Below are 57,139 nucleotides of genomic sequence, written 5' to 3' on the forward strand. Positions count from 1 at the left end.
CGATGCAACTGACGGCACCGGGCAATGTGCAGCTGGCATCGCTGGCGGTGTCCGACAAGGGAACGCTCGGCGTCACCATTGACGGCAAGACCGGCACCGCAACGCGCATCGCCGTGGCGGGCAGCGCGACCATCGCTGCCGGTTCTAAGCTTGCGGTCAACCTCACCAGCATCGGCAAGTCTGCCGGCAGCTATCAGATCCTCACCGCAGGCCAGCTGACCGGCAGCGCCAATCTGGCGAGCACCGATGTCGTGCTGCCCTATCTGTTCACCTCGACGGTGACCGGCAATGATGCCGCCGGGCTGGTGACGATCACCATCAAGCCCAAGGCCGCCAGCGAGCTTGCGTTTTCGCAGTCCCAGGCGCGCGCCTATGACGCGGTGTTCAAGGCGCTCGACAATGACGCCGATGTGGCGGCGAGCATGCTGGCCACTACCAAGGCGGAGGAGGCCCAGGCGGTGATGCAGCAGATGCTCCCCGATCATGCCGGGGGGACGTTCGCCACCGTGACCCAGGGATCGCGCGCGACCGCCCGCTTCCTCACCGATCCGGCTGCGGCCTATAGCGACCAGGGCAATTGGGGCTTTTGGCTGCAGCAGACCGTCTGGGGCAGTCAGAAGGATCGCGGCCAGACCGCATCGTTCGACACATCGGGCTGGGGCGCGACCGGCGGAGTCGAACTGAAGGCAGGCGATTTCGGCAATATCGGGCTTTCGCTGGCCTATCTGAACGGCCGCAACGACAACAAGCAGACCAGCGGCGAAATCCGCGCGGACCAGTTCGAGCTGGCAGCGCACTGGCGCGGTCAATGGGGTCCGGTGCGTGCTTTCGTGCGGGGTTCGGCAGCCAAGGTCGACTTCGGCGGAACCCGCCGCTTTGCCCAGATGCTGAACGGCAAGCTGGTCGAGCGCAACGCGCAAGCGGACTGGTCGGGTGATCTGTTCAGTGCTTCGGCGGGGCTGGGTTATGAGGCAAAGATCGGCAAGCGGCTGGTCCTGCGCCCCACCGCCGTGATCGACTATTACCGGCTTGACGAGAACGGCTATACCGAAACCGGCGGCGGCAATGCCTTCAACCTCACGGTCGACATGCGCAGCAGCGACGAGATCGCCGTCAACGGCACGCTGGTGGCGGGCTATGCCTTCGGCAGCCTGAGGCCGGACGATGTCTGGGTGCGCGCCGAGATCGAGGGCGGGCGTCGGCAGATCATCGGCGGATCGATGGGCACGAGCACCGCGCGCTTCAAGGACGGAGCGGCCTTCACGCTGCTGCCCGATGCCCGCAGCGATGGCTGGATCGGCTGGCTGCGCCTGGTCGGTGGCCAGCAGGGCTTCACCCTGGCAGGCGAAGTCGGCGCAGAAGAGCTGTACGGCAACGTCGCCCTGAATGCGCGCGTATCGCTCAGGGTCGGCTTCTGACGGCAGCGCCCGGCCTGCCCGTTGCCCGCCCAGCTTTCGGGCTAGGCGACGGCCGGGCCGGGTGACGCTGGCCGATGCCTGCAGACGACAAAGGACTGAAATCCAAGATGAGATAATCAGCCCGGCGATCCCTGATCGGCTGCAGCGCGCCAGTCGCTGATGCAGATTGCCGGCCTGTTTTCTGAGGGTTTGTCATGACGCTATCCAGCCTGTTCTCGCCTTGCACCATCGGCCAACTGAATCTCGGATCGCGTCTGGTGATGGCACCGATGACGCGGCGGATGAGCCCCGGCGGAATGCCGGGCGCCGATGTTGCGGATTACTATCGCCGCCGCGCAGAGGGCGGCGTGGGCCTCATCATTTCCGAAGGCACCGGCATTGCCGATCGGGCAGCCCTGGCCGAACGCGGCGTTCCCGAATTTCACGGCACGGCGCTGGCTGGCTGGGCCGATGTATTGCACAGCGTCCATGCTGCCGGGGCCTGTATGTTTCCGCAGCTCTGGCATGTCGGCAGTGCACGCAAGCCCGATCAGACCGACACCCCGGCTGTCCCTGCGGTGTCCCCGTCCGGCCTGTTCGCACCCGGCAAACCCAATGGCGAAGCGCTGGATGAAGCGCGGATCGCCGCGATCATTGCAGCCTATGGCGATGCCGCGGCCGATGCGATGCGGCTGGGCTTTGACGGCATAGAGCTGCATGCGGCGCATGGTTATCTGATCGATCAGTTCTTCTGGGGACCGACCAACCAGCGCAGCGACATCTGGGGCCGTGAACCCTGGCGTTTCGCGCAGGAGATCATCCGCGAATGCCGCCGCCGCACCAGCGCGCAATTCCCCATCTGTCTGCGGTTCTCGCAATGGAAGCAGCAGGATTATCCCGCCCGCCTGTTCGATACGCCTGCGTTGCTCGAACCCTTTCTGGCGGCGATGGCCGATGCCGGAACCGACATTTTCCATTGTTCCACCCGCCGTTTCTGGGAGCCCGAATTTGCCGGCAGCCGGATGAATCTGGCCGGGTGGACGCGCAAGCTTTCAGGAAAGCCCGTGATCACCGTCGGCTCTGTCGGGCTGGACGAGGATTTTCTGGTGACCCGCGTCGGCGATGATCCGGTGCCGGACAGCGCGCGGCTCGATCTGCTCGGCGATATGCTGGCCAGCGGAGAGATCGATCTGGTCGCCGTCGGACGGGCGCTGATCGGCGATGCGCATTGGGGCAACAAGGTGCGCGACGGGCGCTTCGACCAGATCACGCCGTTCACGCGCGAGGCACTGGCGCGGCTCGACTAGAGCATTTTCAAGCGGCATCAGACAAAAGAGCGTTTTCGCTCAATGTGAAAACGCTCTAGCCCGGATTGAACAGCAGCGTCTGCCCGCCGGTCGCGAGCAGATCGCCCTGCTCGCTCCACAGATCCACCCTGCCCTGGGCAAAGCCCGATGCCGCCGCCGTGATCGTGATATCGGCCAGACACCAGCCCGGCGGAGCGCTGCGCACCATGCGCAGACTGTTGTCGATGCTGTTGCCGCCGCCGGGCCGGCCACTCACCCGGCCCAGCGCCACCGGAATGAAATCGGCAAACAGGGCAAGGCTCGTGGTATCGATCGGCCCCATCGCCTTGCGCCGCAGCCAGAACCGGGCGCGTCCGGTGGGCAGACCATCCTCGGCAAGCTCGCGAACCTCGATGGCCTCAAGGAAATGCGCGTTGTCATCCTGGCGCGGCAGGCTGGTGCTCGGCAGGCATTGGTCGGGCGGCGGTACAAGCGGCGCTGCAAGCCATTGCTGGTCGGCAAAGCCTGCCCGTTCGCCCAGGGTCACGCCCGCCAGCAACACCAGACGGTCGTCCACGCGCCCGCTGACCTGCACCTGTGCAAGCGTTCGGCCCGCCTGAAGGATGTCGACTGCCAGGTGAAGCCTGGCCCCCAGCGGGGTGAAGCTGACGAACTGCAGCGCACCCTGCACCACGGGGCGCTGCACGGTCTCGGCCGCGGCATCCAGCGCCAGGGCCAGGCACGCGCCGCCGAACAGATAGGCGTGGCCGGGCGGACCGACCGCCAGCGCCGGTGCAATTTCGATGGCAAAGCGGCCATCGTCCAGGCTCAGAAGATCGGGAAAGGCAGCGGTCATCTAGGCTCGCGCAAAGGAATAGACAGGGTCATCGGGCCAGCGCCCGCCCACCGGCTTGCGCGCGCCAAACCGCTCTGCCTCGGTCCCCGGCGGCAGCGGCATTTCCTCGACCCAGTCGAACACCACCAGCCGGTTGAGCACGCGCCATTCGCCGTCGCGCTCGACGAACCAGTCGAGATAGCGCCCCTTCATGTCCCATTGGGTCAGCTTGCCATCAGCGCCCGGCTGACGCTGGAAGGCGGAGAAATAGCTCTCGACCGCCGCGCCGCCCTCGCGGAACTCGATCAGCACATTGTGGATCTGGTGAATGCCGCGCTCGATATGCGGCAGCATCTTCATCGCCCAGTCGATAAAGCCCTCTGCGCTGCCATTATAGGGCCCGTGATTGTCGGTGCCGTCGGGCCAATAGGCAGAGCGCAGCATCGCCTCGTCCGCGCGATCGATGCCGCGGCAATAGCGCATCAGACAGTCGCGGATGCGCTCGCGCGCGATCAGCTCGGCAACCAGCGGGTCGGAAACGGCGGTCATGCGGCAAACCTCATGCGATGGTGATCGATGGAACCGTGCGCGATGGCAAGCATCATCTGACGCTTGAGGTGATGGCTGACGATCAGCTCGTCGCTGAACCCCACCCCGCCGTGCAGCTGCACCGCTTGCTGGCCGACATAGATGCCGCATTCGCTGATCCGCACCTTGGCGGCCGACACCGCGCGCTGGAATTCGGCATCGCCCTTGGGGATCGACAGCGCGATATGGCACAGCATGGCCCGCGCCTCCTCGCACGCTACGGTCATGTCGACCATTCGGTGCTGCAGAACCTGGAAGCTGCCGATCGGCTTGCCGAACTGTTCGCGGGTGCGCAGATAGTCGAGCGTGATCGCGCTCACCGCCTCCATCGACCCCACCGCTTCAGCGAGATAACCGCAATTCGCCCGCGCCACGGCGGCCTCGATATCGGCCAGCGCATCGCCCTGGCTCCCGATCAGCTGCCCCGTGATGCCATCCAGCTCCAGACGGGCGTGGCGGTGGCCGTCAATGCTGCGGAACCGCTCCAGCCTGAGGCCCGGCGCGCTGGCGGAAACGAGGAACAACGACAGCCCATCGCGATCCCGGACGCCACCTGCGGTGCGCGCCGGCACGATGAACCATTGGGCATCGCCGCCATCTTCGACATGCGCCTTGGCACCATTCAGCGTCCACTCGTCACCCGATGCGGTCGCACAGGTAGCGACATGGTGCAGATCATAGCCGCCATCGTCTTCCAGCAGCGCCGCAGCAGCGATCGCCTCGCCGGTGCCGATCTGCTCGATCAGGCGGTGCTGCGCCGCGCCGCCGCGCGCCAGCAGCGCCGGGGCCAGCACGCAGCTTGCCATATAGGGGCCAGGAACCAGGTTGCGGCCAAAGCCTTCGCCCAGCGCCATCAGCTCGATAATGCCGCCGCCCAGCCCGCCGCATTCCTCGGCAATCGGCAGCAGCAGCCAGCCGAGCTCGGCCATCTTGGCCCAGGCGCTCGCCTCGCCACTGCGCCCCTGCTGGATCAGCCGGTGACGTTCGGTCGGCGGAAAATGCTCCTGGCCAAAGCGCAGGACGCTGTCGAGCAGCATCGCCTGCTCGTCGGAATAGGTGAAACGCATCGCGCTATCCCTTCAGGCCCAGCGCGCGCTGGGCAATGATGTTGTGCTGAATCTCGCTCGACCCGCCATAGATCGAGGTGACGCGGGCATAGAGCGCGCCCTGCATCGCATAGGGCATGTCGGCGGGCAGATCATGGCCGTTGTCCAGCGGCGCGAAATGCGCGGCGCGCGGCCCCAGCGCCCCGACCCAGAGCGCGGTGCCCGCCTGGCTCAGCTGCGACCAGCGCAGCTTGATCATCGATCCCAGCGGGCCGGAATCCACCCCTGCCGCCGCATCGGCCATCACGCGCAGCACCATGGTCTGCAGCGCGATGACCTCGATCTCATATTGCGCCAGCTTCGCCTTGAAACCCGGCATGTCGATCAGCCGCACCCCGCCGATCGTGCGCCTGGCTGCCGCCTCGCGGATGGCCTTGACCGTCTGGATCAGGAAGATCGCGACCGATGCGGTGACCATGCGCTCGCGGTCGAGCAGCACCTTGCCATATTCCCAGCCGCGCCCTTCCTCGCCGACCAGATTGGCGGCGGGCACGCGCACATCGTCGAGGAACATCTCGTTGGTGTGGTGCTTTTCGTCCATCGTCGCGACCGGGCGGATGGTGATGCCCGGGGTCTTCATGTCGACTAGCAGCAGCGAAATGCCCTGCTGCCGCTTGGGTTCGTCCGATGTCCGCGCCAGCACGAAGCAATGGCTGGCGACATGGCCATAGCTGGTCCACGCCTTTTGCCCGTTCAGCACATAATCGTCGCCGTCCCGGACCGCGCGGGTGCGCAGCGAGGCCAGGTCGGACCCGGCATTGGGTTCCGAATAGCCCTGGCACCACCAGTCGTCGGCATGGATGATGCCGGGCAGGTAGCGGTCCTTGAGCGCCTGGCTGCCATAGGTGAAGATGATCGGCCCGATCAGTTCCAGCCCCTGGTGGAACTGCGCCGGCGCATCCGCCTCGGCCGCTTCGGTCCAGAAGATATACTGGCGGATCGGGCTCCAGCCGGTGCCGCCATATTCGACTGGCCAGGTCGGTGCCCCCCAGCCGCGCGCGGCCAGGCGCTTCTGATAGGCGATCAGCTCTTCGGGGTGCAGCCGCAGGCCGGCACGCACGCGCGTGCGCCATTCGTCGGGAATGCCGGTCGCAAAAAAGGCGCGAACCTCCTCGCGAAAGGCCATGTCGGCAGGATCGAGTTCAAATTCCATGGGCAGTGCCTGTTGCGGGTTGGAAGGTGAGACGGCTTTCGGCAATTCCCCGGACGCCGAGGCCGCGGACCACGGCGATCCGACCGCCATCGGGATGGTCGGTCACCAGATTATGGCCGGAATTGCCGATCGAGGTTACGTAGAGCGTCTCCATCCCCTCGCCGCCGAAGGCCGGGCACGAGGGAAAGGGCATGGGCATGTCGATCTGGCGAAGCAGCGTCCCATCGGGCGACACGCAGGCGAGCGCCTGGTCCAGCACCAGCGCGATCCACAGATTGCCATCGGCATCCACCGTCGCCCCATCGGGGGCCTGGCCGATGCCGGCGAGGTCGATGCGGCCCGTCTGCGGTCCGATCGTGGCGGTCGCGGGGTCATAATCGTGGCAGCGGATGAAGCCGTCCAGGCTGTCGGCGCAATACAGGCGGCGGCCATCGGGCGAAAAGCAGATGGCATTGGATATGCGCATCCCCTGCGCGATCTCGCGCAATTCAGCATCGGCGGTAAGCTGGAACAGCGTGCCCGTTGCGGTTTCCTGCATCCGGGTATGGCCGCACACATAGCTGCGCCCGCCCCGATCCACCTTGCCATCGTTGAGCCGCACCGCGCCACCCTGCGCCGGAACCGCCAGCAGGGTTTCCGCCGCACCGGTCTGTGTGTCGATCAGCGCAAAGCGATCAGCGAGGCCCGCGATCAGCCCGCGATCGCAAAGGCCGATGCTGCCCACCATGCTGTCATACTGCCAGGTGACGGGGTCGTCCCCGGTTCCCCCTGCGCTGTGGATGGTCTGGCCCACCGCATCGACCCACCAGAGCCGGGCGCTCGCAGGGTCCCAGAGCGGGCTCTCGCCAAGCCGGCACCGGAAGTCGCCCAGAAAACCGATATCGATATCCACGCCCGCGCCTCTCCACTGCCGGCCCATGCCGGTCGCCTGAGTGCGCGATTATGCCGCGAGATGAAGGCTGCGCACGTGATCCGGCGCGCAGGCCCAGACTATCATGTCCGCGATAGTGCGAAGCTAGCGCGCGGCGGGGCGGAACGAGGCGGTGAGGTCGCGCAGGATTTCGACAATCGCGTCCTTGCGATCGGCAATGCGTTCAGCAAGCCCGCCCACCCCGAGCGCCAGCGGCACGCCGCCCAGATCGGCATCGAGCGCCATGGTGATCGACGAGACCGCAGGCGTAGGCCGGTGGGGAATATACGCATAGCCGACCTGGCGGACATGTTCGACATCGCGCATGATCTGCGCGTACGACACCCGAGCAGAGTCGCTGGCATGATAGGCGTTGGAATAGCGGCACAGCTTTTCGATCGCGCGGTCGTCCATCCGGGCCATCAGCGACAGGCCTGCCGATGAATCCACCAGCTTGCGCATCGCACCGACCTGCGGCGCCATCTGGAATTCATGGGCAGGCGTCAGCAGGATGATATACTGGATGAACAGGTCGTTGCGGGTGATCAGCGCCACCGTCTCGTCAGTCCGGCGCTGCAGTTCCTCGACCAGCTCGCGATAGCCACCCTGCGCCTGGATATAGTCGGGCAGCCAGTTGCCGAGCTCGCTGATCCGCGTCGTCGGCAGATAGGTGCGATGGTCGCGGTCATAGTTGAGATAGCCCTTCATCACCATGCTCTTGAGCAAGGCGGTGGTGCTCGATTGCGGATAGCCGAGCGTGCTGTGGATCTCGTGCAGCGGCAGCGGGGTGCGCCGTTCGGCGAACAGTTCCAGCACCTCGAAGGTCCGGAGCGCGGATTTCACGGCTGGTTGCGACATTCCCCCTCCCGGATGTCTTGCTTTGCGCATGAGACTGCCCGTCCTTGCCCGCGCCGTAAAGGGGTCAGGCGCGCTGGCGGGCCTGGGTCATTCGAAGATTGTCGCCGCCATCGCAAGCGATGACCTGCCCGCTGACCCCATTGGTCTGCAGCAGCGCAGCAGCCATGTACGCCGCAGCCATGGCCTGGCGATCGTCGGCCGCGCCCATGGCGATCATGTTGATCGTCACGCCCTCGCGCATGTATTCCAGCGCTACCGACCGCATCAGCCCGGTCGCGCCGACGGCAAAGGCAGCGGCAAGGCTTGCGTCCCAATGACCCAGCCCTTCGGTCGTGCCGATCAGCACGATGCGCCGATGGCCGGGAACAAGACCCGCAAGCGTCTCTCCCAGATCGGCCAGCGGCTGGATCAATCCGGCTTCCAGATCTTCATCGCCCAGAGCGGCAAGCCCTGCCCTGCGGGTGCCGGGCAGGGCATCGACCAGTGCGACAGGTTCGGCAAGCCCGGCGCCGCACAGATCCTTGACCTTGGCTGCGATGATCGCCGTGAGGCTTTCGGGGCCAGCGATGACCGTCAGCATGGAAACACCCCCAGCGATTTGCCGCCATCGACCAGCAGCACCTGACCATTGAGCGACCGTCCGGCGGGCGATGCGAGATACGCCACCGCCTCGGCGATCACGTCGGGCGAGAGAGCCGCGCCGCTCGGTTCCAGCGCCGTCAGCCGATCGCGCATCTGCGGGGTGAAATCGGCGATCATGCGCGTCTCGACCATGCCGGGCGCGACCGCGTTGACGCTGATGCCGCGCCAGCGCAGCTCCACCGCCATCGCCCGGGTCATGCCGACCACGGCCGCCTTGGACGCGACATAATGCGCCGCGCCTGCCCCGCCCAGATAGCCGCGTGATGCAATGTTGACGATCGCGCCGCCCTGCATCCGCCGCGCTGCCTCGCGCGCGACCAGAAAGGTGCCGCCCGTGTTGATCCGCAGCATCCGTTCGAACGCGGCGCGGTCGATCTGCTTGAGCGGCAACAGCTGCGCGGCGATTCCGGCGCAGTTCACCACGATATCGGGCGCGGGGAACGCATCGAACACGCCCGCAACGGCCTCTGCATCGGTAATGTCGAGCAAGGTCGCGGTCACATCGTCCCGCCCGGTCGCCCAGCCCAGTGCCTCGCCATCCCGGTCGGCAGCGACGACATGCCAGCCCAGCGCAGACAGACGCTCAGCCACCGCACGGCCAATCCCCTGCGCCGCGCCCGTCACCAGCGCGTGAGGGCGCAGCGGATCAGCCAAGCGCTGCCAGCGCCAGCTCGGTCGCGCGACGATAGTCCGATTTGCCGCTGGCATGGCGCGGCAGATCATCCAGCACGATCATCCGCCGTGGCAGCTTGTAGCGGGCAAGATCGGCCTCCAGCGCAGCACGGGCGCGCGGTTCGTCAAAGCCTGAGCCGGTGCGGATCAGCGCCACCACGGCCTTGCCCCAGGTTTCATCGGGAATGCCGACAACTATGGCGTCCTCGATCCCCGGCGCGCGCTTCAGCGCCTCTTCGACCTCTTCAACGAACACCTTTTCGCCGCCGGTATTGATGCACAGATTGCCGCGCCCGATCAGCCGGATCAGCCCCTCGGGCGTGCGCTCGGCCATGTCGCCGGGGATCGCGTAGACGGTGTCGCCGATCCGGCGATAGGTCTGCGCGGTCTTTTCCGGATCGCCGAAATAGCCCAGCGCAAAGGGCGGCCTGCGCGCCAGCCAGCCGGTGCCAGGCTCGTCATCGGTCAGCACCCGGTCGGTATCGACATCGATGATCACGGTCTGCCGCCCCGGTTCGAAATAGCCGGTGGGGGTGGAACGCTGCGCCGTGGTGAGCGCATAGCCAAAGCCCGAGGCTTCCGATGCCCCCAATATGTCGACCAGCGACAATTGCGGCAGCTGCTCCACCAGACCGCGCTTGACCTCCTCGCTCCACATCAGCCCGGCCGAGGAAATCACCTTGAGGCTGGACAGGTCCCAGCGTCCCGGATGCGCTGCGAGCGCCTGCAGCATCGGCCGCGCAAAGACATCGCCGACGATCAGGATGCGCGTTACGCGATGCCGCTCGACCTGGTCCCACAATTCGGCAGCGTCAAAGCTGTCCTTTTCCAGCAGCACCGCCGTGCCGCCCATCAGCAGCTCGGCCATCGAACTGTTGAGCCCCGCGCCATGCATCAGTGGGCAGGCGGGCATGACCCGGCCCGGCGCGGTATTGGCGGCGACCTGGCGGGCATGATCGTCCAGCGTGGTAATGGTGGTGCGTACGGTAGGCGATTCCAGCTGGACCTGGCGGGCATCGCGCGCCGCCCACATCACGCCCTTGGGGCGCCCCGTCGTGCCGCCGGTATAGAGCAGATAGCCATCGGTCGGCGAGCGGGTGATGGCGAGCGGGACTCCATCACCCTGCCCCACCATGGCCTCATAGCCGTCGGCGTCGCCGCCGATCTGCACCACCAGCTTCAGGTGATCGAGCGCGGCAGGCAGCGGGGCGACGACGCCGGCAAACTCGTCCTGATGGAACAGCGCTGCGGCCTGGCAGTCGGCCAGCACATATTCGATCTCTGCCGTGGTATAGCGATAGTTGATGTTGACATGCGTCAGCCGCGCCTTGAACGCAGCACAGGCAATTTCGATGAATTCGGGGATGTTGCGCGCGAGGATCGCCACGCGGTCGCCGCTTGCCAGCCCGGCGGCCAGCATCGCCCGCGCCAGCCGGTTGGTGCGCGCGTCGAAATCACCCCACAGGATCGTCCGGTCGCCGCGCACCAGCGCGGGCCTGTCTGCCGGAACATGGGCTGCGGCCACGTCCAGCAGGTCACCGAAATTCCAGTTGCCGCCCGTCTCGCTCGCCATGGCCAGCCTCAACGTCCCTGAAAGACCGGCGGGCGCTTTTCGACGAACGCTGCCACCGCCTCGGCTGCATCATGCGAGGTCGCAAGCTTGGCGGTGTTGCCCTGCTCATAGATATAACCATCGCGCAGCGTCATGTTCTCGATCGTACGCATGCTGTCCTTGGCCAGTCGCGTGGCGAGCGGGCTCTTGGCGGCGATGTTGCGCGCCATGTCCATCGCAAAGGGCATCAGCTCTTCGGGCGGCAGGCAGGCTTCGATCACGCCGCGCCGATAGAGCTCCTCGGCTGGAGCGCGATAGCCGGTCAGCATCATCCGACGCACCAGCGAATGCGGCAGGATGCGCTCGGCATGCTTGCCGCCGCCCATCAGGCCGACATCGACCTCGGGCAGGCCGAACACCGCATTTTGCGATGCGATGATGATGTCACAGCTGGCGACCAGCCCCAGCCCCGCGCCCAGCGCCGGGCCGTTGACCGCCGCGATCGTCGGCTTGGCATTGTCCATGATGCAATAGCTGACCTCGCGCACCTTGCGGTTGCGCGCCCAGCGTGCGCCGGGGGCGGAGAGATCGGGCCGGTTGCGCAGATCGGCCCCGGCAGAAAAGCACTTGCCCTCGCCCGTCAGCACGACAACGCGCACATCGTCGCGGTCGTTGAAGCTATCGAACGTGGCGATGATCTCGTCGACCAGGTCCATGTTCTGGGCGTTGACCGGCGGGTTGTCGATGGTCACCACCGCCACATAGTCCGCGACTTCCAACCTGACCTGACTCATCTTTACCTCTCCCGCGATATGGCGTGTATCGTGGCAGACTATGTGCCCAGCCATGGCTTGGCACCTGCCGCCTGACCGACACCGCCACTATTGCATATGCGATTTGCCCCGAGGCCCGGCCGGGTCAGGGCATCGGCGCCCCGGGCGGGTGGCCGCTGGCCAGATAGCCGCCATCGGCCTGAACGGTCGCCCCGGTGATATACGATGCAGCGTCCGACGCCAGAAAGGCGATCAGCGCAGCAATTTCTGACGGCTGGCCCAACCGCCCCATCGGAATGCGCGCGGTGATGGCCGCCATGTCGCGAACCCCGGCATCGATCAGCGCTTCGACCGCTGGCGTACGGATATAACCCGGCGCGACGGCATTGACGCGGATGCCATGCTCCGCCCATTCGCAGGCCATGCTGCGCGTGAGCATGGTCACCGCCGATTTGGAGGCGCAATAGGCATTGCGGCCCGGCAGCCCGAGCGATGCGGTGATCGAGGACAGGTTGACGATGGCGCCGCCGCCATGGTCGCGCATCTGCCGGGCAGCGGCGCGCGCGGCATGAATGACCCCGGCCATATTGACGTCCACCGTCCGGCGGAAATCCGCCAGCGCCTGGTCTGCACTGGGCATGGAAGGCTCCACCAGCCCTGCATTGTTGACCAGCAAGGCGACCGGCCCCAGCGTTGCGGCGATCCGCGCAAAGGCATCGTCGACCTGGCGCTGGTCCGCAATATCCACGTGCCAGCAGGCATGGCGGCCACCGGGGTCAGACTGCTGGTCCAGCACGGCCACCTGCCATCCCTGTTCGGCCAATTGGTCGGCAATCGCCGCGCCGATACCGCTAGCGCCCCCGGTCACACAGGCGATATCGCCGGGCCGATGCGCCCGCTGCGGCATGGTCATGCTCGATGCGCGGCCCGATCCGCCAAACGCATCGACGCCGCCATCGACGCTGAGCAAGGTCCCTGCCAGATAGCCGCCCTGCGAAAGGTGGAACACCGCCTCGGCGATCTCATGCCCCTGACCCAGCCTGCCCGCCGGGATCGCCCGCGCCACCGATTCCCGGTCGAACCGGCCCTCGCGTTCCAGCGCCAGCAGGATTTCCGTGTCGATATAGCCAGGCAGCACCGCATTGACGGCAATGCCCAGCGGCGCGAGCTCCACGGCCAGGGCCCGGGTCATGCCGATCACCCCGGCCTTGGTCATGCCATAGGCGGCCCTGCCCGGCAGCGCGCGCAGGCCTGCGCCCGAGGCAATGTTGATGATGGCCCCGCTGCCCCGCGCCGCCATCGCCGGGATAGCCGCACGCGCGACCAGAAACGGCCCCTGCAGGTTGATGCTGATCAGCCGCTCGATATCCTCGGCAGGCACGTCCAGCAACGGCCGCGCGAAGCGGTCCACCACGCCGGCATTGTTGACCAGCACGTCGATCGGGCCGAACCGCGATTGAATATCCGCCATGACACGCACGACATCGGACTCAGCAGAAACGTCCATGCAGACCGCGATGTGCTCAGACCCGAGGGACCGGGCCGCGAGCGCGCAAGCCTCGTAATTGCGGTCGGCCAGCACGACCCTGTCCCCAGCCTCGGCAAAGCGGCGGGCACAGGCAAGCCCTATGCCGCGCGCGGCCCCTGTTACCAGAACCAGCCTTTGGCCCGTGCTGTCACCGTGTTCCGCCATGGCTGCCGCTCCTGCCCAATGGTCTTGTGTTCCGCCAGAGCCTCACCTGCGCGAACGCGGGGGTCAAAGGGGGCCGATAGCGCCCGCGCCACTATCATAAGCCGAATAATGGAGCCGCCGCCGCCGGTCATGTTGCCGCTGGCCGATCGCATCGGGCTAAGTATCACCAAAGCACGAAAGGATGGACATGGGCGGGGAACTGCAAGGCAAGGTGGCCGTGGTGACGGGCGCATCGCGCGGCCTGGGGCGGGCCATTTCAGAGCTTTTCGCTCGCGAAGGCGCAAGCGTGGTCCTGATCGACCTGAAACAGCCCTGGGCGCAGGCTGCGGCTGATGCGATCGCGGCGACCGGGGCCAGCGCGATCGGTATCGGGGCTGATGTTTCCGACCGCGACGCGCTGACCGCCGCGATCGACGATGCCGCCCGCCAGCTCGGCCGGATCGACATCCTGGTCAACAATGCGATGTGGAACAGCTACAATCTGATCCCCGACATCACACCGGACATATTTGCACGGATGATGGGCGTCGGCCTGGGCGGCATGGTCTGGGGCATCCAGGCCAGCGTGCCGCACATGCCGGAAGAAGGCGGCGCGATCATCAACATCGGATCGATGGCTGGCCGCTTGGGCAGCGCCGGTGCGCTGCTCTATGCGGCGGTCAAGGCCGGCGTCGACGGACTGACCCGTTCGGCATCGGTCGAGCTTGGGCCCCGGCGCATTCGCGTCAATGCGATCGCCCCCTCGACCGTTGCTACCGAAGGGGTGATGGCCATTCTGACCGAAGAGCAGATCGCCAAGCGCGTCACCCAGACACCGGTCGGCAGGCTGGGAGAAGCAGCGGACATCGCGCAAGCCGCGCTCTGGCTGGCCGGCGGACGCTCCACCTTCGTCACCGGCCAATCGCTCGCGGTCGATGGCGGCATCGGCCACACGCTGGTGCGGTGACCGGGCATGAACCGGAGCCCCTGCGCAAATCGCCATTATGATTATCATGGCTCAACAGCCGGCACGGATTGCCTCTTGCGACCCGATGCTGCGAGATCACCAGGCTAGAACAAAGCCAAATTCCGCATAACCGCGCTGCAAAAGACCGTCAGGCCTGCATGGCCCGTCGCGTCCCCTGCACGCGTGCTTGCGACAGGCACAGACAATGAGGGGATGGAGATGAGGGACCACATGATTTCAAGACTGCTGGCCGGACTGGGCAGTACGGCGCTCGCGCTGGCCATGGCATCGCAGGCCGCCGCGCAGGACAGCGCAGCCAATGGCGAGGCCGACAGCGCGCCGGGCTTTGACGAGATCGTCGTCACCGCGACCAAGAAGGCCAATGCCCAGAATGTCCAGGACGTGGCGATCGCTGTCACGGCCTTCGGGGCGGAACAGCTGGAAAACCAGCATATCCGCACGCTCGACAATCTCAGCTACAGCGCGCCCAACGTGCAGCTCGACGATGTCGGCACCGCGCCGGGCTTTGCCAATTTCTCCATTCGCGGGCTGGGCATCAACAGCTCGATCCCGTCGATCGACCCGACCGTCGGCGTCTTTGTCGATGGCGTGTATATGGGGATCAGCGCGGGCATCCTGTTCGATACCTTCGACCTTGAAGGCGTCGAGGTGCTGCGCGGGCCGCAGGGCCTGCTGTTCGGCCGCAACGTCACCGGCGGCGCGGTCGTTGTCCGCACCTCCACACCCGGCAACGACCTGAAGGTCGAAGGGCGGCTCGCCGTCGAAACCGGGCTGAACAAGATCGCCAGCGCCGTGATCTCCGGCCCGCTGATCGAGGACAAGCTCGCTGCCAAGCTCGCCGTCTATTACAATGACGATGACGGTTATTTCACCAACCGGTTCAACGGCAACAACGATTTCGGCGCATCCGAAACGCTGATCGTCCGCTCCGCGCTCAACTTCACCCCGACCGATACCATCAGCATCGTCGGGCGCTATGAGCATGGCCGGGTCCGCGGCGATGGCGCGGTGGTCAGCAATTTCGGCCTGTTCCGGCGCGAAAGCTTCGACATCAGTGTCAATGAAGAGGGCGTGACCCGCAACGACTGGAACCAGGCCTCGGTCGAGATCAACATCGACACCGCATTCGGCGACGGAAAGATCACCAACATTGCGGCCTATCGCGACTATAAGGGCTTTGTCGTCAGCGACATCGATTCCTCGCCCAGCTTCACCTTCCACGCCGATACGCTGACCCGCCAGGACCAGTTCAGCAACGAACTGCGCTATGCCGGAACGTTCGGCCGCGTCGATGTGACCACCGGCCTGTACTATTTCGAGCAGGATATCGACTATATCGAACTGCGCCGCCTGGCAGGCGGAGCGCTGCGCATTTCGGGCGGCGGCAAGCAGGCGCAGACCACGTTCGGCGCGTTCTTCTCCACCGACTGGCGGCTCACCGACACGCTGACCCTCAGCGGCGGCCTGCGCTATTCGTGGGAAAAGAAGCGGGTCCAGGTGCAGAACCTAGCCGGCAATCTGTGCGACCCCATCGGCACGCGCACCTGCAGCAGCTATGGCTTCCGGGACAGCGAAAGCTGGCAGGACCCCACCTTCCGCGTCGGCATGCAATGGCAGCCGACCAGCGATACGCTGGCTTATGCTTTCTTCGCGCGCGGCTTCCGCAGTGGTGGCTACAATTTCCGCAACGGCAACCCCGCCGAAGCCCCCGGCCCATTCGATGCGGAAAAGCAGAACAGCTATGAAATCGGCCTGAAGCAGGATTTCGGCAATGTCCTGCGGCTCAATCTGGCGGCCTTCCACAACACGGTGCTGGGCCTGCAGCGCGAGATCATTCTGCCGGTGCTGCCGCTGGGCACCACCCAGGTGATCCGCAACTCCGCCAACCTGCGGCTGCGCGGGGTGGAGGCCGAGGCCACCTTGCGGATCGGCGATCATCTGACGCTGAACGGCCAGCTGGGCTATACCGATGCGCAATATACCCGCATCTTCTTCGACCTGAATGGCGACCGCGTGATCAATGCGCGCGATTTTGCCCTGCGCCCGCCGCGGCTTTCGCCCTGGACCTATGGCGCATCGGCCAATTTCACGCATGAAGTGGGCAGCGCGGGGGAATTTTCCGCCCGCGCAGCCTATGCCCATCGCGATGCGGCATGGTCGAACGACAACAATACCGGCCTGCTCAGCGCCGGCGACATGATCGACATCAACTTTGCCTTCGAGACCGACGACCGGCGCTGGAAGTTCTCGCTCTATGGCAACAACCTGCTCAACGACCAGACCGAGGGCAACGTCTCTCCGCTGCCGTTCTTCGCAGGTTCGACCTTCTCCTCGATCAACAAGGGGCGGGTGCTCGGTGCGGAACTGATCTTCCGTTACTGAACCTCGTGCTCATGCCGGGCGGTGCACCCTCTAAGCGCCGCCCGGCAGCCTCCCAGACTATGGCTACAAGACCGGAAAGCAGAACATGACCGCTCAACCGCAAGACATTTCCGATGCCGTGCAGACCATCACCGTCGATGCGCTGGTCGTCGGTGCAGGCTTTGGCGGCCTGTATGCCGTGCACAAGCTGCGCGAGATGGGCCTGTCCGTGGTCGGCGTCGAAGCCGGCGGCGATGTTGGCGGCGTCTGGTACTGGAACCGCTATCCCGGCGCGCGCTGTGACCTGATGTGCGTCGATTACAGCTTCGGATTTTCCGACGAGATCCAGCAGGAATGGACCTGGAGCGAGCAATTCGCCGCCCAGCCCGAAATCCTGGCCTATGCCAATTTCGTCGCGGACAAGCTGGCGCTGCGCCCGCTGTTCCATTTCAACACCCGCGTGACCCGCGCGAAATGGGATGCCGACGCTCAACGCTGGACGGCAACGACCGATCGCGGGCAGCGGATCGTGGCCAGCTATTGCATCATGGCGACCGGCCCGCTCTCCATACCCAAGGACCCCGAATTTCCCGGGCTGGCCGACTTCAAGGGCGAGTTGCTGCGCGCCGCCAAATGGCCGCATGAACCCGTCAGCTTCAAGGGCAAGCGCGTCGGCCTGGTCGGAACCGGGTCAAGCGGCATCCAGATCGTTCCCGTGGTGGCAGAGGAAGCCCAGGCGCTGCATGTCTTCCAGCGCACCCCCAGCTTCACCATGCCGATGCGCAACAGCCGGCTCGATCCGGATTATGTCGCCGAGCTCAAGCGCCACTATCCCGCCATTCGCGCGGTGGCGCGCGCCAGCCAGCTGGGCGGCGTCCGCCCGGTGACATCGCGCCCGTTCTTCTCGATCACGCCGTCGCAGCGGCAGCGCGTGATGGAAGACGCCTGGGCGCGCGGCGGGCTCGATTTTCTGGGCATTTTCTCGGACCTTTTGACCAATCCGGACGCCAATGAGCATGTCGCCGAATTCGTCCGCGGCAAGATCGGCGAGACGGTGAACGATCCGGTCACGGCCGAAAAGCTCAAGCCGCGCGGCTATCCCATTTTTGCTCGGCGTCCGTGCCTCGATACCGGCTATTACGAAAGCTACAATCTGCCGCACGTGCATCTGCACGATTGCCTGGAACATCCCATCGAGCGGGTGACGGACAAGGGCATCCGCACCAGCGCGGGCGAGGTCGAACTCGATACGCTGATCCTGGCGACAGGCTATGACGGGCTTTCGGGCGCGCTGATGGCCTTCGAGGTCGAGGGCCGCGCCGGTCATGATGTCCGCACCAAATGGGCGGGCGGCGCGCGCTCCTATCTGGGGCTGATGATGGCGGGCTTCCCCAACCTGTTCATGGTCTGCGGACCCAATGGCCCGGCAGCTCTCGCCAATATCATCACGCTGGACGAGCAGAATGTGAACTGGATCTGCGATCTGATCGCGCATATGCGCAGCCAGGGCATCGCCACCGTGGAACCCCGCCCCGAAGCCGAGGACGAGTGGATGGAAACGGTCTTCGCGCTCGCCCAGCTGACGCTCGTGTCCAAGGCGAACACCTGGTACACCGGCACCAATGTCGACGGAAAGCCGCGCGGCCTGATCATGTATACCGGCGGCTTCTTCAAGTATAACGAGGCGTGCACCTCAGTCGCGCAAGCAGGCTATCCGACGCTGGATTTCGGCAAGGCGCAGGTCCAGGCCTGACCGGTTCGTGATGGCGCGAAGGGCCGGGGTGCGATACGTGCCCCGGCCCTTCGCGCATTCAGGCCGCGCTGAGCATGGCGTCTGGTGCAATCGCGCCGCCGCCTTCATGCCGCGCCCGGAAGGACGCGATCGCGTCGGTCATGACATCGATAATGTCCTGCTTGGCGCGCGAGATGCGATCGACCAGCCCCCCGACGCCCAGCGCCAGCGGGATGCCGTACAGGTCGATGTCCAGCGGCATCGCGATAGAGGCCAGCTCCGGCGTCGGGCGCTTGGGCAGATAGGCATGGCCGACCTCGTGGCTCCAGCGCACCTCGCGCATCAGATCCTCGAACGAGGGCAGCGTATCGCCGCCCAGGCCATAATGCTTGGTATAGCGGTACAGCTTGTCGATCTCGCGCTGGCGCATGCGGCTCATCAGCGCGATGCCCGATGAGGAATCGACCATCAGCCGCATCGTCCCCTCGCTGGGTGCCATCTTGTATTCGTGATCGGGGGTCTTCAGGATGATATACTGGATGTACAGGTCGTTCTGCGCGACCAGCCCCACCGTTTCGTCGGTGCGGCGCTGGACCTCATCGACCAGGCTCACCAGCCCGCCCTCGCGGTTCATCATGCTCGGCAACCAGCTGCCCAGCGCCGCCACCCGCAAGGTGGGCAGATAGGTCATGGTGGCGCGGTTATAGTTGAGATAGCCCATCATCACCATGCTCTTGAGCAGGTTGGTCGCGCTAGACTGCGGATAGCACAGCGCCCGGTAGACCTCGTTCAGCCTGAGCGGCCGCCGTTCTTCCATGAACAGCTCCAGGACCTCAAGCGTACGGGACGCGGATTTGACCTTGATCCGTTGCATCCTTCTCTCCCTCCTAAGTGGCTGCCGCTTCACTGTCGGCTGGCCTGCATTCTAGCCGATGCCGATGGGGAGACAACGAACGCGGGGCTTATCACATGTATGATGGAGGTTCCGGAGATGCTGAGTGACGATGCCGAACTGGCGGACCATCGGTGACCGATACGTTCAACCCAGCAGGCCCGATATCAGAGCCTTGGGGAGAGGCCATTCCCGGCAGTGGAGAACTGGACCTCTTGCGTCACCTGCTGACCAGACGGAGCGTCGCCGCGCCTTTTTCTTCAGCCACAATCAAGGTATCGTTGCCCGCAATCAATGCGCTGCCACGCTGCTCGCGCTTGGCTGCGTACAATGCGATGTCGGCATTGCGCAGCAGCTGCCCCCGGTCAGTGACATCCCCGCCGAGCCAGGATGCTCCGATGGTTGCAGACATGTTCAACACGTTGCCGTTGAAGGAAACCGGGCGTTTGAAATCGCCGAGCAGCCTGCGCAGAAGTGCCGGGAGATTGTTGAGGATCGTCTGGTCCGGAACGAGCAGGACAAACTCATCTCCGCCCAATCGCGCAGCAAAGCACTTGTCGAGATAATCCGCTTTCAATCGAGAAGCTGCCACGCGCAACAGCTCGTCGCCCGCCTGATGGCCGAATTCGTCATTGATCGCCTTGAAATGATCGAGGTCGATCAGCAGCAGCGCGCAGCGCTCTCCCGCTCGCGTCGTCGCCTTGATTTTCTCGTCAACATATTCGTTGAAGCTGCCCCGGCTGGCGATCCGCGTAAGCTCATCGGTATGCGCTGCATGGCGCAGAGCCTGTTCGAGCATGTAACGCGAGGTGATGTCCTGAAACACGCCGATCAATGCGGCAGGCTTTCCCTGGACGATCTCCAGCTCCCCCATGCTGCGAACCCGGCGATACTCCCCTTGCGCCGTCGTGAAATCGGTCTCCACGTCAAACGGCTCGCCGGTCGCCATGGTGCGTTCAAGGGCGCCGGTGATGAGCTTGCGGGCCTTGGGAGGATAGAATTCGAGCGCAGATTCAAGTGGCTCGCCGCAACCTGCAGGCACGCCATGGATGGCATAGGTCTGTTCCGACCATTCGGTCCGGTTGTCGGCAAGTGTCAGCCGCCACGAACCGATATTGGCCATGCGCTCAGCCTGGCGAAGCTGTCGGTTCTTGCGGTCCAGCATCTGCAGATGCGCTGCCCGTTCCTCGGCAAGCTGCTGCGCCGCCGCGGCTGCGGATCTTGCGTCAAACAGCTTTTCCACCAGAAGCGCCAGGCCGGTCAGGATTTTCAGATCCTCGGCCGATAGGTCACGAGGCTGATCGTCAATGACACACAGCGTCCCCATCGGAAGCCTGTCGGGCATCACCTCCGTCTGCGGCGCACGCACCGGCACGCCGGCGTAAAATCGAATATTCGGTGCGCCGGTGACGAGGGGATTGTGTGCGAACCGGCTGTCGAGAGTCGCGTCGGGCACAATCAGGACATCATCGGCTTCAACCGCATGAGCGCAGAATGCCGTTTCGCGCGGTGTCTGGCTCACGGCTAGGCCAATCTTTGCCTTGAACCATTGGCGATCCCTGTCGACCAATGAGAGAAGCCCGATCTTTGTCCCCAGAAGGCGTTGCGCCAGTTCGGCGATCATGTCGAATTCCGGTTCCGCCGGGGTATCGAGAAGACCCAAGCCCTCCAGTGCGGCAAGCCGCGCAAGTTCCGTGTCGCCGACCATCGCAATATCTCCGCACCCGATCTCCCGCGCCGACCAGTACGTAGCTAAGGTTAACAGATGCTGTTCGCTGCCCCCGTGCACCACCGCCAGCCGCCTGAATTGACCAAGCAGGTGCACCCGGCGAGATAGGTCGGAGCTGACCCAGGAATTCCGGCGAGGGCATGTTGGCCCGCGCGAGGAAGGGCTCCCGCCCGATGCTGCCATGCGCCTTGCCGGGATGGGCGCGGACCGGGATCAGGATCGCGGCCTGTGCCGGGTGCCCATCGGCCTGGACTCGCGAAACCTCCAGGTCTGCGATCAACCCGCCGCAGACGGGCCGCAGCGGGCAGCCCGGCAAATCTTCCAAAGGGTCGGCAGGCCGGGCTTGCGCCACCCCGCGATCCGCTTCGTACTCAGCCATGCGGGCGGAACGCTGCCCCATCTGACGGCACGCATCGCGGGCGGCGCGCAGTTCGATCCCGAGGTAAAGGCGCGGATTGCCGATCCGATGAAGGAGCGGCGCGCCGTCTTCCAGCAGACGCACGACCAGCTCAACCTGTTGCCAGTTCCGGCCCTGCTGCAACCGGCCAAGGGCAAGCTGGGGCTGATCGATTACGAGAAGATTTTCTGCGTCTCGCCCGAGGCCGGCCAGGATGTCTATGCGATGCGCCAGATCGACCGGGCCCGGGGCTGCATGGTCGTGGTGCGGCCAGACCAGTATATCGGCCACGTCCTACCGCTGACCGCTACGGACGCGCTGGCCGAGTATTTCGCAGGCTTCATGCTGCCCGCAATGGCATAATCCCGCCCGTCGCGCCGATGCTCAGCGCGGCACGTCATCATCGCCCGGCGCGGCGCTGTGCAGGCCGACCAGCTTGGTCAGCATGGCGACATACGCTTTGCGCTCGGCGGTGGACAGCGGCTCGAGAATGCGCTGCTGCACCCTGCGGACGGCGGGCAGCGCGCGTTCGAACAGCGCGATCCCCTCGGGCGTCGCCACCACCGCCTTGGCGCGCTTGTCGGTCAGGCTGACCGTCCGCTCGATCAGCTTGCGCCGGGCCAGCCGGTCGAGCACATCGGCCAGCGTCGAGCGATCAAACGCGATCAGATCAGATATGCGCGCCGCCTCGATCCGCGGCCGATCGACCACAACCATCAGCACCGCGAACTGCACCGGGGTCAGGTCCAGTTCACCCACCTCCTCGGCAAACAGCGCCGTGGCGATCTGTTGCGAACGGCGGATGAGATGTCCCGGCATGGATGCCAGGCCAAAAAGCGAATCACTGTCCTGTCGGTCGATCATGGCAAGGCTTATCGCCTCCCGATTGCTGCGCGATCAAACGGGAAGTTCAAACTGTCACCTTGCCCCGGCACAGATAGTGATTCTCTCTGCGCTGCCACCTGCGGGGACAGGCGGTCTGCTCGCGCTGCTGGCGGGCGATTTCGCCAACCCATGGCCATGGGCGCCATCGGTGGCCTGATAACCTCCAGCTTTGTTTCGCCTGTGCTTGTGCCGGCGATGTATGTGCTGATGTCCCGAGGCCGGAACACGGCGACCGCCCCGGTTGATGGGCTGCCAGCCGTGCCTGTCAAACAGAAGGGCGCGGACATGCTCCGGGTCCGCGGGTAGAGCCGCTATCAGCGATGCCGGCTTTGCCCGGATCGATCAGCCAGCCGGCTTCCACACCTGGGTCTGGCAGAACGGGCCGAGACACCCCTTCACTTCCAGCAGCCCTCCGGCCTTGCGCTTCACCTCTGACGTATAGGTGCGCCCGGTCTTGGGATCATAGATTTGCCCGCGCCAGAGATCTGCGTCAGCCTTGAGGTTTGACAGGATTGTCGTGCCAATGAGACGGCGGTTGCGCTTGGCGGGGTCGGCATTGTTCACATCGCGCTGATCCTTGCCACCCTTGGGCGCGATCAGGAAACGTTCCAGAGTGCCGCAGAACGCCTTGCCGCACTTGCGGATCGCAATCATCGCGTCCTTTTCCTGGGTTACCCACTTGCCGGTAATGGCTTCCGCAGCAAGCGCGGGCGAGCCCGATGAAAGTCCGAAAGCCAACAGCACCACAATTGCTCTGATCATCTACCAAAACTCCCAATGGCGGGCCATCCGCCCCCACGCTTTGCTGCAGCGAGCGCCAGGCTAAAGGCCATACAAAATTCAGGTTCGTCAAGCCCCGAGCTTGCACGCGAATGTGAGTCATCTGCTCGGATAGATGGTGCCGATCAAGGATAGCAGATGGCGGCGTGATCGGGGCCGGATGCCGCAGGACGGCAGAGATCAGAACAAGCAACGCCCGGTGTTTGCGGTGGTTCACAGACGGAGCGGGAAGGGTTTGGAAAAGGACCTGCAGAGAGGGTGTCAGTCATATTATTTTGTTAGCAGTATGTTTTATGAAGAATATTAGGCAGACGATTACTGCCCCACCCCCAAGCAAAAAGTGCTGGCACCCTTATGCGGCTGGACCGGCAAATGCGCGACCGTGCAACGGATATGTCAAGTGTTGGGACATTGCCGCCATTCCCAGCAATCTGGGCGAACGACAGTTTGGGCCCGTAGCGGACATTCGCTATATATTTCGGCATTTGTGCGCAGCGTCAGCATTTTTGCTGATTGCGCACGCCTGGGCCTGGCGAGGTTGAGGTGCCGGCTGGCGGCCCGGGTCGGGCAGCGCTTGACATTGCCGGCGCGGTTTTGGCTCGGCTTGTGTGCCAACCAGAATGCCGAGGGCTTATTCGCCGCTTTCTGCGACGCCTTCGGTGATGATGAAGCCGCTATAGCTGCTTGTTGACGATGCCGAGCGGTCTGACGGATCGGTGACCGAGGCGCTATAGTCGATCAGGTAGGTGCCGGGCATCGTCAACGGCTGGGGAAGCGAGAGGGTGAAGCTGTCGCCCTTCTTCTCCTCGCTGCCGTTGAAGGCATCGTGGAGCACGATGCGCTGCTGGTCCGGGGTGATGATCGCCACCGACACGAGGTCGACCGGCGCTGTGAACATCAGCGAGATTTCGCTCAGTGGCGCGGCAATCTGTTGCTGGTCCGCCGGAAAGACGAACATCAGTTCCGGCGCGGGCAGTTCCAGCGCCTGTAACGGCGTGGAGACCATCGTGCCGCCCAACGCACCAAGGAACGTTAGCGCCGCGCAGGCGACCATCATATGCGACTTGCGCATGGCGTCTCTCCCTCAAAATTTGGGAGCGCGGGGGGTGTTCCGCGCTCCCGGCTGATCGCACTGGTACGGGTCGCAAAGACCAGAGCGATCAACATCCCTGTTTTTTCTTCTTCTTGCCCAGGCCACCGAGCATGCTGCCGAGTGCGGCACCGCCTTCGCCTGCCATTGCCCCGCCGATGGCGGCACCGGTGGCAGAGCCGTTGGCGCAGCCGCTGGCCTGCGCGGTCTGGCTGTTGCCTGCACTATCGGGTGATGCGGACGAGGATGTCCCCGCCGATCCGCCCCCGCCGCCGAAGATGCCGATGATGCCGGGCGTGTTGGCGTAATCATAGCCCTGCGTCTGGTTACCCCCGCCCGACAGAACGTAATAGTTGTTGACGTCGCCAGCCGCGATATCCTCGGCCTCGGAGCGGGTCATGCTGGTCGATTTCGAAGTGCAGTAGAGGCCCCATTCGTCCACCTCATCCGCGCTGCATGCGCTGCTGCCCTTCAGCCGGGTCGCGGGGATCTTGGCCGATGACGGGCTGGCGCAGGTGTTGATGTCCTCCTGCGTGGTCCAGTAGCCGACCGGGCAGCGGTCGGCTGCATTGCGCTTCTTGAAGGAACCCCGGGCGAGCGGTTGGTAAACCGCGCCGCTGGAGCTGCTCGACGATGACGAGCTCGAAGACTTTTCGTCGTTTGAACTTTTATTTGGATAGCAATAGAATATGGTGTCCGATCCGCGTCGGGATTTTTGATAATTTTTCGGGCAACCTGCGCGTGGAACGGGAAATTTTGCCTCAGCCCCCTGCGCTGCCGCCGGGCTGGCGAAGGGAATGGCGGCAAAGGCCATTGCCGCGCTGGCGACGGCCATGCTGATGATCTTCATGTCATTTTTCTCCTGGATTTCGGTCCACGGGGAGCGGGATAAATCACGCCTTGCAGCCAACGGGCGACCGGGCAGCCCCGGCTGGCTTACCCGCCTGCTGGGAGGCTCCCCGCCTCAACAGCCCTTGTTTTTCTTCTTCTTGCCAAGCCCGCCGAGCATGCTGCCGAGCGCTGCACCGCCCTCGCCTGCCATCGCACCTCCGATGGCCGCTCCGGTCGCAGAGCCGTTGGCGCAGCCGCTCGCCTGCGCGGTTTGAGCAGCGCCTGAGCCGGTTGCGGAAGCTGCGCTGGAAGAGCCGCCACCCTTTGGACCATAGGCTGCGACCATCGACGGGTAGTCCTCGGTATCGCTGCCCTGCGCGGGGTAATTCGCCCCGTTGGCGGAATAGATCGCGTTGAAATCGCGGGTCGCTTCCTGCTCGGCCTGGGCGCGGGTGATGACGTTCGCATCAGCGGTGCAGTAGAGGCCCCATTCGTCGATCTCGTTGCTGTTGCACACACCCGTCTTGTTGCGCGACTTCGGCGCGGGTGACAGGCGGGTGGTGCAGGTCGTCATGTCAGACTTGGAGAAATATCCCAGCGGGCAACGGTCGAGCTTGTTCGCCTTGGTGACCGTGCCGTAGGAAACCAGCCGGTCGGCGGCCGATCCTTCGAAACTCGATCCGCTGGATGCTGATGATGAGGAGCTGTCCTGCTTGTCGCTCGCAGCCGTTTTGGACTTTACCCCTTCAACGCACCAGGCGCCCTCCTGTCCGTATCCGGACGCGCAGGGCTTTTTATTGCGATTGAGATAGATCGGCTTGGTGTTGCTGGTGCCTCGGGGGTAGCACAGCTTGATGTCTTCCCCCGCGTAAGAGTTGCGCCAACCTGTGGGACATGACGTATTGTCCCGAAAGACCGGCGCGGTCGTGCCCTGCGCCATCGCCGGACGGGCGAAGGGAATAGTGGCCAAGGCCATCGCCATGCTGGCGGCGGTCAAGCTGATGTTTTTCATGAACTTATACTCTGATGGAACGGGAGTGTTTTGCCGAAGCCTTGGCTCAGGGCTTTTTGGTGGAGCACCACAGGCGGTAGACTTCGTAATAGCCGTCCGCGCAGGTTTCCTTTTCCTTCTTGGCGTAGATCTTGGGAGCCAGCGTGCCCATCGGCTCGCACAGCGAGGTGTCGCCATCCGGGGTGCGCCAGCCCGAGGGACAGGCAACGGCGCGGGTGGGCTTCACCACCGTCTCCCGGTTCTGGCCCTGCGCGCTTGCGGGCACGTTCATCGCCGCGACGGCCATGCCGCCGATCATCGCCAGATTGGCGAGCGACAGTATGCCGCCGGTCAGCAGCCGGGCGCGGGTGCTTTGTTCGGTCATCCTCAAACTCCTGTTATCTCGTGATATTCACTGACAACAGGATTAGACGGGTCGCGTTGAGGAGCGCATCCCGTGATTATGGGATGCCGTTGATTTCATTGGCCCCCTTCGGTGGGGGCAAGGAATACGAACAGCACATCCAGATCACGATCCGGCTCGTAGTCGGTCCTGATCAGCTCGAACCGGGTCGAGCTGACCTTGGTGAGGCCATCCATGCACAGGCTGACCAGCCGGTCGGGATAGCCCTTGTCCACTGTCAGCCGGAAGCGGCCGATGGGGCCCTTCCAGTTCGCACCGGGCGAGAGCTTGTAGCCGATCCAGTTTTCGATCGGGAAGAACCGGTTGTCGATCTGGCCAGAGGGCAGATAGCGCTTGCGGTCATAGCCGCGCAGAAACGCCTGATCGACACAATAGCGCGAGGCATATTCGCCATAGGGATCGAGCGTGTCACCGCGGATCTCGCGGTCGAGCGCGCTGGCGACCGTGCCGCCCTGGATCGGGGTGTAGCTGTGCTCGACGGTGATCGGCACGCCCGGAGGAAAGGTCTGCGTCCGCACGAAGCTGGTCGAAACCGTCCACGCCGGTCGGACATCGCCCTCGGTGACGTTCTCGGTCGTCAGCAACCCTTCTGCGACCAGCGCGGACTTGTCATCGGCCGACAGGGCGGCGAGGCGCGCTGCAAAGCTCTCATCCTTCCAGAACAGTGCCGGCCAGCCCAGCTCCTTGAGCCGCTTGTCGACATCCACGCCGTTCACCTTGGCAATGTCGATCCGCATCAGGCCTGCAGGCTTGCCATCGACCAGCGTCTTCATGTCGATGTTATCCCAATCGGGATAGGCGGCCTCGATCCATTCTGGATCGCGGTCTTCCAGCGGCACATCCGGCAGCGGGAAAGCCACCAGCAACGTGATCGGACGGTCGGAATGGTTGGTATATGTATAGCGCACCCGCACCTTGTCGAGCGACAGGTACAGGTCCTCGCTATCCATGCTGATCTGGTCGTTCTGTTCGAAGATCAGGCCGCCCATGGCGACGTTCGCTTCGGTGTCGTTGCCGATTGCCGGGCACAGCGGAAGGGCAAGGCCAGATGCCAGACTGAAGCCGAAAACAAGACGGTGGCGCATGCAATGACCCCTTATTCGCTCATCCAGGCCGAACGGTCGATCCACTCTCCGAGCCGCTGGATACGCGATTCATAGGCAAAGGCGATACAAGCCTGGCGCTCTGCCTTGCGCTTCATGCACAGATTGCGATTGGCGATGAACGCGCGCTGTTCCTGCAACAGCTTCGCCGCTTCGACCGGAGGCGTCTGCAGCTTGGCGCGCTCGTAATCGAGGCCCATCGTTCGATCGAGAATTGAAAGCTCGCGATCCTGGCAAATCACCTGATCGATCGTGCCGGCCCTGGCCTTGGTGCAATCAAAGCTCGGCGCGACTTTTCTGGGCGGAATAGCGCGGACCTGTGCCTCCAACACCCCTATCGTGCCGATCATCGCAACGCCGGTCATCGCCGTCGCAAGAACCCAATTCCGCCAAACCGATTGCATCCCATCTCTCCCTTTGGTCGGCATCTGCCCGCGAACCGCCGCACATCATGCCGCGCCCGTCCGTCCCGGCCGCATCACTGCCATCTTCGACACATGCAGGGTTCCGAACGCAACCGCATCCCGTGATCGCGGGATCGTCGATCTGCCGCCGCTTGGTTAGTCTGGCGGTCGGGCGAGAGCTTTCGAACCGTTCGGACATGCATTGGAAGAGCGGCGAAGGCTCGCTATGAGGATGGCGATATGAACAACGGGGCGCAAACCGAACCGGCGGATTGGCCATCCCGCACCGACGCAGAACAGCCTTGTCGCATCTTCATTGTTGAAGATGATGCAATCTTGCGCGCCAGCCTGATCGACCGGCTCAAGCGTGAGCCCGATATGCTGGTGGTCGGCGAAGCAGATTGCCTTTCCGCCGCCAAGGCCGCATTGCGCGGTGCAGCCGCTGGCGTTGATATCGTGCTGATCGACCTCGGCCTGCCCGATGGATCGGGGCTGGAGTTGATTGCCTCGATCTATCAGAGCAATGCCAGCACGAAGATGCTTGTCTTCACCGTGTTTGGCGATCGCAAGACCGTGAACGATGCACTAGCGGTCGGTGCCGACGGGTTCATCCTGAAGGACAGCGGCCCTGCCGAACTGGCCGCCGCTATTCGCGCTGCCCGCGACGGCGGCGTGCCGATCAGTCCCAAAGCCGCTGCGCAACTGTTGCGGGCGTTTCGCGAGATGCCTGCCGCCGCGCCCGACCTGGCAGCCCCTGCCGCAACGACCAAGCCAGAAGATTACGGTTTGACCGCGCGCGAACGCGAGACGCTGGAAACGCTGGCGCGCGGGTTCAGCCAGCGCGAGGCGGCAGAGATCCTGGGGGTATCGCACCATACCATCGTCTCGCATGTCAAAGCCATATACCAGAAAATGGCCGTAAACTCTCGGTCCGAAGCGGTGTTCGAAGCGATCCATAGCGGCCTTATCAAGGTGGATGGGCGATGATCGAAGTCGAGATCCCATCGGCTGAGGTAACCCCGGCACGCAAGTTGCGCGCCATGCTCTGGATCCTGGGCGTTCAGATTGCCTTTTGGGGCCTGGCGCTGCTTGTGCGGCCACCCGTGATCGACCCTGTTTTTGCTGACAACAGGCTGGCCAATATCCTGCTGGAAGACGCCGATGGTCAGCTCAAGCAGGCAGGCGGTCGGCCTGTTTACTATCTCGGGGATGGCCCTGAGGCACGTTTTGTCAGCACCGTTTCGCTTGACCATCCCGAGCGCGGCCTTGTCGTTTTCGCACCACGCTACAACCGTTCTGTCACATTGTCGGTGAATGGACAGCGTGTTCCGTCATCGGATGCACCGGCCTGGCGCGGGGGCAAGCTGGGCAACAAATGGGTCATTCCTGCTGGACTATTGCGCTCAGGCACCAATAGCCTTTCGGCGGATGTCCGGCGGGAATGCTGCCGTGCCTATCTTGCTGACCTTATCGCTGCCCCGCCAGGCGCGATCGATATCGCGATCCGGCAATGGCGGATGCAATCGCTGCTCCCCGCGCTCGGACTGATGGTGCTTGGACTGTTCGGGGCATTGACCTGCCTGCTGGCAGGGCGCAATACGCTTCACAAGCCTATAGCCAATGCTGCTGCGGTTGCCTTCACCGGCATGGCACTCGGCGGCCTGTGGCAGATCGATATCCTCACCCCCTCCAGCGAACCGCTTTATATATCCGCCGGCTTCATGACGCTGCTGGCGACGATGGGAGGACTGGTCGCCCTTGCCGACCGGTGGTTTTCCGGCGGCCCCCAGTTCGACCGTGCGCTTCTGATATTCGGAGCCGTTTTCAGTGTGATGACTGTGGCAGCCGCATTGGCTCCCGAACCGCTCCCGCGGGAGCTGCGAGATCTGTTCAATGTCCTTATCGTCCTGCTTTCCAATGCCGCGATCATCGCCTGCGTTGCCCGCGGCCTGAAAAGAGATGGAGAAGCGTTGGTCCTGGACGCCGCAGTGCTGCTGCTGGTGCCGTCGATCAGCCTGGCCGACCTGATCGATGCCCTGCAGACCGAACCATTGGTCCGCAACATAGCTCCGCTGGGCGTTCTGGCACTGGCCGTCCTGTTGCTGTTCGGTATCGTGCGGCGGGCGCAAATGCTCTCGCGGCGGCTTGAGGACGCCAATGCCGTGCTGGATGCGCGCATCGCCGAGAAGCAGGCTGAACTGGAAATCACCGCCGCGCTGCTGCGCCAGCGGGAAGCTGAAGCAGCTGTCCAGGGCGAACGTGCCCGTATCATGCGTGACATGCACGATGGCATGGGCGGTCAATTGCTGTCGGTCCTGATGCTCTCGCGCGATGAGAACAGCCCTCGGCAGATGATCACGCATACTGTTGAGCAGGCGATAGATGATCTCAGGCTGCTGATCGACAGTCTGGACTCGGTGGGTGATACGATCGATTTTGCCCTGGGTCAGTTTCGCGAACGGGCCGAAGCCAAATTGCGCGCAGCAGGCATGAAACTGATTTGGTCGAACAGCCTGGATGGCCGTTCGATCATGCTTCCGCCCGGCACGATCCTGACGGTTTATCGCATCATGCAGGAAGCCATAAACAACGCCGTGCGTCATTCGGGTGGGAAAGTTGTAACCCTTACAATTGGCCAGTCTGGTTTGGGTGGCGTCGAGATCGCAATCGCCGATGACGGCCAGCCCGGACCGGCGCTGTGGAAGCGCGGGCGGGGCCTGTCCAATATGGAGGTGCGTGCCCAAGCCATCGGCGCGGCATTCCGGCTGGACACGGGCGCGAACGGCACGCAGGTGTTGCTGCAAATACCAATGACTTGACGCCCGAGCGACAGCTACCCAACCGTTTCGATTCTGCCCGTTTGTCAGGACCGGCGGCCGCCGTTCGTCATCGATTGACCGAGTGCGTTCATCATTGGGTCGATTGCGCGATCTCAACTTGTCGGCAATGCTGGCCCCTTGTCGAATAGCTGGAAAGAGCTTGCAATACGGCGCGCCGAACCGGGGGTCTGGCTATGGCAGCTTTTGTCAGAAGTTGTCATCCATAGCGAATGTGTTGAACGTCCGGCTCTGGTTCGGAAGCTGGAGTTCGCGATTTAGCAAGCGAGCATATAATTGGGGAGCAGTTATGGGACCCAGGGACCTGACTTGAATTTACTCAAGGACAGTCAGTGGCCACTGGCGGAGAGGGTGGGATTCGAACCCACGGTGAGCTTGCACCCACGCCGCATTTCGAGTGCGGTACATTCGACCACTCTGCCACCTCTCCGGCCTGGCGAGCCAAAACGCGCGCGTTTCGGCGATCCAATCGGTTCCCGCAGGGCATCAAATGCGTGGTCGATCTGCGGGAAGGCGGGCCATTAGCGCAGGCTTGGCCGCTTGCCAAGGGGGAATCCGGCATGCAAGTGGCGGAAAGCTTGTATGCTGCGATGCAACACCTTAGATTAAGCCCATGAGCAACAACTCTTTCCGTTTCGGTCAGGACGATGCACCCGAAGGCAGCGCGTCTTCCGGTGCGGTGGTGATGCCCCGTGTGGCGCGGGCGCGCTATGCGATCGGCGATGTGGTGCGACACCGCATTTTCGACTTTCGCGGCGTGGTATTCGATATCGATCCGGTGTTCGCCAACAGCGAGGACTGGTACGAATCGATCCCCGAGGAACTGCGCCCGGCCAAGGACCAGCCGTTCTACCACCTGTTCGCCGAAAATGCCGAGAACAGCTATATCGCCTATGTCAGCCAGCAGAATCTGGTGAAGGACGACAGCAACGGACCCGTGGATCACCCGGCGGTGCCGCAGCTGTTCGGGCCGTTCGCCGGCGGGCGCTACCGCCTGCGCACCATGCACTGACCTTCCAGACCGGCAGGCCGATGGCCTCCGGTCAGGACCGCAGCTTCCATCCCGACCGCAGCAGCGCATAGCATCCGATGCCTAGCGCGGCGTTGATCGCCAGCAGCAGCAGCGATCCCGTCAGCAGTGGCGAATCGGTGGTGCCGATAAAGCCGTAGCGAAAGCCCGAGATCACGTAGAAGAACGGATTGGCATGGCTGAGAGCGCGAAACGTGGGTGCCATGGCATCGACCGAGTAGAAGGTGCCGGACAGCAGCGCGAGCGGCGCAACCACGAAATTGGTGATCGCGGCGGCATGATCGAATTTCTCTGCCCAGATCGAGGTGAGCACGCCCATGAAGGCCAGCATCACCGCGCCCATCAGCCCGAACCACAGGATCGCCCAGAGATGCTGCGGCGTCACATGGATTCCCGGCCAGAGCAGCATCGCCAGCCAGACCGCACCGCCGACCAGAAACGCGCGCGTGACCGCGGCAATGACCAGCGACACCAGCACTTCGAGCTCGGACAGCGGCGGCATCAGGTAATCGATGATCGTGCCCTGGATCTTGCCGACCAGCAGCGAGAAGCTGGAATTGGCAAAGCTGTTCTGCATCATCGCCATCACGATGAGGCCCGGCGCCAGGAAATCGGCAAAGGGCACGTCGAGCACGGTGCGCCCGCTGCGCCCCAGTGCGACGGTGAAAATCACCAGATACAGCATGGTGGTGATCGCCGGGGCCCAGATGGTCTGCAACTGCACCTTGAAGAAACGCCGCACCTCTTTCATATAGAGGGCTTTCAGTCCTCCCCAGTTTATCGCGCTGATCCTAACGGTGCCGGGTTCCGCAAAGGCGGGTCCGGATCGCAATTCCGGCCTTGTGCCGGTCTGGGCCACGCCAGCGGGGGGATTTGGTGCTTGATCGTTCATGGTGGATGCGCCTATCGGCGGTCACCAGACCGGGCAAGCCCCAATAGGTCAAGAAGGAATTGCTTTTCATGTCATGGACCGACGAGCGCATCGATCAGCTCAAAACCATGTGGGAGAAGGGCCTCACTGCCAGCCAGATCGCAGAAGAGCTGGGCGGGGTCAGCCGTAACGCCGTTATCGGCAAGGCACACCGCCTGGGACTGAAGTCGCGCCCCTCGCCGGTCAAGCCGGGCGAAGCCAAGCCCAAGCCCGCACCGAAGAAGGAAGCCGCGCCCAAGCCCGCCAAAAAGGCGGAAGCCGAGGTTGCCGCCGACGAGCCGCCATTCAAGGTCGACGCGCCCGCCGCCAAGCCGGTGCGCGCCGCGCCTGCTCCCGCACCGGTGCCGACCCCTGCCCCGCGGCCGGTCGAAGCCGCGCCGGTGGTGGACGAGGACGACGACGATCTGGACGACATGCCCGAAGCCGTTGCCGCTCCCGAAGCCAAGCCGCAGCCGCGTATCGTTTCGGTCGGCCCCGGCGGCTTTCTGCGCCAGGGCCCCGGCGACCAGCAGGCCCCGATCCCGCCGGCTCCGCCGCGCCGCCTGGTGCCTGCGCGCCCCAGCCCGGAGATCGCCGACAAGACGAGCCTGCTCGACCTCACCGACCGCATCTGCCGCTGGCCGATGGGGCATCCGGGCGAGCCGGACTTCCATTTCTGCGGCGAGCAGGTGAACCCCGGCTTCCCCTATTGCGTCGAGCATTGCGGCCGCGCCTATCAGGCCCAGCTGCCGCGCGGCACACGTCGCCCGCCCCCGCCGATGCCCTTTGGCGGACCCCGCGTGCGCTGAGCATTTTCGAGCTGACCGCTAGCGGCGGGCGGCTCGGAAAATGCGGCAACGGGCCATCAGATCCCTGCCACCGGGGGTGGAAGGGATCCGAGGCGATCAAAGCCTGAACATTCTGGCGGATAAGTCCGGCGGGCCGCTTGCCCGTCCGGACCTTTGCGCCCTATAGCTACGGCATGTCCGACGATCTGTTCGCCAAAAACGCCGCCCCTCAGGAAAGCTATGACGCCTCGGCCATCGAGGTGCTGGAGGGGCTGGAGCCTGTCCGGCGCAGGCCCGGCATGTATATCGGCGGCACCGACGAGCGCGCGCTGCATCATCTGGCGGCCGAAGTGCTCGACAACAGCATGGACGAGGCCGTGGCGGGCCATGCCAGCCGCATCGAGGTGACGCTGCGCGCGGGCAATCATCTGACGATCAGCGACAATGGCCGCGGCATCCCGGTCGATCCGCACCCCAAATTCCCCGGCAAGTCGGCGCTCGAGGTCATCCTCACCACGCTGCATTCGGGCGGCAAGTTCTCGAACAAGGCCTATGCGACCAGCGGCGGCCTGCACGGCGTCGGCGTCTCGGTGGTCAACGCGCTGTCGACCGAGCTGCTCGTCGAGGTGGCGCGCAACAAGGAGCTGTACGCGCAGCGCTTTTCGCGTGGCGCGCCGCTCGGCCCACTGGAAAAGGTGGGCGCCGCGCCCAACCGGCGCGGCACCACGATCAGCTTCGTGCCCGACGAGGAGATTTTCGGCGCCGGGGCGAAGTTCAAGCCTGCGCGGCTGTTCGCGCTCGCCCGCTCCAAGGCGTATCTCTATGCCGGCGTCGAAATCCGCTGGAAATGCGATGCCGAACTGGCCGATGACAAGGTGCCGCAAGAGGCGGTGTTCCAGTTCCCCGGTGGTCTTGCCGATCACTTGCGCGAGCAGCTGGGCAGCCGCGAATGCGCGACGTCCGATTTCTTTGCCGGCACTCAGGATTTTCCCGATGGCAAGGGCCGGGTCGAATGGGCGGTTGCCTGGCCGCTGTGGAGCGACGGCAGCTACAGCTATTATTGCAACACCATCCCTACCCCCGATGGCGGCACGCACGAGGCGGGACTGCGCTCCGCGATCCTCAAAGGGCTGCGCGGCTTTGGCGAGCTGATCAGCAACAAGAAGGCGGCGCAGCTGACCGCCGAAGACGTGATGACCGGCAGCGAGCTGATGCTGTCGGTCTTCATCCGCGATCCGCAATTCCAGAGCCAGACCAAGGACCGGCTGACCTCGCCCGAGGCGGCGCGGCTGGTCGAGGCGGCGGTGCGCGACCATGTCGACCATTTCCTCACCGACAATATGGAGCGCGGCAAGGCGCTGCTCGGGCTGGTGCTCGAACGGATGGACGAGCGCCTGAAGCGCAAGGCCGAGCGCGAGGTCAAGCGCAAGACCGCGACCAGCGCGCGCAAGCTGCGCCTGCCGGGCAAGCTCACCGATTGCAGCAACGACGGCACCGGGGTGGAAGGCGCGGAAACCGAGATCTTCATCGTCGAGGGTGACAGCGCGGGCGGCTCTGCCAAGCAGGCGCGCGACCGCAAGACCCAGGCGATTCTGCCGATCCGCGGCAAGATCCTCAACGTCGCGTCGGCCAACAGCGCCAAGATCGGCGCCAACCAGGAAATTGCCGATCTGGCGCTGGCGCTCGGTTGCGGCACCGGCAAGCATTGCGATCCGGCCCAGCTGCGCTACGACCGCATCATCATCATGACCGACGCCGATGTCGACGGTGCGCATATCGCCACGCTGCTGATGACCTTCTTCTTCCAGGAAATGCCCGATATCGTGAAGGCCGGGCACCTGTACCTCGCCCAGCCGCCGCTCTACCGGCTCGTGGTCGGGGCCAAGAGCTGGTATGCGCGCGACGATGCGCACCGCGCCGAGCTGGAAGCGACGATCCTCAAGGGCAAGAAGGTCGAGGTCAGCCGCTTCAAGGGCCTGGGCGAGATGAACCCCGGCCAACTGCGCGAAACGACCATGAGCCGCACCAGCCGCTCGCTGCTGCGCGTCACGCTGCCACCGAACTACGAGCAGTTCTCGGCGGTCAAGGAGCTGGTCGGCGAGCTGATGGGCAAGAACCCGGAACACCGGTTCAACTTCATCCAGAACCATGCAGCACAGGTCGATCGCGAAGCTATCGACGCCTGAGGCGAGCGATTCGGACAAAAGGAAAATATGCGCGGGAGTTCGGCCAGACGAATAATAGCATTGGCCAGCGCCTTTCTGCCCATGTCGCTGTGCCCGCTTCCGGTGTACGCACAGGCGATGTCGCCGCCAGCCACTCCAGCGCCAAGCGCCTTCGACCAGGGTGCGGCGGATGTCCTTGCGCTGCTCCAGGGCAAAGCCGAGGCGGCGAATGTCTTCAACCCAGCCTTTCTGACCGCTGTCCCGCCAGACCAGCTCGCGACCGTGCTCGCCTCGCTCAAGGCGCAGTTCGGGCAAGCGCAGGCGGTGACGGCGGTGCGTCGGATGGACGCCCGCTCCGCCAGCATCGATATCCGCTTCGACAAGGCGGTGGTCAGCTTCACCATCGGCGTGCTCGAGGGCAAGCTCTCCGGCCTGTTCATCACGGGCACGCGCACCGATGGCGACAGCCTGGACAAGGTGATCGCCGATATCGCCGCGCTGCCCGGGCGCAGCGGCCTGATCGTGCAGAAACTGACCGATAAGGGCGCTGAGACGCTGGTCAGCCACCATGCCGATGAGCGCTTTGCCATCGCCTCGGTGTTCAAGCTCTACGTGCTGGCCGAGATCGACCGCGCGGTGCGCGCCGACGAGCGCAAGTGGAGCGACGTGCTGCCGCTGACGCAGAAATCGCACCCGTCAGGCATTGCGCAGGACTGGCCCGACCAGGCCCCGATGACGCTGCAGACGCTGGCGACGCTGATGGTCTCGATCAGCGACAACAGCGCCACCGATACGCTGATCGCCGCGATCGGGCAGAAGCGGCTCGCAGCGATGATCCGCGCGAGCGGCCATAAACGGCCATCGGACATGATCCCGCTGCTTTCGACGCAGCAGGTCACCGGGCTCAAGATGCCCGCCAATTCAGCCCTTCGCGACCGCTTTCTCGCCGCCGACGATGCCGCGCAGACAAAGCTGCTGGCCGAGGCGGGGGACAGGCTGCGGCTGAACAATCTCGACCTGTCGGTCTATACCGGCGGGCCCAACCAGATCGACACCATCGAATGGTTTGCGAGCCCAGCCGATATCGCGCGGCTGCTGGCGATGCTGGAGAATGACGCCGATCCGGTGACCCGGGCGATCCTGAAGATCAATCCCGGCATCCCCCCGGTCAGCGCCAGGCGCTGGGAATATCTGGGTTACAAGGGCGGGTCGGAGCCCGGAATCATGGGCATGAGCTTCCTGCTCAGCAGCAAGACCGACGAACACTATGTCGTCAGTGCGCTGGTCAATGATCCGGCGGCGGAGATCGACCAGCCGAAATTCATCACACTGATGACGCGGCTGCTCGATCAGCTGGCCGGGCCGCCAACCACTCGTCCCTGAGCAACCCGAACAGCAAGGTGTCGCGCACGCCGATATGCGTTTCCCACTCGGCGCGCAGATGGCCCTCCTGCACGAAGCCCATCGAGGTCAGCAGCGCGATGGAAAAGCGGTTATCGGGATCGGTGTCGGCGAACACGCGGCGCTGGCCTTCAGTGATGAACAGCTGGTCCAGCACCAAGCCCACGGCCTCGCGCGCAATCCCCTGGCCCCAGGCGGAGCGGTTCAGGATATAGCCGATCTCGCTGACATTCTCGCGCCGCTGGTGCGCATTCACCCATCCCAGCGCGGTGTCATCGCCGGTGCACGTGATGGCCCAGCTGCGCCACGCGGCATCTTCGCCCGCCACCGGCTCCAGCATCGCGCGAGTCTCCTCGACCGACCGATGCGGGCCCGACGACCACCAGGTCATCAGTTCATCGTCGGACAGGATTTCGAACAGCGCCTCGGCGTCGCTCACGCGCACCTGGCGCAATGTCAGCCGGTCGCTTTGCCGAACGGGAAGGCCGCTCATGCCGCAGTCAGCGCGGCGACCAGCGCCTTGACCTTTTTCTGCCGCCATTGCGGCGTCGGCGCGACCATCCAGAAGGCGCGGCGCGATTCGCGGACTTCGCCGATCGCCACCAGCCGGCCCTCAGTCAGGTCGCGCTCGGCAAGCAGCCAGGGCACGGTGACGATGCCGAAGCCTGCAATCGCCGCATCAAGGCCCAGGCCTGCATCGGCGACCTGCATCACGGCCGAATCATCGGCCTCCTCGGCCCCCGCGCCACGCTGGCAGCCCGGCCAGTCGATCCGCCTGTCACCGGCATAGCCGGGGGCGGAAACGGTGACGAACTGCGCGGGACCGATCTGCGCGCCCTCCAGCTCTGCCGGGCCATCGGCGAGGCGGATCGCGCAATCGAGATTGGCCTCGGTAAAGTCGATATCGCTGTCGCCCGAAACCAGCGTGTAGCGGATTTCAGGATTGGCGGCGGCATAGCCGATCAGCCGGTGGTGCAGCCATTTGGCGGCAAAGTCGCGCGGCACCGCGATGGTCAGGCGAAAGCTCGACTGGCCCTGCTGCATCGCGCGCACTGCCTCTTCGAACTGCAGAAAGCCGCTGCGCAGCGCATCGAGCCCGGCGCCTGCCTCATCGGTCAGCTCCAGCCCCTTGGGCGTGCGGCGGAACAGGACGACACCCAGCATCTCCTCCAGCGCGCGGATCTGCTGACCGACGGCCGCCGGGGTCACCGCCAGCTCATCCGCCGCGCGCGTGAAGCTGAGATGCCGGGCGGCAGCATCCAGCACGCGCAGGCCGTTGAGCGGAAGATGGGTACGCTTCATGGGAAACGGTGATTAGTCGGCAACCGCCGGGGCGACCAGTGGAAAACGCGGAATTTCGACCGAGATCAGCTGGCCATCGTCGCACAGCATCCGGTAGACGCCTTCCATCTGCCCGGTCGGCGTGGTGAGCGGGCAGCCCGAGACATAATCATGCGCCTTGCCCGGCTGGATCACCGGCTGTTCGCCGACCACGCCCTCGCCATCGACCTGGTGGACGCCGCCGCGCCCATCGGTAATCACCCAGTGCCGCGTCAGCAGTTGAACCGGCTGGTCGGAATGGTTTTCGATGCGGATATGATAGGACCAGAACCAGCGGGCGCTGTCGGCGCGCGAGCGGTCCGGCAAGAAGCTCACCGCCACCCGCACCGTGATGCCATGGGTGGTGGCCGAATGGCCGAAGAACCTGTCCATGCTGTCTTTGAAACGGTCCATGCCGCCAATATGCCTCTTTCGGGCGGGCGGCGAAAGGGGGCGGGCGCGAATATTTGCAACCGCCCGGCCAGGCGTCCGCCTATTTGCCGCTTTCCTTCTTCAGATAGGCGATCACATCGGCGCGCTTCTGCGCATCGGACAGGCGAAAGCCCATCTTGGCACCGGGCACGAAGCCTTGCGGATTGGTGAGCCATCTGTCGAGCCGGGCCGCGTCCCAGGCGAACCTGGCCTTTTTCAGCGCTGGCGAATAGGCAAAGCCAGGCGCGCTGCCCGCCTTGCGACCGAACACGCCGCGATGCGCCGGGCCAACCCGGTTCGCGTCAAGCGAATGGCAGCCGGTGCAATTGTCCTCATAGACCTGCGCGCCGCGCGTCGCATCCCCTGCCGGCATCGCGGGTGCCGCGCCCGATGCAGTCGCCATGATCGCGCCGGTCCCGGCGATCACCGCCAGTATGAAGGTCAGGCCCATGGCCACCAGCGATCTGCCCTTTGCATTTACCATCGAACACCTTTTTTGTCACGCCCTGCCGAACGACGCGGACGGATGCCCCATCCGCGCCGTTCGGGCAAGAGCGCCTGTCGATCAGACAATGGTCAGCCGAAGATCAGCGGAGCTGCCGGCGGGGCTTCGCCCAGCACGAAGCTCAAGGTCGCCCAGTGCGAGGCCTCGTCGGCGGCAAGCCTGGCCGAGATCTGCTTGAGGTCGTTGCTGCTGAACGAGGGGATAACGCCGATATAGGCGTTGGCCGCACCCTTCTCCAGCTTCTGCGCCAGCTTCAGCACATCGGCCTGGCTCTTCACCGTGGCAGCGACATTGAGCGCCGCGGCATATTCGGCATCGGTCTTGGCGCCGACGGGCTTGCCGCCCATGTCGGTGATGGCCTTGATCAGCGCATCGCGATGGCCCTTGTGATGGCCCTGGAAGAGCACGGCGGCATCGAGCACCGGCTTGGCGAGCAGGCCGCTGCCCGCGCCGATCGAATAGGCGGCGATCGCCTCATGCTCCAGCCCGAGCGCGACGTTCAGGATATCGACATCGCCCTGTGTGGCGCTCTTCTTGGCGGTCTTGGCAAAGGCGCTGCTGCTGACGCCGCCGAGCACGCCGATGGCGGCCGCAGACAGCATGGCACCGCCGGTGGTGCCCAGCATCGAACGGCGCGTGGGTGCAAACTGGTCCATCGTACTTCTCCCTGTTGGGTGTGGGTTACGCGCGGGCGACCAGCTTTTGTGAATATCCGCGTGAGGCCGACAATAGCCCGGTGGTGCGACAACCAATTGTGCGGCAGCGCACAGAGGCGCGATTTCATCGACGGTGAGGGGCGCTCTGGCGCGTAATGATTCGCAACAGCCGCCCGGCTGTCACTCGGCGGGCGCGACCAGCGAATCAGGCCTTTCGCGCCGACCGGTTGCCCATGCAATCGCGCGCGGCACCGGGCCGTGGCGATCCATCCAGGCGGCATAGGCGGCGTAATCGGGATCGGCCATCAGATGCCGCTCCTCGGTGCGGGCACGCCAGTAATAGACGCCCGACACCGCGGCGAGCAGTACGGTATTGCGCAGCGCATCCTGCCACGATCCGCTGGTGACCAGAAACGGCATGGTCGAGAACCACCAGAAGGCGTTTTTCGACAGATAGGCCGGGTGCTTGGTCCAGCGATACGGCCCATGAGTCAGGATGCCGCGATGGGTGAGGTTGGAGAAGCGGATGCCGAAAGCGACCGTCGCCCAGGCATAGACAGCGGTGAGCAGCACCAGCCAGACACCCCAGATAGCGAGCAGGGCGGTGTTACCGTCAAACCAATAGGCCCAGTCGGCGGTCGCCACATGATAATTGAGCGGGCCGTTATCCCCCATCAGGATGAAGGGTGGATAGCAGATCAATGCCGCCGCCCAGCCGGCCATGAACGGATTGGCGGCGCGGATATGGGAATCGAGCGGCTTGAAGGTCAGCACATAGCCGACCGTCGCGAACTGCACATCGACCAGGAACATCGCGATGATCAGCCAGTTGGCGATCCACACCGGGTTGGTCGCGATCTCCGCGACATTGGCGTTGACGATATCGGCATAGCCGCCCGGCACGATCGACAGCATGAAGGCGAGGAAAAAGCCCTTCACCGCCCAGGCGCGCAGATGGTGGAATATCTGTTCCTTGTCCCAGCCCTGCTGGCCCGAGATCATCGCGCCGAAATGCCACGCGCCATCGCGCGGATCCTTCAGATACCGGTCGATCCAGATGACATAGGGGATGGAGAGGAAGAACAGGAAGGGCGAGGCATAGATGAAGACCACCATCGAAAACTGGTAATTGCCCGTCCAGTACCAGCGCGCCGTTGCATAGATGGCGGCGATGAGCGACCAGGTCAGCCACAGGCCTGTGAGCTTGATCGTGCTGGTATCGAGTACGTCCTTGACCGCGCGCGGATTTTTCCAGTCGATCCCGGTACTTGGGCGCAGGTGAACCTTGTCGACGAAGATCGACCACAGCACCATCGGCAGGCCCGTGGCCACGCAGCAGACCAGCGCCGCATTGGGGCCGTTCCAGCCGAAATGCCGTGCCACCATCACCCAGGCCAGCAGCCCGGCCAGCCCGATCAGGCCTGCACCATGGCTGACCGCGCTGGGCGGGCAGGGATCGGCGAGGCGGGACGGGTTCCGGGACATGACGCGCGCCTTTTAACCGATATTGGTAAGGATTGGATGAAGGAAAAGCGCGCCCCTGCCCTGGGATGCGGCAGCAAAGCGCCGAACCGAGGCAAATCCCGCTCGACTTGGCCCACCGATCATGCACAATCACGCCACCCGCCATGGGGCATTCGCTCGAAAAGGGCATGGCAGGGCAAGGGTCGCAAAGGGTCGCAATATGGTTCTGGGGCAGGCGCGCGTGCGCCAATTCACATGGGCGGGGCTGGGCCTTGCCATGGCGGGGCTGGGGTCGCCGCAAGCCGGTGCTGAAGCCATTCACGGCACCTGGGAAAACCCCACAGGCGATGTCCGTGTCGTCACCCAGCCATGCGGCAGCGAATTGTGCGGCAAGGTCAGCTGGGCGAGCGATATCGCCAAGAAGGACGCGGCCGCTGGCGGCACGCCCAATCTGATCGGCACCAGCCTGTTGCGCAACTATCGCCAGACCAAGCCGGGCCACTGGAAGGGCAATGTCTTCGTGCCCGACCTTGGCGATACCTTCTATTCGACGATCAAGCAGCTCGATGCCGGGCGGATCAAGATCAGCGGCTGCATTCTGGGCGGCCTGCTGTGCAAGTCGCAGATCTGGCGCAGGATCTGACGCTTCAGTCCGGCGTGCGATCCGGCCCGCGTTCGGCCGGGTCGAAGCCATGCATCCGCCAGTGATATTGCAGCGCGATCACCGCGCCCTTGGCCGGTTGCAGCAGCGCTATTGTCAGCAGCAGCGCGCCCAGCACCGCGATCAGCGCGAGCACGCCCATCGGCAGCAGTTCGCGGCTGCCGACCGCGATCAGCACAGGGGCGAGAATATGGCCGCTGATGAAGATCGCGATATAGGCGGGAAAATCGTCGGCCTGGTGCAGCGTCCAGTCCTGCCCGCAACAGGCGCATCGCGGCGTCGGCTTGAGGTAACGCGCGAACAGCGGCTTGTGGTCGCAGCGCGGGCAGTGGTTGCGCATCCCGCGCAGCGCGGCCAGCAGCGCGCCGGGCTCGTCGATGGCGACCGGAGCAGGAGCGGCGGAATCGGGCATGACAATGTTCCGTGACGCCAGCTCGCGCGCCGGCAGCGCCAGCGTTACGCGTATGATCGGTCAAATCATAGCGGTTTGCGGCCATTGATTGGCGGCAAAGCCACCCCATCATCAGGGGCTCGTTTGTCAGGGGCCTGCATGACCATCCTTATCCCGATCCTGGGCGACCAGCTCAGCCCGAACCTTTCCGCGCTGGAGGGGGTGGACCCGCAGGCGGCGGTGCTGCTGATGATGGAGGTCGACGAGGAGACGACCTATGTCCGCCACCACAAGGCCAAGATTGCCCTCATCCTGTCGGCGATGCGCCACCATGCCGAGGCGCTGCGGGCTGCCGGCTGGACGGTCGATTATGTGAAGCTGGACGAGCCGGACAATGCAGGATCGTTCACCGGGGAGCTGGCACGCGCGATCGAACGGCACCACCCTGATCGCATCATCGCCACCGAGCCCGGCGAATGGCGTGTCCGCGCGGCGATGGAGGAATGGCAGGACCGGTTCGACGTCCCGGTGGAGCTGCGCGAGGACGACCGCTTCATCTGCCCGCACGCAGAGTTCGACACCTGGGCCGAGGGCCGCAAGCAGCTGCGGATGGAGTTCTTCTATCGCGACATGCGCCGCAAGACCGGGTTGCTGCTCGACGACGAGGGCAAGCCCGAGGGCGGCGACTGGAATTACGACAGCGAAAACCGCAAGCCGCCGCCCAACGAGCCGCTGCTGATTCCTCAGCCGCTGCGATTCCCGCCCGATGCGATCACGCGCGAGGTGCTCGATCTGGTGGCCAGGCGCTTCGGCAACCATCCCGGCAGCCTCGACCATTTCGTTTTCGCTACGACAGCGCAGGACGCGCGCAAGCAGCAGGATCATTTCATCCAGCATGCCCTCGCCAGATTTGGCGATTATCAGGATGCGATGCTCATCGGGCAGCCATTCCTGTGGCACTCGATCCTCTCGCCCTATCTCAATTGCGGGCTGCTCGATCCGCTGGCCTTGTGCCAGGCGGTGGAGGCGGCGTACCGAGCCGGCAAGGCACCGCTTAACGCCACCGAGGGCTTTATCCGCCAGATCATCGGCTGGCGCGAATATGTCCGCGGCATCTATTGGCGCGAGGGGCCGGATTATGCGCAGCGCAATGCGCTCAATGCGACGCGCCCCCTGCCCGGCTTCTATTATGATGGCCAGACCGACATGCACTGCATGGCACAAGCGATCGGCCAGACGATGGACCATGCCTATGCGCACCATATCCAGCGGCTGATGATCACCGGGAATTTCGCGCTGGTGGCGGGCATCGATCCGCACGCGGTGCACCTATGGTATCTTGAGGTGTACGCAGACGCCTATGAATGGGTCGAGCTGCCCAATACGCTGGGGATGAGCCAGTTTGCCGATGGCGGGCTGCTCGCCAGCAAGCCCTATGCGTCCAGCGGTAATTACATCAACGGCATGTCCAATTATTGTGGCCAATGCCGCTATGACGTGAAGGCCAAGACTGGCGCGAAGGCCTGTCCGTTCAACCTGCTCTACTGGGATTTTCTCGACCGCAACGAGGCGGTGCTGGGCAAGAACCAGCGGCTGGCCATGCCTTATCGCAACTGGGCCAAGCGGCCCGACAAGGACAAGCAGGCGATCCGCGCGGACGCGAAGCGCTTTCTCGATTCGCTCACCAGATGAACGAGCTGATCGCAACAAAGAATGCGGTAAAGCTCAGAAAGAAAAGCCGGATTTCCTCGTTGCGCTGCGTGCGCTTGCGCCTGGCCAGCACTTCGGGCTCGTCGACCGGGGTCGCCGCCAGAATGCTGGGGGCCAGGCCCAGACGGAAGCTGTGGGGCTGAACCGGAGTGCGAAGGAATTGAAGTCGCTGCATGAGCCATGAGTTAACGCATTTTTAACCATTGCCCATGGCAATTGATGGTTAACAGGATCGCTGTGCCGAAAGCGGACACCGGTTCGTCGCAGCGACTTTACGCTTACGTCAACCTGGGCACACAAAATCCGGTTGGAGGCGTGCGCAAGCTGCGCTAGACCATGCGCCATGAAGCACGACACCATCCGCAAGGCCGAAACCATCCCGTTCACTTGGGAAGACCCCTTTCTGATCGACGAACAGCTGACCGAAGAGGAGCGGCTGATCCAGCAAAGCGCGCGCGGTTTTGCGCAAGGAACGCTGCAACCGCGCGTCATCGATGCCTTCCGCGAGGAAATCGACGCACCCGAATTGTTCCCGATGATGGGCGAGGCCGGCCTGCTCGGCGCAACAATCTCCGAGGAATTCGGCGGCGCGGAGGCCAGCTATGTCGCCTATGGCCTGATCGCACGCGAGGTCGAGCGGGTCGATAGCGGCTATCGCTCGATGATGTCGGTCCAGAGCTCGCTCGTGATCCACCCGATCAACACCTATGGCAGCGACGAACAGCGCCGCAAATATCTGCCAGGACTCACCGCCGGCACGCTGATCGGCTGTTTCGGCCTGACCGAGCCCGATGCCGGATCGGACCCGGCAGGCATGAAGACCCGCGCGAAAAAGGTCGATGGCGGCTATGTCATTTCCGGCGCGAAGACCTGGATCTCGAACAGCCCGTTTGCCGATGTGTTCGTCATCTGGGCCAAGTCGGATGCCCATAACGGCGCAATCCGCGGCTTCATCCTGGAAAAGGGGATGAAGGGGCTGAGCGCGCCCAAGATCAAGGGCAAGCTCAGCTTGCGCGCCTCCACCACCGGCATGATCCAGATGGACGAGGTCGAGGTCGGCGAGGATGCACTGCTCCCCAATGTCGAAGGCCTCAAGGGTCCGTTCGGCTGCCTCAACCGCGCGCGCTACGGCATTTCGTGGGGTGCGATGGGCGCGGCGGAATTCTGCTGGCATGCCGCGCGCCAGTATGGCCTGGACCGCGTCCAGTTCGGCAAGCCGCTCGCCGCCACCCAGCTGTTCCAGAAGAAGCTTGCCGACATGCAGACCGAAATCGCCATGGGTCTGCAGGCGAGCCTGCGCGTCGGACGGCTGATGGACGAGGGCCGGTTCGCGCCCGAGATGATCTCGATCGTCAAGCGCAACAATTGCGGCAAGGCGCTCGATATCGCCCGCATGGCGCGCGACATGCACGGCGGCAATGGCATCAGCGAAGAATATCAGGTGATGCGCCACATGGTGAACCTGGAAACAGTAAATACCTATGAAGGCGCACATGATGTGCATGCGCTGATCCTGGGCCGCGCGCAGACGGGTATTCAGGCGTTCTTCTGAAAGCCCATGGTTCATCCCTCTGGTAACGCAGCATTAACTCCATCCATTTAGCTTCCCGGCCTTGGCCAGGGAGCGAAGCATTCGGCGGTGATGGACGGGTATATTCATGACTTCGGGCCCACCGACCATGAGGACTGGGACGATCCTGACCTTGTCGACACGGCAAGCGGTCGCATCGATCGGCCGAACCCCTCGCGTCTGCTGCGCAGCCTTGATCGTGCCGGCATCGGCGTGTTCGAATGCGATCTCAGGACGGAGAGCCTGATCTGGACGCGCAGCCTGTACGATATCTTCGGCGTGCCGCTGAAAGGCGATGTCCATCGCAGCGAAATCATAAAGCTCTACGATCCGGAATCGCGCGATACGCTGGAGCGGGTGCGCTCGCGGGCGATCGAACGGTCCGGTGGCTTCGCACTCGACGCCCGCATCACCCGGCCAGGCGGTGAAGATCGCTGGATTCAGATCACGGCCCAGGTGGAATGCGTTGCAGGACGACCCGCCCGGCTGACCGGCACCAAGCAGGACATCACCCGTCAGCGCGCTGAGCGGGAGCGGCTCCGCGTCTCGGCGGAGACCGATTGCCTTACCGGCCTTGCCAACCGTCAGGTTTTCCAGTCGCAATTTCTTGATGCCAGCAGGTCCAACCCGGTGCTGCGTCCGCTGGGCGCGCTGGTGCTGTTCGATGTCGATGGCTTCAAGGCGATCAACGACCGGTACGGCCATCTTGCGGGCGACGCCTGTCTGGCGCAGTTCGGCAAGCGCCTTTCCCAGGCCTTTTTCGATGCCCTGATGGTGGCGCGAGTGGGCGGCGACGAATTTGCCGTGCTGCTGCCCAGCAACCGTCACCTGCCCCGGATCGCTCGGCGGGCGAAAGAGGCGATCAACCTGCTCAAAACGCCAATTGTCTGGAACGGGCATCTGCTCGAGGTGGGGGCAAGCTACGGCATCGCGATCGCCGAGAATGCGATGGCCTATGATGCCGAAGCCATGTTCCTGCGGGCCGACCGTGCGCTCTATGCCGCCAAGCGGACGGCCTCACGCGCCTGAACTCGGCCTCGTCTCAGGCGCGAAGCCCTGCCAGTTCGTCGAGCCCGGCCATGATGTTCAGGTTCTGCACCGCTGCGCCGCTCGCGCCCTTGCCCAGATTGTCGAGCATCGCGATCAGCCGCACCTGCGATCCGTCGGCACTGGGCAGCACGTAGAGCGACAGCCCGTCGGTCGCGGCATCGCCTTCACTCACCAGCAGTTCGCCCGGCGCGCTATCGATCGGCGCGACACTGACCAGCGGTTCGGCGGCATAATGGTCGCTAAGCGCCTCGTGCAGCGTGCGCGCATCGGCAAAGCCAAGTTCCGGATCAAGGAACAGCGGCACATCGACCAGCATGCCCCGGAAGGCCCGCACCACGGCGGGTGCAAAGATCGGTGAGCGGCTGAGCCCGGCATGGACCTGCATTTCCGGAAGATGCTTGTGCTCAAGCCCCAGCGCATAGGCGCGAAAGCCGATGTCGGGCGCATCGACCTGCATCCGCTGAATGAGCTCCTTGCCGCCGCCCGAATAGCCGCTGACCGCATTGACGATGAAGCCATGATCGGCGGGCAGCAGGTCTTCGGCGACCAGCGGTGCGACCAGTGCCAGAAAGCCGGTGGGATAGCAGCCGGGGTTGCTGACCAGCCGCGCGTTGCGGATCGCCTCGCGCTGGCCCTTGCGCAGTTCGGCAAAGCCATAGGTCCAGCCATCTGCGACGCGGTGTGCGCTCGATGCATCGATGAACCGGGTCGAAGCGCCCTCGCCCAGCGCCACGGCCTCGCGCGCGGCGGCGTCAGGCAGGCACAGGATGACGAAATCCGCATCCTGGATCGCTGCCGCCCGCGCCGAGACGCTCTTGCGATCGGCATCATTGAGGCTGATCAGCTGAAATTCGCTGCGCCCGGCCATCCGCTCGGCAATTTCCAGACCGGTGGTCCCGGCGGCACCATCAATGAACAGCTTGAGCATCAGCCGATCCTCTTGCGCGCCAGCACCGACTGCGGCGTCTCTTCGGGGAAGCGGGCGATGACATCGGCCAGCGGCTCGGCCACCACCTGCATCCAGAACGCATTGGCGTGCACCAGCGTATCGCCATCCATCATGATGCCGACATGGCCGGGGAAGAAGATCAGGTCGCCACGCTGCAGCGCCTCATCATCGGCCAGGGCGCGGCCCAGCGAGCTGCGCTGCTGGTCGCTGTCCCGCGGGGCATCGTGCCCGGCCAGTGCCAGCACCAGCTGCACCAGGCCCGAACAGTCGAGCGCATCGCCGCCGCGTCCGCCCCACAAATAGGGCGCGCCAACCAGCTGAAGCGCTCGGTCCACCGGATCGCAATCGCGCGCATCGAGCGCAATCGCATGCCGCACCGAGATCCAGCCGCTGTCGACCTTCAGGAACTTGCCGCATTCGCTGGCAGACTCCACGGCCAGGCGCGCACCCATCGGATAGGCTGCGACCATCTGCGTCTTGATCGACGGCTCGGCAAACACCAGCGCGCGGCGGACATGGACGATGTGCGTTGGCTCGGGCGCAGCGCGGGTGATGGCATCGAGCCGCACATAGCCGCAATAGCCATCATGGCTGCAATAGCCCCATCCCCATTCGCCGGTGCTGTCGAGCAGGGCAAAGCCCTCGCCCGGCAGGATCTGGCTCACCGCTTCGGCATCGTCGCTGCCCGCCTTGCGCAGCATCGCGCCAGCGCCCAGCGCCCGGTAGAGCTGCGGTGCGACATAATGCGGCGCGAAAAAGCGTCCGGCGAGCGCGATATCGGCAAGATCTCCGCGGATCGGCGTGACGCGCGGGTCGTAATCGGCGACCGGGCCGCTGAGCACGAAGCGCTGCTGCGCTATGGCGCCGCTATCGGCTGGGTCCTGCAGCCCCGATACGGCATCTGCCCGCGAGGCGTCGGCCGCAGAACGTGTCGAATGTGTCAAGAACCCCAGTCCCTCAAGCCAAGCCGCGTCGCGATGATCCGTCCCTCAACCCGTGCCAGGCAGCGGGCTGGCGGGCCAGATAGCCGAGTTGCCGGCATTTGTCCAAGCCCCGTCATGCCGTGCCGGTTTTCGCGTCGGCATAGCGGCTGCGCAGATAGTGCCAGCTGGCGCGCAGCCCCATGGCCTCGCCGCCCTTGGGCTGGCCAGGGCGCGGCGTGGGACGCCAGGCATAGGTGTCGAAATGCGCCCAGGCCAGGCCTTCGCCGACAAAGCGCTGCAGGAACAGCGCTGCCGTGATCGCTCCGGCAAAGGCCCCTCCGGTATTGCCGATATCGGCGATGTCGCTCGTGTACATATCCTCATAGCCGGGCCAGAGCGGCAGCCGCCAGCACGGATCGCCGACCTGCGTGCCGCTGGCCAGCAGACCATCGGCCAGCGGGTCGCTGTTCGAGAACATGGCAGGCAGATCCGGCCCCACCGCGACGCGCGCCGCGCCGGTCAGCGTCGCAAAATCCAGGATCATGTCCGGCATGGCCTCGCTGGCCTTGGCGAGGCAATCGCCCAGCACGAGCCTTCCTTCGGCATCGGTATTGCCGATCTCGACAGTGATGCCCTTGCGGCTCTTCAACACATCGCCCGGGCGGAAGGCGTTGCCGGAAATGGCATTTTCCACCGCACCGACCAGCATGTGCAGCCGCACCGGCAGCTTCATCCGCATGATCAGCTGCGCCAGCGCCAGCGCGTGCGCCGCGCCGCCCATGTCCTTCTTCATCAGCAGCATGCCCGATGCCGGCTTGATATCCAGCCCGCCGCTGTCGAAGCACACGCCCTTGCCGACAATCGCCACTCTGGGATGATCATCACGGCCCCAGTGCAGTTCGATCAGGCGCGGCGCATGGCTGCGCGCTGCTGCGCGGCCCACGGCATGGATCATCGGATAATGCGTTTCCAGCGCATCGCCGCGCGTCACATCGAGCAACGCGCCATAGGTCCGCGCCAGGGCAGCGGCGGCCTCTTCCAGCGCGGCGGGGCCCATGTCTTCGGCAGGGGTGTTGACCAGATCGCGCACCCAGGCGGTCGCCTCCGCCTCGGCCATCGCCGCATCGCTGCGCGCGGGATCACTGGTCAGCAGCACGCGCGGCCCTTGCGGGTTCTCGTCGGGCTTCTTGTAGGTGGTGAACCGGTGCTGCGCGAGCGCCCAGCCGATCAGCGCGTCCCCTGGGCGGAGATCGCCCGCCAGCCGGTAATGCCCCGCCGCCAGCACTTCGGCCACCTTGGCCAGGCACCAGGGACGCAGATTTGCGGCATCGCTGACGCCCAGCACCACCGCCCAGTCATCGGGCTGGTCGCCCGGCACTACGACCAGCTCGTGCGGGCGCGCGGTGAAGCGCATCGCAGCGAGATGATTGCGGATGCGCGGCGGCGCCGCGCCCAGCCAATCGGCAAGCCCAGGCTTGTCGACAAGGTGAATGCTGCGCGCGGGCTGGCCAAGGTCCGGCTGGACGAGGGAAGACAAATCAATCATTGTCGGGTCTTACAGCATTATGACGCGCAACTGCGAGAGAGAATCATGATCGTCCGCAAACCCGCCCATCTGGCGCTCGCCGCGCTGGCAGCCCTTGCGCTGCCCGCGATGGCCGCCTGCGGACAGCAGGTGCCCGAGGCGAGCAAGCCCAAGCCCGCAGCGACGGAAAAGAGCGCGGCCAAGCCGGTCACGTTTGAGCGCGAGACCGAGAAATTCACCTATAGCTATGCCTATCCGGCCGAGGCCGCGGCCATTCCGGCACTCGCCAAGCTGCTCGAGGCCGATCGCGTCAAGGGGCTGGCCGAGCTGGAAAAGGAAGCGGCAGCCGCCGAGAAGGACGCCAGGGAAAACGATTATCCCTATAATCCCAACATGATGGGGACGAGCTGGTCGACCACCGGCAATACCGGACCGCTGCTCGCGATGCTGGGCGAGATCAGCAGCTATTCGGGCGGCGCGCACGGCAATACCGGCTATGAGGCGCTGCTCTGGGACAAGCCGGCATCGCGCCGGGTCAAGATCGAAGACCTGTTCACCGACATGGCCGCCGCGCTGGAGCCGATGCGCAAGCCCTATTGCGACGGGCTGAATGCCGAACGGCTGGAGCGGCGCGGCGAATATGCCGGCGAGGCCGACGACATGTTCAACGCCTGTCCGCCGTTCAGCGACCTGGTCATCATCCCCTCGGCGGTCGGCAATGACGGGTTCGACCGGATCGTGTTCGTCGCAGGGCCCTATGTGGCCGGCCCCTATGTCGAAGGCGTGTACGAGATCAGCGTGCCGGTTACCGCGCAGACGGTTGCCAGCATCAAGCCCGTTTATCGCCCTGCATTCAGCGCGACGGCCCCATAACCGCTATTCGGCCGCGATTGCGGCAGGTGTCTCGATTTCGGCCTCGGCCTTGCGGAAGGCGAGCACGCCATCGTCCACCGCGTCCTCGCGCAGCACCTTGCGGTCGAACAGATAATCCTGGTTGAGCCGCCAGGGCATGCGGTCGCCCTGTTTGGGCAGGATGTCGAGCGCGCGCTGGACATAGCCGGAGGAGAAATCGAAGATCTGCTCTTCATTGACCGGCCCGTCGCTGCCCAGCACCGGCACCGCAATCTGGCTGCCGGTTGCCGCCATGTGGTTCAGTTGGCGGCAGACGAAATCGGCGACGATATCGACCTTGAGCGTCCAAGAGGCGTTCAGATAGCCGAACACGATCGCCATGTTCGGCACATCGCTGAACATGCAGCCCTTGTAATAGAAATGCTGCGTGAAATCGACCGGCTGGCGATCGACCGAGAAATCGACCTTGCCCGCCATCGCCAGCTTCAGACCCGTCGCGGTGACGATCACATCGGCGTCGAGATGACGCCCTGACTTGAGCTGGATGCCGGTGGGGGTGAAGCGGTCGATATGGTCGGTGACGATATCCGCCTTTCCGTCGCGGATCGCCTTGAACATGTCGCCATCGGGCACCAGGCACAGCCGCTGTTCCCACGGGCCGTAAGGCGGCTGGAAATCGGGCTCGTGCATCTTGCTGCCCATGATCTTGCGGATGCGCTTGAGCAGATAGTCGCCGACCTTTTTCGGGTTCTCGCGCGCGCGTCTGAAAGCGATCTGCTGCATCCGCACATTCTTGAAGCGGATGAGACGATAGGCCCATTCGTCGGGCATGATCGCGCGCAGCGAGTTGGCGAGCCAGTCCTTGGCGGGGCGGCTCCAGTACCAGGTCGGCGTGCGCTGGAGCATCGTCACGTGGCTAGCCTTGTCGGTCATCGACGGCACGATCGTCACCGCCGTCGCGCCCGACCCGATGACGACAATGCGCTTGCCCGCATAGTTGAAGCCCTTGGGCCAGAATTGCGGATGGATGATCTCGCCGCCAAAGCTTTCGCGCCCGGCAAAGGCGGGATCATAGCCCTGATCATAGTCGTAATAGCCGGTGCCCATAAACAGATAGCTGCAGGTCAGATGCTGCACGCCCTGGCCTTCGACCTCGGCTGCAATGGTCCAGCGCGCCTCGCTGCTCGACCAGCTGGCCGAGAGCACCTTGTGGCCGAGCCGGATATGATCGTTCAGCCCGCGCTCGTCCTTGATGCGCTTGAGATAGCTGAGGATCGAGGGGCCGTCGGCAATCGCCTTCTGCTCGCGCCAGGGTTCGAACTCGAAGCCCAGCGTATGCATGTCGCTGTCAGAGCGGATGCCGGGATATTGGAACAGGTTCCACGTGCCGCCGACGTCGCTCCGCCGCTCCAGAATCGCGAACGTCCGGTCCGGGCACTTTTCCTTCAGGTGCACCGCCATGCCGATGCCGGAAATCCCGGCCCCTATGATCAGGACATCGACATGGGCAGCGGCTTTGAGGTCGGACGGCTTTTCGTGCTTCATGACGTGGCTCTCCAGTCGCGGGCCGGTGCGTTCGGCTCTGTTGGCGACAGGTTTGCTTACATCGTTGTGAATTGCAACTGGTATCGGACCGCAACGGCCATATTTTGCGCCTAAGCGAGACGCCAGGCTCCGTCGATCCGCGCCAATGCGCCCGCCTGCGCGCCGTCGCGCAGGCCTTCGGGCAGCAGCATTTCGGGCAGGTCCTGATAGGCGACTGGGCGCAGGAAGCGATCGATCGCCAGCGTGCCGACCGATGTCGTGCGCCCGTCCGATGTCGCAGGATAGGGCCCGCCATGGTTGATCGCATGGGTTACCTCGACCCCGGTCGGCCAGCCATTGGCAAGGATGCGGCCGACCCGGCGTTCCAGCACGGGCAACAGCGCGCGCGCGTCTGCAAGATCGGCATCGTCCATGTGCAGCGTCGCGGTCAGCTGGCCTTCCAGCCCGCGCAGCACGGCCAGCAGTTGCTCCCGATCAGCACAGCGCACCACGATCGACGACGCGCCGAACACCTCGTGCTGCAACTCGCGATGCGCCAGCCAATCGGACGCCGTGACGCTGAACAGCGCCGCGCGTCCTTCGTGCGGACCAATGGGGTAGACGCCGCGCGCGATGGTCTTGACCTCGGGTGTCGCAGCCAGCGCAGCGCTGCCCTTCTCATAGGCCGAATGGATGCCGGCGGTGAGCATGGTCTGCGGGTTCTGTGCCTCGACCAGCGCGCCTGCCTCGGCGAGGAACGCGTCCAGCTCTGGCCCGTCGAGCGCGAGCACCAGGCCGGGATTGGTGCAGAACTGGCCCGATCCCAGGGTCAGCGATCCGATATAGCCCGCTGCCAGCGCCGTGCCCCGGCTGGCGAGCGCGTGCGGCAACACGATGACCGGGTTGATCGCCGACATTTCGGCATAGACCGGGATCGGCTGAGGCCTGCTCGCCGCGATCTTCATCAGCGCCTCGCCGCCGCTGCGCGATCCGGTAAAGCCCACCGCCTGGATGCGCGGATCGGCGACCAGGCCTGCGCCGATGGCATTGTCCGCTCCCGTCACCAGGCTGAACACACCCGCAGGCATGCCGGTATCTGCCGCCGCCTTGCTGATCGCGCCTGCGACCAGCTCCGCGGTGCCGGGATGCGCGGGATGGCCCTTGACCACGACCGGGCATCCGGCGGCCAGCGCCGATGCGGTGTCGCCGCCCGCCGTCGAAAAGGCGAGCGGGAAGTTGGACGCGCCGAACACCGCGACCGGCCCCAGCGGGACCATGCGCAGACGCAAGTCGGGCTTGGGCGGGGTGCGCGCCGGGTCGGCATGGTCGATGCGCAGCTTGAGCCACTGGCCGTCGCGCACTTCTGCGGCAAACAGGCGCAGCTGGCCGCAGGTGCGCCCGCGCTCGCCGGTGATGCGCGCGAGCGGCAGGCCCGATTCGGCGCAGGCGCGGCTCAGCAGCGCATCGCCCAGCGCCTCGATCTCGGCCGCGATCGCTTCCAGGAACGCCGCGCGCCTTTCCAGGGGCAGATCGGCAAAGGCAATCGCGGCGTCCTCGGCAGCCGCGCAGGCATCGGCAATGTCCTGCTGGCTGGCGCTGAAAAAGCCGATATCGGCGATGCTCGCGCCTTTGGCGGGGTCATAGGCGTGAAAAGTCTCGCCATGGCCACGGCGTTCGCCCGCGATGAAAAACTGGCCGGTCAGGGTCGCATTCTGGGTCACTGGGTAAGGTCTTCCTGTTCGATGGTCATATAGCCCGGCGGCAGCCCGCGCTCGGCCTTGGAGCGCGCCACCATCGCGCGGATGTCCGCGCGCAGTGCCTTGCCCTCGTAGAAAATGCCGTCCTTCACCGTCCAGGCGATGCCGCCGACACGCTGCGCCTTGCCGGTCGCATCGTCGAGCTTGAGCGTGCCGGTGGCGAACAACAGCTTGAGATTGGCGACCGGGTTGCCCTTGACGATGACGAGGTCAGCCTTCTTGCCGGGCTCGATCGTGCCGATATCGGCATCATGCCCCAGCAGCCGCGCACCCTGCTGCGTCGCGCTGTGGATCACCTCGAGCGGGCTGAACCCGGCCTCGCGCAGCAGCTCCATCTCCTGGATATAGCCGAAGCCATAGGTGTTGTAGATATAGCCGGCGTCCGACCCGACCGTGACGCGCCCGCCGCGATTCTTGTATTCGTTGACGAACGTCATCCACAGCCGGAAGTTCTCCTTCCAGTCCATCTCGCGCTCGGTGGTCCAGTCGAACCAGTAGGAGCCGTGATTGATGCGGCTGGGCCGGTACCAGTCCCACAAGGCGGGCATGGTATAGTCATTGTGCCAGAAGGCGCGGTTCATCCGCATCAGGTCGCGGCTGGCAAGATAGGCGGTGAAGGTCGGATCGATGGTGAAGCCGCGCTCGATCAGCGTGTCCATCACCTCGTTCCATTTGTCCGATCCCGGCTTGGCGGCCTGCTGCCAGAGCCGCCCTGCCTCACCAAAGCGCATCTGCTCGTCGGTGTTGATGAAGTCGCCCGGCCAGTCCTGCAGCTTGCGGTCGGTGAACATCGCTTCGGGCAGGCCGTACCAATGCTCCATCGATTCGAGGCCCGCGCCGCTGGTGCGCAGGACATTGGCATAGGCGACGACGCCCTGGGCGTGGTGCATCGTCGAATGCATGCCCAGCTTTTTCGTCTCGTCGATCGCGGCGAGCAAGGCCGCTTCGCTGCCGCCGATGAACTTGATGCCGTCCGCACCGCGCCTTTTGGCATCGCGCACCGCAGCGCGGCCCTGCTCCGCCGTGCGGATGGGCAGGCCGATCTGCTGGAACATCGGGTAAATATCGAGCCGGGGGCCGACAATCTCGTTGCGCGCCAGCCGCCCCTTGATCGCCACCTGCTGCTCGATCGACATTTCGGACGAGCCGACATTGCGCGCGGTGGTGATGCCATGCGCCAGCCAGAGCTTGAGCACATAGTCGCTCGGCACGCCCTGCCCGTCGCTCAATGTGTGCAGGTGGACATGCGCATCGACGAAACCGGGCAGCACATAATGGCCGGTCAGGTCATATTCCCTGTCGCCGCGCGGCGGCCTGCGCGCTTCCTTGATCGCGCCGGGCGCACCGATGCTGGCGATCTGGACGATGCGGTCGTTCTCGATGACGATATCGACCGGACCCTGGGCGGGCGCGCCGGTGCCATCGACATAGATCGCGTTGCGCAGCACGGTGCGCGGCCAGGGCCCCTCGCCCAAAGTGCGCGCAGGGATGGGGTCGGCAGCCTCGCGCTTTTCCGCCTGGCCCAGCGATTGCGCCGAAACGCTGCCCGCCAAGGCAAGCGCCGACAGGCTCGCCAGCAAAATCCGACCGATCCGCATATATCGTCCCCTGTTGCAGGCCTTTGGCGGCCCGTCGAAAATCAGACCCCCGCCGCCTGGTCCTGCAAAGCCTGGCTGCGCGAGCGGCTGTAGAGGAAGTAGAAGGCCAGGCCCGCAACGTTCCACAGCGCAAAGCGCACCAAAGTCTGCGAGGGCAGGCTGGCGAGCAGGTACAGACAGCCCAGGATGGCCAGCGTGCCGACCAGATAGGGCTGCGGGCACTTGAACACGCGCTTGAGCTCTGGCGCGCGCTTGCGCAGCACCATCAGGCAGCCGCCCACCGCGATGAACGCCAGCAGCGTGCCTGCATTGGCGAGCTCTGCAATCTCGTCGAGCCGGAAGAAGCCGGCGACGGCGGCGACGAATACCCCGGTAATGCCGGTGACCAGCACCGGCGCACCGGTCTTGGGCGAGACGCGCGACAGCACCGGCGGAAGCAGTCCGTCGCGCGCCATCACGAAGAAGATGCGGCTCTGGCCGTACATCATCACCAGGATGACCGAGGGCAGCGCGATCAGCGCCGCCAGCGCGACCAGATAGGATGCGGTGGGATGTCCCAGGGTGCGCAGCACCAGCGCCAGCGGTTCGGGCGAATTGCCCAGCGTCAGGTACGACATCGCGCCGACGGCCGACAATGCGACCGCCATGTAGATCAGCGTGCACACCGCCATCGATCCGATGATGCCGATGGTCAGATCGCGCCCCGGATTGCGCGCCTCTTCCGCAGACGTTGCTACCGCGTCAAAGCCGTAAAAGGCGAAGAACACGATCGCGGCGGCCGCCATCACCCCGCGCGTCGATCCGTCCTGCACGGTGCTGCCAAAGCCATAGGGCATGAACGGGGTGAAATTCTGCGCGTCGAACGCGGGCAGCGCCAGCGCAATGAATGCGGTCAGCGCGGCGAGCTTGATGATCACCAGAATGATGTTGAGCGTCGCGCTCTCGCGCGTCCCGGCCATCAGCATGCCGGCAATCGCCAGCGAGACGATGACGGCAGGCAGGTTGATGATGCCGCCGGCATGCGGACCCGACAGCAGCATGGCGGGCAGTTCAACCCCCGCCGATTGCAG

General features: G+C 64.6%; 54 protein-coding genes and 1 tRNA gene (2 of these 55 running past the window's edge). 17 read left to right on the plus strand and 38 right to left on the minus strand.

Annotation, left to right across the window (positions count from 1 at the left end; all coding sequences use genetic code 11):
* Together OU999_11270 and OU999_11275 are read left to right on the plus strand one after the other, a co-directional pair.
* Positions 1-1,418 carry the final stretch of an autotransporter domain-containing protein gene (locus tag OU999_11270; protein WAC22340.1) on the plus strand. The gene continues 1,807 nt to the left of window position 1, outside the view, so the window shows 1,418 of its 3,225 coding nt (coding positions 1,808-3,225); the start codon falls outside the window, past its left edge; its stop codon occupies positions 1,416-1,418.
* Positions 1,419-1,612: 194 nt separating this feature from the next.
* Complete coding sequence (locus OU999_11275; GenBank protein ID WAC22341.1) at positions 1,613-2,704, plus strand: NADH:flavin oxidoreductase; 1,092 nt, start codon at positions 1,613-1,615, stop codon at positions 2,702-2,704.
* A gap of 55 nt (positions 2,705-2,759) precedes the next feature.
* On the opposite strand, the gene OU999_11280 is transcribed toward OU999_11275, so the two are convergent.
* The 11 genes from OU999_11280 to OU999_11330 all read right to left on the minus strand — a co-directional run bounded on the left by OU999_11280 (position 2,760) and on the right by OU999_11330 (position 13,465).
* Positions 2,760-3,539 (minus strand): thioesterase family protein, encoded by a 780-nt coding sequence (locus OU999_11280; protein ID WAC22342.1) that lies wholly within the window; start codon positions 3,537-3,539, stop codon positions 2,760-2,762.
* Entirely contained in the window at positions 3,540-4,067 is a 528-nt protein-coding gene (locus OU999_11285) for a nuclear transport factor 2 family protein (GenBank protein ID WAC22343.1), read from the minus strand.
* The gene (locus tag OU999_11290) at positions 4,064-5,173 is read right to left on the minus strand and encodes an acyl-CoA dehydrogenase (GenBank protein WAC22344.1); all 1,110 of its coding nucleotides are present in this window, start codon (positions 5,171-5,173) and stop codon (positions 4,064-4,066) included. Before OU999_11290 ends, OU999_11285 begins: the two co-directional genes overlap by 4 nt.
* Positions 5,174-5,177: 4 nt before the next feature.
* Positions 5,178-6,365 (minus strand): acyl-CoA dehydrogenase family protein, encoded by a 1,188-nt coding sequence (locus OU999_11295; protein WAC22345.1) that lies wholly within the window; start codon positions 6,363-6,365, stop codon positions 5,178-5,180.
* Positions 6,355-7,284 (minus strand): SMP-30/gluconolactonase/LRE family protein, encoded by a 930-nt coding sequence (locus OU999_11300; GenBank protein WAC22346.1) that lies wholly within the window; start codon positions 7,282-7,284, stop codon positions 6,355-6,357. The genes OU999_11295 and OU999_11300 overlap by 11 nt, the downstream gene beginning before the upstream one ends.
* A 96-nt stretch (positions 7,285-7,380) precedes the next feature.
* Entirely contained in the window at positions 7,381-8,118 is a 738-nt protein-coding gene (locus OU999_11305) for a helix-turn-helix domain-containing protein (protein WAC22347.1), read from the minus strand.
* 79 nt (positions 8,119-8,197) lie between these two features.
* On the minus strand, positions 8,198-8,713 hold the full coding sequence (locus OU999_11310) for a short-chain dehydrogenase (GenBank protein WAC22348.1): 516 nt from the start codon (positions 8,711-8,713) through the stop codon (positions 8,198-8,200).
* Entirely contained in the window at positions 8,707-9,429 is a 723-nt protein-coding gene (locus OU999_11315) for an SDR family NAD(P)-dependent oxidoreductase (GenBank protein ID WAC22349.1), read from the minus strand. Before OU999_11315 ends, OU999_11310 begins: the two co-directional genes overlap by 7 nt.
* Entirely contained in the window at positions 9,422-11,020 is a 1,599-nt protein-coding gene (locus OU999_11320) for an acyl-CoA synthetase (GenBank protein ID WAC22350.1), read from the minus strand. Before OU999_11320 ends, OU999_11315 begins: the two co-directional genes overlap by 8 nt.
* 8 nt (positions 11,021-11,028) lie before the next feature.
* Positions 11,029-11,793 carry an enoyl-CoA hydratase/isomerase family protein gene (locus OU999_11325; GenBank protein ID WAC22351.1) on the minus strand — a complete coding sequence of 255 codons (765 nt, stop codon included), beginning with the start codon at positions 11,791-11,793 and terminating at the stop codon, positions 11,029-11,031.
* Between the two features lie 124 nt (positions 11,794-11,917).
* Complete coding sequence (locus OU999_11330) at positions 11,918-13,465, minus strand: glucose 1-dehydrogenase (GenBank protein WAC22352.1); 1,548 nt, start codon at positions 13,463-13,465, stop codon at positions 11,918-11,920.
* Between the two features lie 187 nt (positions 13,466-13,652).
* Here OU999_11330 and OU999_11335 point away from each other — a divergent pair, with 187 nt between their 5' ends.
* The 3 genes from OU999_11335 (at position 13,653) to OU999_11345 (ending at position 18,546) form a co-directional block, all read left to right on the plus strand.
* Positions 13,653-14,411, plus strand: coding sequence for a glucose 1-dehydrogenase (locus tag OU999_11335; protein ID WAC22353.1), 759 nt, complete (start codon positions 13,653-13,655; stop codon positions 14,409-14,411).
* Positions 14,412-14,642: 231 nt separating this feature from the next.
* On the plus strand, positions 14,643-16,814 hold the full coding sequence (locus OU999_11340; GenBank protein WAC22354.1) for a TonB-dependent receptor: 2,172 nt from the start codon (positions 14,643-14,645) through the stop codon (positions 16,812-16,814).
* A gap of 85 nt (positions 16,815-16,899) precedes the next feature.
* Positions 16,900-18,546, plus strand: coding sequence for an NAD(P)/FAD-dependent oxidoreductase (locus OU999_11345; GenBank protein WAC22355.1), 1,647 nt, complete (start codon positions 16,900-16,902; stop codon positions 18,544-18,546).
* A gap of 58 nt (positions 18,547-18,604) precedes the next feature.
* On the opposite strand, the gene OU999_11350 is transcribed toward OU999_11345, so the two are convergent.
* Together OU999_11350 and OU999_11355 are read right to left on the minus strand one after the other, a co-directional pair.
* Positions 18,605-19,399: a helix-turn-helix domain-containing protein gene (locus OU999_11350; protein WAC22356.1), complete on the minus strand. Its 795-nt coding sequence runs from the start codon at positions 19,397-19,399 to the stop codon at positions 18,605-18,607.
* 238 nt (positions 19,400-19,637) lie between these two features.
* Positions 19,638-21,125, minus strand: coding sequence for a diguanylate cyclase (locus tag OU999_11355; protein WAC22357.1), 1,488 nt, complete (start codon positions 21,123-21,125; stop codon positions 19,638-19,640).
* 364 nt (positions 21,126-21,489) lie between these two features.
* Between OU999_11355 and OU999_11360 the strand changes: the two genes are divergently transcribed.
* Positions 21,490-21,906 carry a hypothetical protein gene (locus OU999_11360; GenBank protein WAC22358.1) on the plus strand — a complete coding sequence of 139 codons (417 nt, stop codon included), beginning with the start codon at positions 21,490-21,492 and terminating at the stop codon, positions 21,904-21,906.
* Positions 21,907-21,927: 21 nt separating this feature from the next.
* Here OU999_11360 and OU999_11365 read toward each other — a convergent pair whose 3' ends face one another.
* The 8 genes from OU999_11365 to OU999_11400 form a co-directional block, all read right to left on the minus strand.
* A complete protein-coding gene (locus OU999_11365) occupies positions 21,928-22,407 on the minus strand; it encodes a MarR family transcriptional regulator (GenBank protein ID WAC22359.1) in 480 nt (159 codons plus the stop codon).
* A 363-nt stretch (positions 22,408-22,770) separates the two neighbouring features.
* Positions 22,771-23,190 carry a DUF2147 domain-containing protein gene (locus OU999_11370; GenBank protein ID WAC22360.1) on the minus strand — a complete coding sequence of 140 codons (420 nt, stop codon included), beginning with the start codon at positions 23,188-23,190 and terminating at the stop codon, positions 22,771-22,773.
* Between the two features lie 649 nt (positions 23,191-23,839).
* The gene (locus OU999_11375) at positions 23,840-24,280 is read right to left on the minus strand and encodes a copper resistance protein CopC (GenBank protein WAC22361.1); all 441 of its coding nucleotides are present in this window, start codon (positions 24,278-24,280) and stop codon (positions 23,840-23,842) included.
* Positions 24,281-24,368: 88 nt separating this feature from the next.
* The gene (locus OU999_11380) at positions 24,369-25,148 is read right to left on the minus strand and encodes a hypothetical protein (protein ID WAC22362.1); all 780 of its coding nucleotides are present in this window, start codon (positions 25,146-25,148) and stop codon (positions 24,369-24,371) included.
* Positions 25,149-25,262: 114 nt separating this feature from the next.
* Positions 25,263-26,126 (minus strand): hypothetical protein, encoded by an 864-nt coding sequence (locus OU999_11385; protein ID WAC22363.1) that lies wholly within the window; start codon positions 26,124-26,126, stop codon positions 25,263-25,265.
* Positions 26,127-26,187: 61 nt separating this feature from the next.
* Positions 26,188-26,505 carry a hypothetical protein gene (locus OU999_11390; GenBank protein WAC22364.1) on the minus strand — a complete coding sequence of 106 codons (318 nt, stop codon included), beginning with the start codon at positions 26,503-26,505 and terminating at the stop codon, positions 26,188-26,190.
* A gap of 95 nt (positions 26,506-26,600) precedes the next feature.
* A complete protein-coding gene (locus tag OU999_11395; protein WAC22365.1) occupies positions 26,601-27,629 on the minus strand; it encodes a DUF4424 family protein in 1,029 nt (342 codons plus the stop codon).
* 11 nt (positions 27,630-27,640) lie between these two features.
* Positions 27,641-28,012: a hypothetical protein gene (locus OU999_11400; protein ID WAC22366.1), complete on the minus strand. Its 372-nt coding sequence runs from the start codon at positions 28,010-28,012 to the stop codon at positions 27,641-27,643.
* Positions 28,013-28,291: 279 nt separating this feature from the next.
* Here OU999_11400 and OU999_11405 point away from each other — a divergent pair, with 279 nt between their 5' ends.
* Positions 28,292-29,038: a response regulator transcription factor gene (locus OU999_11405; GenBank protein WAC22367.1), complete on the plus strand. Its 747-nt coding sequence runs from the start codon at positions 28,292-28,294 to the stop codon at positions 29,036-29,038.
* Positions 29,035-30,870 (plus strand): hypothetical protein, encoded by a 1,836-nt coding sequence (locus tag OU999_11410; GenBank protein WAC22368.1) that lies wholly within the window; start codon positions 29,035-29,037, stop codon positions 30,868-30,870. Before OU999_11405 ends, OU999_11410 begins: the two co-directional genes overlap by 4 nt.
* A gap of 358 nt (positions 30,871-31,228) precedes the next feature.
* Here the strand turns inward: OU999_11410 and OU999_11415 are convergent.
* Positions 31,229-31,318 (minus strand) — tRNA-Ser (locus OU999_11415).
* A 255-nt stretch (positions 31,319-31,573) separates the two neighbouring features.
* Here OU999_11415 and hspQ point away from each other — a divergent pair.
* Positions 31,574-31,900, plus strand: coding sequence for a heat shock protein HspQ (gene hspQ, locus OU999_11420; protein ID WAC25413.1), 327 nt, complete (start codon positions 31,574-31,576; stop codon positions 31,898-31,900).
* A gap of 31 nt (positions 31,901-31,931) precedes the next feature.
* Here the strand turns inward: hspQ and OU999_11425 are convergent, their stop codons facing one another.
* Complete coding sequence (locus OU999_11425) at positions 31,932-32,810, minus strand: ABC transporter permease (GenBank protein WAC22369.1); 879 nt, start codon at positions 32,808-32,810, stop codon at positions 31,932-31,934.
* 68 nt (positions 32,811-32,878) lie between these two features.
* On the opposite strand from OU999_11425, the gene OU999_11430 reads away from it, so the two are divergent.
* The 3 genes from OU999_11430 to OU999_11440 all read left to right on the plus strand — a co-directional run bounded on the left by OU999_11430 (position 32,879) and on the right by OU999_11440 (position 37,164).
* Positions 32,879-33,637 (plus strand): GcrA cell cycle regulator, encoded by a 759-nt coding sequence (locus OU999_11430; GenBank protein ID WAC22370.1) that lies wholly within the window; start codon positions 32,879-32,881, stop codon positions 33,635-33,637.
* A gap of 173 nt (positions 33,638-33,810) precedes the next feature.
* A complete protein-coding gene (gene parE, locus OU999_11435) occupies positions 33,811-35,802 on the plus strand; it encodes a DNA topoisomerase IV subunit B (protein ID WAC25414.1) in 1,992 nt (663 codons plus the stop codon).
* 60 nt (positions 35,803-35,862) lie between these two features.
* Positions 35,863-37,164, plus strand: a complete 1,302-nt coding sequence (locus tag OU999_11440; protein ID WAC22371.1) for a serine hydrolase — start codon at positions 35,863-35,865, stop codon at positions 37,162-37,164.
* Here the strand turns inward: OU999_11440 and OU999_11445 are convergent.
* The 6 genes from OU999_11445 to OU999_11470 all read right to left on the minus strand — a co-directional run bounded on the left by OU999_11445 (position 37,106) and on the right by OU999_11470 (position 41,580).
* Positions 37,106-37,675 carry a GNAT family N-acetyltransferase gene (locus tag OU999_11445; protein ID WAC22372.1) on the minus strand — a complete coding sequence of 190 codons (570 nt, stop codon included), beginning with the start codon at positions 37,673-37,675 and terminating at the stop codon, positions 37,106-37,108. The two genes, OU999_11440 and OU999_11445, sit on opposite strands and share 59 nt — an antisense overlap.
* Positions 37,672-38,484, minus strand: a complete 813-nt coding sequence (locus OU999_11450; GenBank protein WAC22373.1) for a LysR family transcriptional regulator — start codon at positions 38,482-38,484, stop codon at positions 37,672-37,674. Before OU999_11450 ends, OU999_11445 begins: the two co-directional genes overlap by 4 nt.
* 12 nt (positions 38,485-38,496) lie before the next feature.
* A complete protein-coding gene (gene apaG / locus OU999_11455) occupies positions 38,497-38,916 on the minus strand; it encodes a Co2+/Mg2+ efflux protein ApaG (GenBank protein ID WAC22374.1) in 420 nt (139 codons plus the stop codon).
* A gap of 79 nt (positions 38,917-38,995) precedes the next feature.
* On the minus strand, positions 38,996-39,418 hold the full coding sequence (locus tag OU999_11460) for a c-type cytochrome (GenBank protein ID WAC22375.1): 423 nt from the start codon (positions 39,416-39,418) through the stop codon (positions 38,996-38,998).
* A 92-nt stretch (positions 39,419-39,510) separates the two neighbouring features.
* A complete protein-coding gene (locus OU999_11465; protein ID WAC22376.1) occupies positions 39,511-40,095 on the minus strand; it encodes a ferritin-like domain-containing protein in 585 nt (194 codons plus the stop codon).
* Positions 40,096-40,275: 180 nt separating this feature from the next.
* Complete coding sequence (locus tag OU999_11470; protein ID WAC22377.1) at positions 40,276-41,580, minus strand: DUF1295 domain-containing protein; 1,305 nt, start codon at positions 41,578-41,580, stop codon at positions 40,276-40,278.
* Positions 41,581-41,779: 199 nt separating this feature from the next.
* On the opposite strand from OU999_11470, the gene OU999_11475 reads away from it, so the two are divergent.
* Positions 41,780-42,202: a DUF2147 domain-containing protein gene (locus OU999_11475; GenBank protein WAC22378.1), complete on the plus strand. Its 423-nt coding sequence runs from the start codon at positions 41,780-41,782 to the stop codon at positions 42,200-42,202.
* A gap of 4 nt (positions 42,203-42,206) precedes the next feature.
* Here OU999_11475 and OU999_11480 read toward each other — a convergent pair whose 3' ends face one another.
* On the minus strand, positions 42,207-42,632 hold the full coding sequence (locus OU999_11480) for a DUF983 domain-containing protein (GenBank protein ID WAC22379.1): 426 nt from the start codon (positions 42,630-42,632) through the stop codon (positions 42,207-42,209).
* Positions 42,633-42,770: 138 nt separating this feature from the next.
* On the opposite strand from OU999_11480, the gene OU999_11485 reads away from it, so the two are divergent.
* Positions 42,771-44,303 (plus strand): cryptochrome/photolyase family protein, encoded by a 1,533-nt coding sequence (locus OU999_11485; protein WAC22380.1) that lies wholly within the window; start codon positions 42,771-42,773, stop codon positions 44,301-44,303.
* Here OU999_11485 and OU999_11490 read toward each other — a convergent pair.
* Positions 44,293-44,496 (minus strand): hypothetical protein, encoded by a 204-nt coding sequence (locus OU999_11490; protein WAC22381.1) that lies wholly within the window; start codon positions 44,494-44,496, stop codon positions 44,293-44,295. The genes OU999_11485 and OU999_11490 overlap by 11 nt on opposite strands.
* Positions 44,497-44,664: 168 nt before the next feature.
* Here OU999_11490 and OU999_11495 point away from each other — a divergent pair, with 168 nt between their 5' ends.
* Positions 44,665-45,873 (plus strand): acyl-CoA dehydrogenase, encoded by a 1,209-nt coding sequence (locus OU999_11495; protein WAC22382.1) that lies wholly within the window; start codon positions 44,665-44,667, stop codon positions 45,871-45,873.
* Positions 45,874-45,963: 90 nt separating this feature from the next.
* Complete coding sequence (locus OU999_11500) at positions 45,964-46,920, plus strand: diguanylate cyclase (GenBank protein WAC22383.1); 957 nt, start codon at positions 45,964-45,966, stop codon at positions 46,918-46,920.
* Positions 46,921-46,933: 13 nt separating this feature from the next.
* Here the strand turns inward: OU999_11500 and argC are convergent, their stop codons facing one another.
* The 3 genes from argC to OU999_11515 form a co-directional block, all read right to left on the minus strand.
* Complete coding sequence (gene argC, locus OU999_11505; protein WAC25415.1) at positions 46,934-47,872, minus strand: N-acetyl-gamma-glutamyl-phosphate reductase; 939 nt, start codon at positions 47,870-47,872, stop codon at positions 46,934-46,936.
* Positions 47,869-48,834, minus strand: coding sequence for an NlpC/P60 family protein (locus OU999_11510; protein ID WAC22384.1), 966 nt, complete (start codon positions 48,832-48,834; stop codon positions 47,869-47,871). The genes argC and OU999_11510 overlap by 4 nt, the downstream gene beginning before the upstream one ends.
* A 112-nt stretch (positions 48,835-48,946) precedes the next feature.
* The gene (locus OU999_11515) at positions 48,947-50,359 is read right to left on the minus strand and encodes a leucyl aminopeptidase family protein (GenBank protein ID WAC22385.1); all 1,413 of its coding nucleotides are present in this window, start codon (positions 50,357-50,359) and stop codon (positions 48,947-48,949) included.
* A gap of 45 nt (positions 50,360-50,404) precedes the next feature.
* Here OU999_11515 and OU999_11520 point away from each other — a divergent pair, with 45 nt between their 5' ends.
* The gene (locus OU999_11520) at positions 50,405-51,211 is read left to right on the plus strand and encodes a DUF4163 domain-containing protein (GenBank protein WAC22386.1); all 807 of its coding nucleotides are present in this window, start codon (positions 50,405-50,407) and stop codon (positions 51,209-51,211) included.
* Between the two features lie 3 nt (positions 51,212-51,214).
* On the opposite strand, the gene OU999_11525 is transcribed toward OU999_11520, so the two are convergent.
* The 4 genes from OU999_11525 to OU999_11540 form a co-directional block, all read right to left on the minus strand.
* Positions 51,215-52,735 carry an NAD(P)/FAD-dependent oxidoreductase gene (locus tag OU999_11525; GenBank protein WAC22387.1) on the minus strand — a complete coding sequence of 507 codons (1,521 nt, stop codon included), beginning with the start codon at positions 52,733-52,735 and terminating at the stop codon, positions 51,215-51,217.
* Between the two features lie 110 nt (positions 52,736-52,845).
* Positions 52,846-54,399 (minus strand): aldehyde dehydrogenase (NADP(+)), encoded by a 1,554-nt coding sequence (locus OU999_11530; protein WAC25416.1) that lies wholly within the window; start codon positions 54,397-54,399, stop codon positions 52,846-52,848.
* Between the two features lie 32 nt (positions 54,400-54,431).
* Positions 54,432-56,069 carry an amidohydrolase family protein gene (locus OU999_11535; GenBank protein WAC22388.1) on the minus strand — a complete coding sequence of 546 codons (1,638 nt, stop codon included), beginning with the start codon at positions 56,067-56,069 and terminating at the stop codon, positions 54,432-54,434.
* Positions 56,070-56,110: 41 nt separating this feature from the next.
* Positions 56,111-57,139 carry the 3' portion of an amino acid permease gene (locus OU999_11540; protein ID WAC22389.1) on the minus strand. It continues 396 nt past the right edge of the window, so only the last 1,029 of its 1,425 coding nucleotides appear in the window; its start codon lies beyond the right edge, outside the window; its stop codon occupies positions 56,111-56,113.

The sequence above is a fragment of the Blastomonas sp. SL216 genome (genome assembly GCA_026625625.1).
Lineage (GTDB): Bacteria > Pseudomonadota > Alphaproteobacteria > Sphingomonadales > Sphingomonadaceae > Blastomonas.

Excerpts from the sequence above, each read along its gene's own strand:
- OU999_11285 (WAC22343.1), bottom strand. The coding sequence starts at position 4,067 with ATGACCGCCGTTTCCGACCCGCTGGTTGCCGAGCTGATCGCGCGCGAG.
- OU999_11535 (WAC22388.1), bottom strand. The coding sequence starts at position 56,069 with ATGCGGATCGGTCGGATTTTGCTGGCGAGCCTGTCGGCGCTTGCCTTG.
- OU999_11380 (WAC22362.1), bottom strand. The coding sequence starts at position 25,148 with ATGAAGATCATCAGCATGGCCGTCGCCAGCGCGGCAATGGCCTTTGCC.
- OU999_11340 (WAC22354.1), top strand. The coding sequence starts at position 14,643 with ATGATTTCAAGACTGCTGGCCGGACTGGGCAGTACGGCGCTCGCGCTG.
- OU999_11390 (WAC22364.1), bottom strand. The coding sequence starts at position 26,505 with ATGACCGAACAAAGCACCCGCGCCCGGCTGCTGACCGGCGGCATACTG.
- OU999_11480 (WAC22379.1), bottom strand. The coding sequence starts at position 42,632 with ATGCCCGATTCCGCCGCTCCTGCTCCGGTCGCCATCGACGAGCCCGGC.
- OU999_11430 (WAC22370.1), top strand. The coding sequence starts at position 32,879 with ATGTCATGGACCGACGAGCGCATCGATCAGCTCAAAACCATGTGGGAG.
- OU999_11330 (WAC22352.1), bottom strand. The coding sequence starts at position 13,465 with ATGGCGGAACACGGTGACAGCACGGGCCAAAGGCTGGTTCTGGTAACA.
- OU999_11290 (WAC22344.1), bottom strand. The coding sequence starts at position 5,173 with ATGCGTTTCACCTATTCCGACGAGCAGGCGATGCTGCTCGACAGCGTC.
- OU999_11500 (WAC22383.1), top strand. The coding sequence starts at position 45,964 with ATGGACGGGTATATTCATGACTTCGGGCCCACCGACCATGAGGACTGG.
- OU999_11325 (WAC22351.1), bottom strand. The coding sequence starts at position 11,793 with ATGAGTCAGGTCAGGTTGGAAGTCGCGGACTATGTGGCGGTGGTGACC.
- OU999_11445 (WAC22372.1), bottom strand. The coding sequence starts at position 37,675 with ATGAGCGGCCTTCCCGTTCGGCAAAGCGACCGGCTGACATTGCGCCAG.
- OU999_11350 (WAC22356.1), bottom strand. The coding sequence starts at position 19,399 with ATGCAACGGATCAAGGTCAAATCCGCGTCCCGTACGCTTGAGGTCCTG.
- OU999_11405 (WAC22367.1), top strand. The coding sequence starts at position 28,292 with ATGAACAACGGGGCGCAAACCGAACCGGCGGATTGGCCATCCCGCACC.
- parE (WAC25414.1), top strand. The coding sequence starts at position 33,811 with ATGTCCGACGATCTGTTCGCCAAAAACGCCGCCCCTCAGGAAAGCTAT.
- OU999_11320 (WAC22350.1), bottom strand. The coding sequence starts at position 11,020 with ATGGCGAGCGAGACGGGCGGCAACTGGAATTTCGGTGACCTGCTGGAC.
- OU999_11335 (WAC22353.1), top strand. The coding sequence starts at position 13,653 with ATGGGCGGGGAACTGCAAGGCAAGGTGGCCGTGGTGACGGGCGCATCG.
- OU999_11460 (WAC22375.1), bottom strand. The coding sequence starts at position 39,418 with ATGGTAAATGCAAAGGGCAGATCGCTGGTGGCCATGGGCCTGACCTTC.
- OU999_11375 (WAC22361.1), bottom strand. The coding sequence starts at position 24,280 with ATGCGCAAGTCGCATATGATGGTCGCCTGCGCGGCGCTAACGTTCCTT.
- OU999_11275 (WAC22341.1), top strand. The coding sequence starts at position 1,613 with ATGACGCTATCCAGCCTGTTCTCGCCTTGCACCATCGGCCAACTGAAT.
- OU999_11495 (WAC22382.1), top strand. The coding sequence starts at position 44,665 with ATGAAGCACGACACCATCCGCAAGGCCGAAACCATCCCGTTCACTTGG.
- OU999_11450 (WAC22373.1), bottom strand. The coding sequence starts at position 38,484 with ATGAAGCGTACCCATCTTCCGCTCAACGGCCTGCGCGTGCTGGATGCT.
- OU999_11410 (WAC22368.1), top strand. The coding sequence starts at position 29,035 with ATGATCGAAGTCGAGATCCCATCGGCTGAGGTAACCCCGGCACGCAAG.
- OU999_11520 (WAC22386.1), top strand. The coding sequence starts at position 50,405 with ATGATCGTCCGCAAACCCGCCCATCTGGCGCTCGCCGCGCTGGCAGCC.
- OU999_11395 (WAC22365.1), bottom strand. The coding sequence starts at position 27,629 with ATGCGCCACCGTCTTGTTTTCGGCTTCAGTCTGGCATCTGGCCTTGCC.
- hspQ (WAC25413.1), top strand. The coding sequence starts at position 31,574 with ATGCCCCGTGTGGCGCGGGCGCGCTATGCGATCGGCGATGTGGTGCGA.
- OU999_11425 (WAC22369.1), bottom strand. The coding sequence starts at position 32,810 with ATGAACGATCAAGCACCAAATCCCCCCGCTGGCGTGGCCCAGACCGGC.
- OU999_11475 (WAC22378.1), top strand. The coding sequence starts at position 41,780 with ATGGTTCTGGGGCAGGCGCGCGTGCGCCAATTCACATGGGCGGGGCTG.
- OU999_11525 (WAC22387.1), bottom strand. The coding sequence starts at position 52,735 with ATGAAGCACGAAAAGCCGTCCGACCTCAAAGCCGCTGCCCATGTCGAT.
- OU999_11485 (WAC22380.1), top strand. The coding sequence starts at position 42,771 with ATGACCATCCTTATCCCGATCCTGGGCGACCAGCTCAGCCCGAACCTT.
- OU999_11345 (WAC22355.1), top strand. The coding sequence starts at position 16,900 with ATGACCGCTCAACCGCAAGACATTTCCGATGCCGTGCAGACCATCACC.
- apaG (WAC22374.1), bottom strand. The coding sequence starts at position 38,916 with ATGGACCGTTTCAAAGACAGCATGGACAGGTTCTTCGGCCATTCGGCC.
- OU999_11280 (WAC22342.1), bottom strand. The coding sequence starts at position 3,539 with ATGACCGCTGCCTTTCCCGATCTTCTGAGCCTGGACGATGGCCGCTTT.
- OU999_11370 (WAC22360.1), bottom strand. The coding sequence starts at position 23,190 with ATGATCAGAGCAATTGTGGTGCTGTTGGCTTTCGGACTTTCATCGGGC.
- OU999_11465 (WAC22376.1), bottom strand. The coding sequence starts at position 40,095 with ATGGACCAGTTTGCACCCACGCGCCGTTCGATGCTGGGCACCACCGGC.
- OU999_11355 (WAC22357.1), bottom strand. The coding sequence starts at position 21,125 with ATGGTCGGCGACACGGAACTTGCGCGGCTTGCCGCACTGGAGGGCTTG.
- OU999_11470 (WAC22377.1), bottom strand. The coding sequence starts at position 41,580 with ATGTCCCGGAACCCGTCCCGCCTCGCCGATCCCTGCCCGCCCAGCGCG.
- OU999_11515 (WAC22385.1), bottom strand. The coding sequence starts at position 50,359 with ATGATTGATTTGTCTTCCCTCGTCCAGCCGGACCTTGGCCAGCCCGCG.
- OU999_11490 (WAC22381.1), bottom strand. The coding sequence starts at position 44,496 with ATGCAGCGACTTCAATTCCTTCGCACTCCGGTTCAGCCCCACAGCTTC.
- OU999_11295 (WAC22345.1), bottom strand. The coding sequence starts at position 6,365 with ATGGAATTTGAACTCGATCCTGCCGACATGGCCTTTCGCGAGGAGGTT.
- OU999_11310 (WAC22348.1), bottom strand. The coding sequence starts at position 8,713 with ATGCTGACGGTCATCGCTGGCCCCGAAAGCCTCACGGCGATCATCGCA.
- OU999_11400 (WAC22366.1), bottom strand. The coding sequence starts at position 28,012 with ATGACCGGCGTTGCGATGATCGGCACGATAGGGGTGTTGGAGGCACAG.
- OU999_11365 (WAC22359.1), bottom strand. The coding sequence starts at position 22,407 with ATGATCGACCGACAGGACAGTGATTCGCTTTTTGGCCTGGCATCCATG.
- OU999_11300 (WAC22346.1), bottom strand. The coding sequence starts at position 7,284 with ATGGGCCGGCAGTGGAGAGGCGCGGGCGTGGATATCGATATCGGTTTT.